General features: G+C 66.1%; 63 protein-coding genes, 1 tRNA gene and 1 pseudogene (1 of these 65 running past the window's edge). 27 read left to right on the top strand and 38 right to left on the bottom strand.

From position 1 onward, the window contains the following. The first annotated feature begins 36 nt into the window (after window positions 1-36). Window positions 37-1,233 carry an AAA family ATPase gene (locus ACN6PJ_RS15980; RefSeq protein ID WP_427996828.1) on the top strand — a complete coding sequence of 399 codons (1,197 nt, stop codon included), beginning with the start codon at window positions 37-39 and terminating at the stop codon, window positions 1,231-1,233. A gap of 150 nt (window positions 1,234-1,383) precedes the next feature. Here the strand turns inward: ACN6PJ_RS15980 and ACN6PJ_RS15975 are convergent, their stop codons facing one another. The 33 genes from ACN6PJ_RS15975 to ACN6PJ_RS15815 form a co-directional block, all read right to left on the bottom strand. Continuing rightward, window positions 1,384-1,770 (bottom strand): hypothetical protein, encoded by a 387-nt coding sequence (locus ACN6PJ_RS15975; RefSeq protein WP_427996827.1) that lies wholly within the window; start codon window positions 1,768-1,770, stop codon window positions 1,384-1,386. Further along, a complete protein-coding gene (locus tag ACN6PJ_RS15970; RefSeq protein WP_427996826.1) occupies window positions 1,767-2,177 on the bottom strand; it encodes a M15 family metallopeptidase in 411 nt (136 codons plus the stop codon). Before ACN6PJ_RS15970 ends, ACN6PJ_RS15975 begins: the two co-directional genes overlap by 4 nt. 69 nt (window positions 2,178-2,246) lie before the next feature. Then, on the bottom strand, window positions 2,247-10,502 hold the full coding sequence (locus ACN6PJ_RS15965) for an LPD38 domain-containing protein (protein ID WP_427996825.1): 8,256 nt from the start codon (window positions 10,500-10,502) through the stop codon (window positions 2,247-2,249). Then, window positions 10,489-12,279 (bottom strand): hypothetical protein, encoded by a 1,791-nt coding sequence (locus ACN6PJ_RS15960; RefSeq protein ID WP_427996824.1) that lies wholly within the window; start codon window positions 12,277-12,279, stop codon window positions 10,489-10,491. Before ACN6PJ_RS15960 ends, ACN6PJ_RS15965 begins: the two co-directional genes overlap by 14 nt. After that, window positions 12,276-13,463, bottom strand: coding sequence for a tail fiber domain-containing protein (locus ACN6PJ_RS15955; RefSeq protein ID WP_427996823.1), 1,188 nt, complete (start codon window positions 13,461-13,463; stop codon window positions 12,276-12,278). The genes ACN6PJ_RS15960 and ACN6PJ_RS15955 overlap by 4 nt, the downstream gene beginning before the upstream one ends. 10 nt (window positions 13,464-13,473) lie before the next feature. Next, entirely contained in the window at window positions 13,474-13,947 is a 474-nt protein-coding gene (locus ACN6PJ_RS15950; protein WP_427996822.1) for a hypothetical protein, read from the bottom strand. Beyond that, window positions 13,944-14,276 carry a hypothetical protein gene (locus ACN6PJ_RS15945; RefSeq protein ID WP_427996821.1) on the bottom strand — a complete coding sequence of 111 codons (333 nt, stop codon included), beginning with the start codon at window positions 14,274-14,276 and terminating at the stop codon, window positions 13,944-13,946. Before ACN6PJ_RS15945 ends, ACN6PJ_RS15950 begins: the two co-directional genes overlap by 4 nt. Before the next feature lie 22 nt (window positions 14,277-14,298). Next, window positions 14,299-14,883 (bottom strand): hypothetical protein, encoded by a 585-nt coding sequence (locus tag ACN6PJ_RS15940; protein ID WP_427996820.1) that lies wholly within the window; start codon window positions 14,881-14,883, stop codon window positions 14,299-14,301. Window positions 14,884-14,948: 65 nt separating this feature from the next. Continuing rightward, window positions 14,949-15,236, bottom strand: a complete 288-nt coding sequence (locus ACN6PJ_RS15935) for a hypothetical protein (RefSeq protein WP_427996819.1) — start codon at window positions 15,234-15,236, stop codon at window positions 14,949-14,951. Continuing rightward, on the bottom strand, window positions 15,236-16,405 hold the full coding sequence (locus tag ACN6PJ_RS15930) for a hypothetical protein (protein ID WP_427996818.1): 1,170 nt from the start codon (window positions 16,403-16,405) through the stop codon (window positions 15,236-15,238). The genes ACN6PJ_RS15935 and ACN6PJ_RS15930 overlap by 1 nt, the downstream gene beginning before the upstream one ends. 2 nt (window positions 16,406-16,407) lie before the next feature. Next, complete coding sequence (locus ACN6PJ_RS15925; protein ID WP_427996817.1) at window positions 16,408-18,063, bottom strand: hypothetical protein; 1,656 nt, start codon at window positions 18,061-18,063, stop codon at window positions 16,408-16,410. A 2-nt stretch (window positions 18,064-18,065) separates the two neighbouring features. Next, on the bottom strand, window positions 18,066-18,377 hold the full coding sequence (locus ACN6PJ_RS15920; protein WP_427996816.1) for a phage holin family protein: 312 nt from the start codon (window positions 18,375-18,377) through the stop codon (window positions 18,066-18,068). A 1-nt stretch (window position 18,378) separates the two neighbouring features. After that, window positions 18,379-18,726, bottom strand: coding sequence for a putative holin (locus tag ACN6PJ_RS15915; RefSeq protein ID WP_427996815.1), 348 nt, complete (start codon window positions 18,724-18,726; stop codon window positions 18,379-18,381). A gap of 61 nt (window positions 18,727-18,787) precedes the next feature. Beyond that, window positions 18,788-19,198: a hypothetical protein gene (locus ACN6PJ_RS15910; protein ID WP_427996814.1), complete on the bottom strand. Its 411-nt coding sequence runs from the start codon at window positions 19,196-19,198 to the stop codon at window positions 18,788-18,790. Next, the gene (locus ACN6PJ_RS15905; protein WP_427996813.1) at window positions 19,195-20,526 is read right to left on the bottom strand and encodes a phage tail protein; all 1,332 of its coding nucleotides are present in this window, start codon (window positions 20,524-20,526) and stop codon (window positions 19,195-19,197) included. The genes ACN6PJ_RS15910 and ACN6PJ_RS15905 overlap by 4 nt, the downstream gene beginning before the upstream one ends. A 3-nt stretch (window positions 20,527-20,529) precedes the next feature. After that, window positions 20,530-20,982, bottom strand: coding sequence for a hypothetical protein (locus tag ACN6PJ_RS15900; protein WP_427996812.1), 453 nt, complete (start codon window positions 20,980-20,982; stop codon window positions 20,530-20,532). 19 nt (window positions 20,983-21,001) lie between these two features. Further along, window positions 21,002-21,535: a hypothetical protein gene (locus ACN6PJ_RS15895; protein WP_427996811.1), complete on the bottom strand. Its 534-nt coding sequence runs from the start codon at window positions 21,533-21,535 to the stop codon at window positions 21,002-21,004. Further along, window positions 21,536-21,925 carry a hypothetical protein gene (locus tag ACN6PJ_RS15890; RefSeq protein WP_427996810.1) on the bottom strand — a complete coding sequence of 130 codons (390 nt, stop codon included), beginning with the start codon at window positions 21,923-21,925 and terminating at the stop codon, window positions 21,536-21,538. It lies immediately after the preceding gene. A 3-nt stretch (window positions 21,926-21,928) separates the two neighbouring features. Then, window positions 21,929-22,570 carry a DUF6682 family protein gene (locus ACN6PJ_RS15885; RefSeq protein ID WP_427996809.1) on the bottom strand — a complete coding sequence of 214 codons (642 nt, stop codon included), beginning with the start codon at window positions 22,568-22,570 and terminating at the stop codon, window positions 21,929-21,931. Then, a complete protein-coding gene (locus ACN6PJ_RS15880) occupies window positions 22,567-23,217 on the bottom strand; it encodes a hypothetical protein (RefSeq protein WP_427996808.1) in 651 nt (216 codons plus the stop codon). The genes ACN6PJ_RS15885 and ACN6PJ_RS15880 overlap by 4 nt, the downstream gene beginning before the upstream one ends. Continuing rightward, a complete protein-coding gene (locus ACN6PJ_RS15875; protein ID WP_427996807.1) occupies window positions 23,217-23,642 on the bottom strand; it encodes a hypothetical protein in 426 nt (141 codons plus the stop codon). The genes ACN6PJ_RS15880 and ACN6PJ_RS15875 overlap by 1 nt, the downstream gene beginning before the upstream one ends. A gap of 86 nt (window positions 23,643-23,728) precedes the next feature. After that, entirely contained in the window at window positions 23,729-24,148 is a 420-nt protein-coding gene (locus tag ACN6PJ_RS15870; RefSeq protein ID WP_427996806.1) for a hypothetical protein, read from the bottom strand. 52 nt (window positions 24,149-24,200) lie between these two features. Further along, window positions 24,201-25,499, bottom strand: a complete 1,299-nt coding sequence (locus tag ACN6PJ_RS15865) for a DUF4043 family protein (RefSeq protein WP_427996805.1) — start codon at window positions 25,497-25,499, stop codon at window positions 24,201-24,203. A gap of 21 nt (window positions 25,500-25,520) precedes the next feature. Next, on the bottom strand, window positions 25,521-26,591 hold the full coding sequence (locus ACN6PJ_RS15860) for a hypothetical protein (protein WP_427996804.1): 1,071 nt from the start codon (window positions 26,589-26,591) through the stop codon (window positions 25,521-25,523). 123 nt (window positions 26,592-26,714) lie between these two features. Next, window positions 26,715-28,991, bottom strand: coding sequence for a hypothetical protein (locus tag ACN6PJ_RS15855; RefSeq protein ID WP_427996803.1), 2,277 nt, complete (start codon window positions 28,989-28,991; stop codon window positions 26,715-26,717). Next, window positions 28,988-30,394 (bottom strand): terminase large subunit domain-containing protein, encoded by a 1,407-nt coding sequence (locus tag ACN6PJ_RS15850; RefSeq protein ID WP_427996802.1) that lies wholly within the window; start codon window positions 30,392-30,394, stop codon window positions 28,988-28,990. Before ACN6PJ_RS15850 ends, ACN6PJ_RS15855 begins: the two co-directional genes overlap by 4 nt. Then, window positions 30,394-31,110, bottom strand: a complete 717-nt coding sequence (locus tag ACN6PJ_RS15845; RefSeq protein WP_427996801.1) for a terminase small subunit — start codon at window positions 31,108-31,110, stop codon at window positions 30,394-30,396. Before ACN6PJ_RS15845 ends, ACN6PJ_RS15850 begins: the two co-directional genes overlap by 1 nt. An 876-nt stretch (window positions 31,111-31,986) precedes the next feature. Continuing rightward, a tRNA-Ile gene (locus ACN6PJ_RS15840) sits at window positions 31,987-32,072 on the bottom strand. A 28-nt stretch (window positions 32,073-32,100) separates the two neighbouring features. Further along, entirely contained in the window at window positions 32,101-32,787 is a 687-nt protein-coding gene (locus tag ACN6PJ_RS15835) for a hypothetical protein (protein WP_427996800.1), read from the bottom strand. Further along, window positions 32,774-33,373 (bottom strand): hypothetical protein, encoded by a 600-nt coding sequence (locus tag ACN6PJ_RS15830; RefSeq protein ID WP_427996799.1) that lies wholly within the window; start codon window positions 33,371-33,373, stop codon window positions 32,774-32,776. Before ACN6PJ_RS15830 ends, ACN6PJ_RS15835 begins: the two co-directional genes overlap by 14 nt. After that, complete coding sequence (locus ACN6PJ_RS15825; protein ID WP_082394962.1) at window positions 33,370-33,897, bottom strand: RusA family crossover junction endodeoxyribonuclease; 528 nt, start codon at window positions 33,895-33,897, stop codon at window positions 33,370-33,372. Before ACN6PJ_RS15825 ends, ACN6PJ_RS15830 begins: the two co-directional genes overlap by 4 nt. Then, entirely contained in the window at window positions 33,897-34,124 is a 228-nt protein-coding gene (locus tag ACN6PJ_RS15820; RefSeq protein WP_427996798.1) for a hypothetical protein, read from the bottom strand. The genes ACN6PJ_RS15825 and ACN6PJ_RS15820 overlap by 1 nt, the downstream gene beginning before the upstream one ends. Then, a complete protein-coding gene (locus ACN6PJ_RS15815; RefSeq protein ID WP_427996797.1) occupies window positions 34,121-35,290 on the bottom strand; it encodes a DUF1376 domain-containing protein in 1,170 nt (389 codons plus the stop codon). Before ACN6PJ_RS15815 ends, ACN6PJ_RS15820 begins: the two co-directional genes overlap by 4 nt. A 72-nt stretch (window positions 35,291-35,362) precedes the next feature. Between ACN6PJ_RS15815 and ACN6PJ_RS15810 the strand changes: the two genes are divergently transcribed. Then, complete coding sequence (locus ACN6PJ_RS15810) at window positions 35,363-35,548, top strand: hypothetical protein (RefSeq protein WP_427996796.1); 186 nt, start codon at window positions 35,363-35,365, stop codon at window positions 35,546-35,548. A gap of 9 nt (window positions 35,549-35,557) precedes the next feature. Here the strand turns inward: ACN6PJ_RS15810 and ACN6PJ_RS15805 are convergent, their stop codons facing one another. Genes ACN6PJ_RS15805 through ACN6PJ_RS15790 form a run of 4 tightly spaced genes read right to left on the bottom strand, consistent with a single transcriptional unit; the run spans window position 35,558 to window position 38,631 of the window. After that, a complete protein-coding gene (locus ACN6PJ_RS15805) occupies window positions 35,558-36,166 on the bottom strand; it encodes a hypothetical protein (protein ID WP_427996795.1) in 609 nt (202 codons plus the stop codon). Further along, window positions 36,163-36,576, bottom strand: coding sequence for a hypothetical protein (locus ACN6PJ_RS15800; RefSeq protein WP_427996794.1), 414 nt, complete (start codon window positions 36,574-36,576; stop codon window positions 36,163-36,165). The genes ACN6PJ_RS15805 and ACN6PJ_RS15800 overlap by 4 nt, the downstream gene beginning before the upstream one ends. Further along, window positions 36,573-38,396: a DNA cytosine methyltransferase gene (locus ACN6PJ_RS15795; protein WP_427996793.1), complete on the bottom strand. Its 1,824-nt coding sequence runs from the start codon at window positions 38,394-38,396 to the stop codon at window positions 36,573-36,575. The genes ACN6PJ_RS15800 and ACN6PJ_RS15795 overlap by 4 nt, the downstream gene beginning before the upstream one ends. Before the next feature lie 4 nt (window positions 38,397-38,400). Beyond that, window positions 38,401-38,631 (bottom strand): hypothetical protein, encoded by a 231-nt coding sequence (locus ACN6PJ_RS15790; protein ID WP_427996792.1) that lies wholly within the window; start codon window positions 38,629-38,631, stop codon window positions 38,401-38,403. A 325-nt stretch (window positions 38,632-38,956) separates the two neighbouring features. Between ACN6PJ_RS15790 and ACN6PJ_RS15785 the strand changes: the two genes are divergently transcribed. Next, the gene (locus ACN6PJ_RS15785) at window positions 38,957-39,460 is read left to right on the top strand and encodes a hypothetical protein (protein ID WP_427996791.1); all 504 of its coding nucleotides are present in this window, start codon (window positions 38,957-38,959) and stop codon (window positions 39,458-39,460) included. A gap of 134 nt (window positions 39,461-39,594) precedes the next feature. Then, window positions 39,595-40,095, top strand: coding sequence for a hypothetical protein (locus tag ACN6PJ_RS15780; protein ID WP_427996790.1), 501 nt, complete (start codon window positions 39,595-39,597; stop codon window positions 40,093-40,095). Window positions 40,096-40,211: 116 nt separating this feature from the next. On the opposite strand, the gene ACN6PJ_RS15775 is transcribed toward ACN6PJ_RS15780, so the two are convergent. Beyond that, complete coding sequence (locus tag ACN6PJ_RS15775) at window positions 40,212-40,448, bottom strand: hypothetical protein (protein ID WP_427996789.1); 237 nt, start codon at window positions 40,446-40,448, stop codon at window positions 40,212-40,214. A 74-nt stretch (window positions 40,449-40,522) separates the two neighbouring features. Between ACN6PJ_RS15775 and ACN6PJ_RS15770 the strand changes: the two genes are divergently transcribed. From ACN6PJ_RS15770 to ACN6PJ_RS15660, 23 genes and pseudogenes are all read left to right on the top strand, one after another. Beyond that, window positions 40,523-40,954 (top strand): hypothetical protein, encoded by a 432-nt coding sequence (locus ACN6PJ_RS15770; protein ID WP_427996788.1) that lies wholly within the window; start codon window positions 40,523-40,525, stop codon window positions 40,952-40,954. A gap of 63 nt (window positions 40,955-41,017) precedes the next feature. Then, the gene (locus ACN6PJ_RS15765) at window positions 41,018-41,440 is read left to right on the top strand and encodes a hypothetical protein (RefSeq protein ID WP_427996787.1); all 423 of its coding nucleotides are present in this window, start codon (window positions 41,018-41,020) and stop codon (window positions 41,438-41,440) included. Window positions 41,441-41,457: 17 nt separating this feature from the next. Next, window positions 41,458-42,075: a DUF3251 domain-containing protein gene (locus ACN6PJ_RS15760; RefSeq protein WP_427996786.1), complete on the top strand. Its 618-nt coding sequence runs from the start codon at window positions 41,458-41,460 to the stop codon at window positions 42,073-42,075. A gap of 128 nt (window positions 42,076-42,203) precedes the next feature. Next, window positions 42,204-42,572, top strand: coding sequence for a hypothetical protein (locus tag ACN6PJ_RS15755; protein WP_427996785.1), 369 nt, complete (start codon window positions 42,204-42,206; stop codon window positions 42,570-42,572). A 186-nt stretch (window positions 42,573-42,758) separates the two neighbouring features. Beyond that, window positions 42,759-42,968: a hypothetical protein gene (locus ACN6PJ_RS15750; RefSeq protein WP_427996784.1), complete on the top strand. Its 210-nt coding sequence runs from the start codon at window positions 42,759-42,761 to the stop codon at window positions 42,966-42,968. Further along, window positions 42,965-43,321: a hypothetical protein gene (locus ACN6PJ_RS15745; protein ID WP_427996783.1), complete on the top strand. Its 357-nt coding sequence runs from the start codon at window positions 42,965-42,967 to the stop codon at window positions 43,319-43,321. Before ACN6PJ_RS15750 ends, ACN6PJ_RS15745 begins: the two co-directional genes overlap by 4 nt. Continuing rightward, on the top strand, window positions 43,318-43,602 hold the full coding sequence (locus ACN6PJ_RS15740) for a DUF3846 domain-containing protein (protein WP_427996782.1): 285 nt from the start codon (window positions 43,318-43,320) through the stop codon (window positions 43,600-43,602). The genes ACN6PJ_RS15745 and ACN6PJ_RS15740 overlap by 4 nt, the downstream gene beginning before the upstream one ends. After that, window positions 43,599-43,886: a hypothetical protein gene (locus tag ACN6PJ_RS15735; RefSeq protein ID WP_427996781.1), complete on the top strand. Its 288-nt coding sequence runs from the start codon at window positions 43,599-43,601 to the stop codon at window positions 43,884-43,886. Before ACN6PJ_RS15740 ends, ACN6PJ_RS15735 begins: the two co-directional genes overlap by 4 nt. Next, entirely contained in the window at window positions 43,883-44,107 is a 225-nt protein-coding gene (locus ACN6PJ_RS15730) for a hypothetical protein (protein ID WP_427996780.1), read from the top strand. Before ACN6PJ_RS15735 ends, ACN6PJ_RS15730 begins: the two co-directional genes overlap by 4 nt. A 202-nt stretch (window positions 44,108-44,309) precedes the next feature. Then, a complete protein-coding gene (locus ACN6PJ_RS15725; protein ID WP_427996779.1) occupies window positions 44,310-44,459 on the top strand; it encodes a hypothetical protein in 150 nt (49 codons plus the stop codon). A 14-nt stretch (window positions 44,460-44,473) separates the two neighbouring features. After that, window positions 44,474-45,277, top strand: coding sequence for a RecB family exonuclease (locus ACN6PJ_RS15720; RefSeq protein WP_427996778.1), 804 nt, complete (start codon window positions 44,474-44,476; stop codon window positions 45,275-45,277). 15 nt (window positions 45,278-45,292) lie between these two features. Continuing rightward, complete coding sequence (locus ACN6PJ_RS15715; RefSeq protein WP_088448381.1) at window positions 45,293-45,514, top strand: hypothetical protein; 222 nt, start codon at window positions 45,293-45,295, stop codon at window positions 45,512-45,514. Between the two features lie 2 nt (window positions 45,515-45,516). Next, a complete protein-coding gene (locus ACN6PJ_RS15710; RefSeq protein WP_427996777.1) occupies window positions 45,517-46,734 on the top strand; it encodes a recombinase RecT in 1,218 nt (405 codons plus the stop codon). 12 nt (window positions 46,735-46,746) lie between these two features. Beyond that, window positions 46,747-47,640 (top strand): annotated as a pseudogene (locus ACN6PJ_RS15705) (recombination-associated protein RdgC); the annotation flags it as partial. Further along, window positions 47,620-47,901 carry a DNA translocase FtsK gene (locus ACN6PJ_RS15700; protein WP_427996937.1) on the top strand — a complete coding sequence of 94 codons (282 nt, stop codon included), beginning with the start codon at window positions 47,620-47,622 and terminating at the stop codon, window positions 47,899-47,901. The pseudogene ACN6PJ_RS15705 and the gene ACN6PJ_RS15700, both read left to right, overlap by 21 nt. A 9-nt stretch (window positions 47,902-47,910) precedes the next feature. Beyond that, a complete protein-coding gene (locus ACN6PJ_RS15695) occupies window positions 47,911-49,692 on the top strand; it encodes an AAA family ATPase (protein WP_427996776.1) in 1,782 nt (593 codons plus the stop codon). 14 nt (window positions 49,693-49,706) lie between these two features. Further along, a complete protein-coding gene (locus ACN6PJ_RS15690; protein ID WP_427996775.1) occupies window positions 49,707-50,348 on the top strand; it encodes a 3'-5' exonuclease in 642 nt (213 codons plus the stop codon). Window positions 50,349-50,442: 94 nt separating this feature from the next. After that, window positions 50,443-50,856, top strand: coding sequence for a hypothetical protein (locus ACN6PJ_RS15685; RefSeq protein ID WP_427996774.1), 414 nt, complete (start codon window positions 50,443-50,445; stop codon window positions 50,854-50,856). Beyond that, window positions 50,853-51,587 carry a hypothetical protein gene (locus ACN6PJ_RS15680; RefSeq protein ID WP_427996773.1) on the top strand — a complete coding sequence of 245 codons (735 nt, stop codon included), beginning with the start codon at window positions 50,853-50,855 and terminating at the stop codon, window positions 51,585-51,587. The genes ACN6PJ_RS15685 and ACN6PJ_RS15680 overlap by 4 nt, the downstream gene beginning before the upstream one ends. Then, on the top strand, window positions 51,584-51,973 hold the full coding sequence (locus ACN6PJ_RS15675) for a VVA0879 family protein (RefSeq protein ID WP_427996772.1): 390 nt from the start codon (window positions 51,584-51,586) through the stop codon (window positions 51,971-51,973). The genes ACN6PJ_RS15680 and ACN6PJ_RS15675 overlap by 4 nt, the downstream gene beginning before the upstream one ends. After that, window positions 51,966-52,115, top strand: coding sequence for a hypothetical protein (locus tag ACN6PJ_RS15670; RefSeq protein ID WP_427996771.1), 150 nt, complete (start codon window positions 51,966-51,968; stop codon window positions 52,113-52,115). Before ACN6PJ_RS15675 ends, ACN6PJ_RS15670 begins: the two co-directional genes overlap by 8 nt. After that, window positions 52,108-52,320, top strand: a complete 213-nt coding sequence (locus ACN6PJ_RS15665) for a hypothetical protein (RefSeq protein WP_427996770.1) — start codon at window positions 52,108-52,110, stop codon at window positions 52,318-52,320. The genes ACN6PJ_RS15670 and ACN6PJ_RS15665 overlap by 8 nt, the downstream gene beginning before the upstream one ends. Continuing rightward, window positions 52,313-52,708, top strand: partial view of a hypothetical protein gene (locus tag ACN6PJ_RS15660; RefSeq protein WP_427996769.1) — the beginning only. 1,569 nt of this gene lie beyond the right edge of the window; the window shows 396 of its 1,965 coding nt (coding positions 1-396); the start codon lies at window positions 52,313-52,315; the stop codon falls past the right edge of the window. The genes ACN6PJ_RS15665 and ACN6PJ_RS15660 overlap by 8 nt, the downstream gene beginning before the upstream one ends.

Genomic DNA, 52,708 nt, shown 5'->3' with positions numbered 1-52,708 from the left:
GCTAAATAAGGAATTTCCAATAGGAACAAAATCGTCATGTCCATCGAACAGGTATTGAAACTATCGAGTGCGTTCAGCCCGAGCGCACCGATTGATCAGGCGACACTGTTTTCTGGTCGAATCGGCCAGCTCACGGACGTTCTAAATGCGCTGAATCAAAAGGGGCAGCACGCGATTCTGTTTGGAGAAAGGGGGGTGGGCAAGACCTCCTTGGCCCGCGTACTGTCACGCGGATTCCTGATCGATGGGAAGCCATTGCCGACCGCTACTATCAACTGCGATCCCACCATGACCTTTTCTGGGCTGTGGAAGAAGTTGTTGCGGGAGGTTCCCATCAACTTTCAACGCCAGCCTGCAGGCTTCACCGGCGCTGCTGAGGTGTCGCAGGCCTCCCTGGCTGATTACTTGCCAGACCCGGTGACACCGGATGATGTACGCCATCTTCTCTCCAAGATGGGCAAGATTCTCCTAGTCATCGATGAATTGGATCGGATTGAAGATCCTTCGGTCGCTTCGCTACTCGCTGACACAATAAAGACACTGTCCGACCACGCTGTCGACGCCACGGTGCTGCTGGTTGGCGTCGCGGACTCGGTGGACACTTTGATTAACGAACACCAGTCAGTTGAGCGCGCACTGGTCCAAGTACGCATGCCCAGAATGTCTCGCATTGAACTTTTTCAGATCATCGACAAAGGTTTGTCGCAAGCGGGCATGACGAGCGATACCGACGCCCGCTTAAAAATCGCCGCGCTGTCTCAGGGGCTGCCCCACTACACACACTTGCTCGCACAGAATGCGGGCCAACGTGCAGCTGGAAATGACCGCACGGTGGTAACGATTGAGGATGTCCGGACTGCCATTGACAACGCTTTGGCCAAAGCCCAACAATCCACCGTCAATGCCTATCACAAGGCTACCAACAGCCCTCGCGACAACCTCTACCCTCAAGTTCTGCTAGCGTGCGCGATGGCGAAGCAAGATGCGCTCGGATATTTTGCCGCAGTCGATGTTCGACAGCCACTCTGCGACATCATGGGGCGCGCCTACGATATCCCGGCCTTTTCCCAGCACCTCAACAAATTTTGCGAAATCTCTCGAGGTCCCGTTTTGCAACGCACAGGAACCGCGCGCCGCTTTCGGTTTCGCTTCGTCAACCCATTGTTGCAGCCGTACGTTTTGATGGACGGGATTAGGAAGAGTCTGATCAGCGAAGCGGCAATCATTGGCTAGCGAGGCCAAGCCCGTACCGTGGCTTGATGCCGCGCCGCGCACACGCCGTACGCCACCAGCACCTGATCCTGCATCCATATCTGCCATTCGTCGTAATCGCGCGGGTCCTGGGGCGGATCGGGGATCTCCGGGCAAGACGCCGCCAGCCCGCTATCGAGCGGCGGCACCACGCGCGGCACGTACAGAGTCGGTGAGGCTCCGCACCCGGTCAGGATCAGGGCGACAGCCAGCAGGCAGAGGATTCGCATTTTTTAAGGCCTTCGAGAGCGCGCCGATCGACGCAGTGAGTTCAGGGCCGGCTGCCGCCGCGGCGCGCGCGCTCTTGGCCATGGCCGTCAGGTCCGAATTGGTTTGCTGGATAGCCTCACGCGCCACGGCCAAATCATCGCGCGACCGTTCCAGCTGCAGCTCGGCGATTTCACGCCCGTGGAAGGCGCTCATCACGAACCAGGTGGCGGCCGCGCCGAGCAGCGCCGTTGCAGCGTAGCCTCGCCACCCAGCCAGGGCGCCGGCCAGCTTCGCGCCGTCGGCCATCATGCCGGCGCCTTCCAGCCGCGGGGCAGCTGAAAATGGGGGCCGTCTTTCAGCGTGCGCCAGTCCCCGCCCCACTCCACCGGCGTGCCCAGTTCCGCTGCGCAGGCCTTGACCACCTCGGCCAGGCGGCGAAACTCTGCCCAGTCGTCCCACGGGATCACTCCGTTTACCAGCGGCGCCAGGTCCACGGCGTGGCCGTAGCCGTCCGCCTGCACCAGATGCAGGCCATTGAGGGTCTGGCTCTTGCCAGCAGCCTTCAGCTGGCGCTGGCGCTCGGGCGTGCGCAAGCCCTCCACGACAGTGAAGTCCACGGCCGTGCGCTGGATTGCCAGTTTGACGATTTCGACAAGTCGGGGGTGCACGCCTTCCAGCCGCTGCAGGCTGCGGGCGGACAAGATGAATCCGGACATCGTTGCTCCTTCAATGAAAAGCGCGCCCGAAGGCGCGCGGTATGGTTTGGGGGAAGTGCCCGCCGCCCGTCAGGGACGCGCAGCACGGGCGTTCTGGTCGGCAAGCATCGCGAGGCGGTTGCGGGCGCGGTACAGCAGTTCCAGCTGCGCCCGCTTTTCTTCCGGCGACAAGGTGGAACGCTCCAGGGCCTTGATCTTGGTATTGACGGCGCGCAGCTGGCTGTCGGCCGCCTTGAACAGGGTGCGCAAGCGAAGCTGATCGTCCCCAGCCAGCGCGCGCGCCCGCTCGAGATCGCCAAGTTCGCGCGCCTGGGAATAGGCGGAATACACCTGGTTCACGTCCCGCTGCTCGTCGTAGAACCGCTGGATGTACTTGCTGCTACGCGGATCAGCGTCCTTCACGAAGTCGCCCACGACGAACCAGTTATCGACGCGCCCGAGATCGCGGCGCGGGTTCTCCGGCAGCCCGGATAGCGGCCTGGCCAAGTAGTCGGACACGTTCAGCGCCTGGGTGCCCAGCCAGCCGAAGTAGCCGCGCACCAGGTGCTCCACGCGCTGGGGCGACACGCCCAGGGTGCGGCCCAGCGCCACCGCGCCGGCGGACGTCGATGCCGTGAAGCGATCGCCGGCCGGCAGGCGCTGCTGGCCTACGCTGTCGATGTCGCGTTCGCGGAACGAGTCATAGTTGAACGCGGCCTCCATGGCGGGTTTCACCAGCTGCGGCACCGGGTTCATGGACAGCTGATCGCTCAGGATGGCGCCCACCGAGCGGCCGAAGTCGCCAAGGCGGAAGTCATCACCGCCGAACGCCAGCTCCGTGACGCGCTCGACCACGCTGCCCAGCGCGCCGATTTCGAACGGCTTCGGGATGTAAACGAACTGGTTGGTGCCCGGCAGCTTCGTGATCCAGAAAGAATTGCGGGCCCAGTCCGGCAGCTGCTTGTAGTCGTCGTCATCCTTCATGCCCAGGTACAGGAGCGCCGACGCCATCGCCACGGCGCCGGAGACGACGGCGAAGCGCGCGGGATCCGCAGCAGCTCCCCGGCCCAGCTTGTACATGCCCTGCAGCCGCGCATTGAAGAACGGCACCACCTGCGACAGCATACGGATGGCCGAGAAGGTGCCACCCGCCGTGAAGTCCATCAGGTCGCGCGCCGCGTAGCTGGCCTCCAAGTGGCTGCGCCCGGCCTTGCGGGCCTGCTGGTAGATGGCTGCGCGGTTGATCGTCTCGGACCGGTCGCCAGTTTCCTGGTACCAGTCGAACGCCTTGCGCAGCGCGCGGCCCATGCCGGCCGGCGACGTGATGACGTCGTCCGGGTGGGCGCCCAGCTCGTCGACCAGGCGTTTCACGTTGCGGGCGTTGCCGTCGTTGAAGGATCCGAAGCGCACAGCCCCGCCGCCGGCCATCAGCCGGCGCCACGTGTCGCTCTCGGCACCCGTCGCCTTCCAGCCCTCCACCATGTTGCGCAGCGGATTCGTGGACAGGTTGCTGTCGATCGCCATGGCCTGGATGGTGTCGCGCAGCAGGTTGCGCACCCGGAACGTCGGGCTGATCGTCACGCCCACGGTCAGCGCATGCTTGAACTTGCGTGCCGCCTTGGTGAACGGGTCATTGGAGCCCACGTAGTGCAGCGCCGTCAGGGCGTTCATCACCAGGGGATCGCTCACCATGTAGTGCTGCTCGTGGCCGCCGACCATCGCCCGGACGCTGCCGCGTTCGGCCTGGCGCACACGCGTGGCAATGCCCAGTTTCGCCGCCTCCTTCAGCGCACCCTGGGCGGCCAGGTTCTTCATGCTGGCGGAAAGCAGGTGCGACCAGTTGGAAACGGTGTTCGCCACTAGGTCGCCCAGCTTGTCGGTGCCGCCCTTCAGGCGCTTGTAGGCCTGCTGGCCCACCAGCCCGCCGATCTGGCCCGGGCCCATGGTGCCCGTGGCGTCGTCTTCCATCACGCGATAGAACGGGACGTAGAACTCGCTCTCCCACAGGCCCCGCGTGCTGGGGTCGACCAGGCCGGCCTCCTGCGCCACGTCCAGCACAGACCGCTGCAGCTCGTTGAACTGGCCCAGCGCCTCCCGGTAGACGCTGGCGCGGTCGCGGCCGTCGGCCATCTTGCCGCTGGCCAGCCGCTTCCCGGCCGCAATGTCCTCCGGCGTGAACAGGCGTTCCCGGCCGGCCGGCTCGGCCTTGGAACCCGGCCACTTCTCCGCCTCGGCCCGCGCGGCTGCTTCATTGGCGAATCGCTCGGTGACGCCATTGTCATAGCGAACCTGCCACTCCGCGGCCAGGCGCTCGGCCCGGTTGGCCGCGATCCAAGCCATGAAATGGTCATGCTCGCCGTTCAGGCCCGCCAGGATCTCGGCCAGGCCCTTGCCGCCAGCGGTGTCCAGGGCGCCGTCCTCCAGCTTGACCGCGCCGTGGCGCACCAGATATTCGGCGGCGCCGTCCGCGCCCTTGGACAGGCGCGCCTGCATGTAGGCCGTGGCGCTGATGCCCTTGAGCGGCGCGAACTGGTCGAAGATGCCCTGCACCAGCTTGGCCTGCCAACGGTCGGACACCTTCGCCATGCGCGCCTTGATGGGCTCCTGCTCGGCCCATGCCCCGATCTTGCCCAGGAATTTATTGCGCTGCCGGCGCTCGAAGTCCGACAAGGACTCGCCCGGCCGCTCGATCCTGGATCCGCGCTTCGGTTCGCGGGGCGTACCGGGATCCGCCGGAGGCGCGCCAGCCGTCGCAGTGGCCGCGCGCGATTCCATGGGGCCAGAAGTGCGAAGCCCCGCGGCGGGCGGGGCTTCTTTCCTGGGCTTGCGCGACTCCATGGCGCCGGGGTCGAAGATCCACCCCGCGCGGCCCTCGCTGTTGACGATTGCCGCAATTTCTTCTACCGTAAGCCTACGCCCTGACGGCGTCCGATCTGCGCCCGCTTTGGAAGCGGGAGTGCTTACGGCGGACGAGTTGTCGGGGCGCTTTGCTTCAACCACGTCTGACAGGTCGTGATCGTAGAACAGGTGCCCGTTGGCACTTTCCTTCACGACCAGGCGCGCCAGGTAGTCCTGGCCCGCAATTTCCACCGGCGCATACAGCGTGTGCACCTGGCTGGTGAACGGATCCCGCTGCTTGTTCCGGTTGGCCTCCGAATGGCCCAAGACTGCCTGTTCGATCAGGCCGGGCAGCGCCGCCATAGACTGGATCTTGCTGATTCGCGCGCTGCGCGACAGCGATTCCTTGATGCCCCGCTGGCTGACCTGCACGCGCCAGCCGGTGGCACGGTTCACGAAGCCTTTGCCCTTCAGGTTCTCGGTAGCCCACGCCCGCGCTGCGTCGCGCAATTCCTTAGCGCCCAGCTCGGGCGCGCCCAGTTCCTGTCCGGTCAGCACCGTCACGCCAGCGCCGCCCTCGCCCTGCCCGCGGCTGGCCGCCATCGACGCCGCGGCCTCCTGCATGCCTGCGCGCACCCGTGCGGCCGGAGCGCGCTGCAGGAACCGGCCGGCGTCGATGACCATCTGCCTGATATCGGCGTTGGTCAGCTTCAGGTTCAGGCCCAGCCGACGCAGCGCCGCCCGGATCTTGCCGTAAAGGCGTTCCAAGAATATGGTGCGGCGCCCCTGCTCCGCCATCCGGGCCAGGACTTCCCGGGCGCGGTTCTCCGCCGAGTAGTCGGGATAGCGCATCGTGACGGCCTCGAACGTGGCGTAGTGCGGATGCTCCGGCCCGGCATTGCGCGGGATGTGTGCGCCATCCGGCGCGCGCGCCAGGCGGCGGACGTCGGCCAGCACGTCGCGGAAGCGTTCACCCAGCAGCGCCTCAACGCCGAAATGCCCCACCACCTCGTGCGCCAGGACCTGCTGCAGGCGCTCGGCCGTCGGCAGGTTTTCGGCCACCAGGTAGATGCGGCCGCCGTCGCCGGCCGGGTAATAGGCCCCCTCGGCCAGGGTCGAGGGCTTGGCGCCCTCCGGAATCTGGTCGACGCGCGCCACGACCGACACGCGCAGGCCGGCCGCACCCGGCAGCTTGCCCATGAAATCGGCAGCCAGCGCCTTGGCCTCAGAAACAGAAACCCCGGCACTGGGCCGGGGCTCTTCGGTGGTGCGGCGCTCGAGCGGCCCGCCGTCGGACAGTAGGGTGCGCTGGCCTCGAGCGGCCGCGCGGTCCGCATCCCTGTCGCTGCCGGTAAGGACAAAGTCCCCTGCCTCGGCATCGACCCGCGCCCGCGTTTCAGCATCCTTCGCGGCCTGTGCCTGTGATGCATCGCGCCGCGCCCGGCTGGCAGCCTGATCGCGCAGCCCGTCGGCAGTGGGATTCTCCAGCGCTAGGGCTTGCGGGCCGCCCGCTGGATCACTTCCTGCGCCTGCTCCATCGCCTCGCTCTCCTGATTCTTGCGCAGCGCGCCCAGGATTGCCATTGTCCCGGCGGCCAAGCGCTTTTGCATGGGACTGAACGGCTTGCCGGAAGGTGTCGGGGTCTCCGTCGGCCTGGATTGAGGCGCGTTCGATGATTGCTTCTTGGGTTGAGACATCGGTGATTCCTTGGTCAGCCAGATAGGCCGCGGCATCGAATTGCGCGGCCAGTTCCTGCATGGTCATGTCGGCCGGCATGGCGTCGATCACGCCAAACAGATCCTCGGCCAGCTTATTTTTATCCTTGGCATTGCTGAACCGTTCGGCTTCCCGCTCAGCATACGCGCGGCGCGCCGCCTCGTCCATCTGCTCGAGCGTATAGACGGCCTCGCCCTCCAGCGCCTCCCGCACGCGATCCATCGCCGTGCCGGCGAGGTCGACGGTGTCGCCGTCCATGGGAAGGTAGCCGGACTGTTGCATGGCCTCGACCAGCATGTCGGCATCCATGCCGCCGTTGCGGAACAGGCCAGGCGCCCGGCGGTTGGCCAGGTGTGCCCGGTCGCCATAAATGTCGGCGGCCAGTGCTGGCCGAATGCCGCCGGCCTGCCGCACCATCTGCAGGAAGTCACGGCGCGCCGCGCGGCCGAATTCCGCAGCTGCCGGTGCGGCAGCCGCCGGCTGGCCCGTGCGTGGACGCGCGACAAACCCACCGTCGACCTGCACGGGCTCGGCGTTGCCGTGTGCCGTCGCCGCGCGCTGCGCTGCGCCACGGGTCAGGAACGGGCGCCCTCCCTTCGCGGTAATGTCGGGCTCCGACACGAGCGTGCCCAGGCCAGAATCGGCCGCTGGCCGCGTGGTGTCGCCCTGGCCGATCCAGCGCTTGAACGTCGGCACGTCCATCTGGGTGATCTTGCCCATGCCGCGCCAGTCCGGCGTGTAACTGTCTCGATAGGCTCGCTCTGCCTCCTCCCGGGTGTCATAGCCCAGCATCACCTTGGATTCGTCGAACCCACCACGCGCGGGGTCCACCTGGTCAATGATGAAGACCGGCCCGCCGAAGTCGGCCGCCGTGCCCGGGCGGACGAACACGTCGACCTGATCGCCGTCGGCGCCTTCCGTGCGGCGGATGTATCCGTAGTGGCCCGCCATTCGGTTTGCCCATGCCGTACCATCCGGGGACGTGCCGCGGCGTTCCGACCCCTCCGGGTTCTCGATGGATATGTCCAGGCCCGCCACGCGCGTGCGCCCGACCTTGTAATTGCCGGCCTCCTTCTGGGCGTCCGTCGGTTCCGGCAGATCGTTTGAGGGCGACGTGGCGGCCTCGTGCGCAGCCGCGTCGGTTGCAGCGCCAGGATGGCGTTCGCCGGCGGCCACGACATCCGGCGTCATGCCGAGCGCGGCCTGGCGCGCCAGCTCGACGTCACGCTGGCCGGCGGTGGCGGCCACCCCTGCACCGTCGACGGCATAGACTGGCGCGGGAAGGGCCGCACGCGCCGGCGCTCCGGCAAGGGCCGCGGTGATACCTTCATCCATCTGTCCTGCGCTGTACGGCTGCATGCCGTTTTCGTGCTGGATGATGGCGGCAGTCAGCTTGGTCAGCGTGTCGGGGTTGCTCAGGTCCAGTTGCTGGTTGGGCTCCACGCCTACGGCTCGCGCCACCTGCTGCACATAGGCGCCCGTATCGTTCTCGGACGGTGGCGCCCAGCGGTTGATGATGCCCTCGACCGTATCCAGCCCGTGCTGGCGCTGGTAGGTCAGCAGGTTGACGGCCAGGCCGCGAATACCGTCTTCCGGCTTCCTGAACGTCGCAAAGCGAGGATCGTTGCCAGCGATTTCCCCGTCGAACCCCACGCCCTTCTGGATGTTGCCCGGGTTGTTGTTGCGGATCCCTCGCGGCGCGTTGGCCGGCATGCGCCAGGATTCGCTGGTGGTGAAGCCGTCGCCAGCGGCGTAGCCTTCCGGCGCGGGCAGCGCATCGCGACGCGCAGGCCCATCCAGCACCGGGTACGCCTCCGGGCCTTCGAGCGCGGCGGGCCCATTCGCGGCATCGCTCAAGGCATTGCCAGGCAGCGGATCGGCGGCCAGCTCCGACAGGCGCACGAACCGGCCGCGCCCGTCCGTAGTCCGGATCCGGGCCAGCGGTTCACCCCCAGGCCGTGCCGTGGCCGCATTCCGTTCGACGCCAAGGAATTCCACGGGCAGCTCGCGGCCGTTCTGACGCAGGTAGACCTGCTGCCCCCGCGTGAACAAGTCTTTGGCCTCGACCTGGCCAGAATCCGATCCCGCTGCTTGTTGGGACGGTTGCGGCGGCTTTACTAACTCATCAACTGCCACGACATAAGGTTCACCGTCGGGCTCGCCGCTTAATGTTCTGACCACGCGCGCATACTGCTGCCCATCGGCACCGACGTCCGGCTCCATTCCTAGGAACATCACCCGAACAGGGTCATCATCGAAGTCCGGATCCTGCCGGAGAAGGTGCTCGCCGGGCGCATAGCTTGTCACATCGCCCGGCCTTGCCAATGAATCCGCAGGCACATACGACACCTCTCCGCCCACCTCCACCTTGGCATAGCGTCGCCCATCCGCTCTCGCTTCCGGTTCCATTTGGAGGAACCGAACCGGCTGATTGCGGTTTGCGCTTGCCCAAACGACCCAATCGCCCTGCTCATAAGTCGGCGAAGCTTGTGTCTGCTCCGAAGCGCCTTCCGTCTGGGCGGCCGCCTCCGACTCTCGGCCCGGACGAACGATGAATCCGTTTTCGTGGCGCATAACCTGGGTATCGCCACCCAGCTCCGCCGCACGCTGGCGCGCCGCGCTGGCCGTGACAAACGGCTTGCCGCTGGCGTGCATCACGTCGCCCGCCTCCAGGCTGGGCGCCGTCGGCATACTGCGGCCGCGCGCCCCATCGGCCGCGCCGTGCACAGCCCCCGGGCCCATACCGGCGGCAAAACCCAGGGCAGCATTGCCGAAGGATCCCTCGAGCGGATCCAGGGCCATGCCGGCGCCAGCGTTGATCCCCGTCTGCGTTGCGGCGCCCTCGCCCACTTCCTGGACCGCCTCTTCCGTCCCGGCCAGAGCCGCGCGCCCCGCCGTCTGCGCCAAAACGCCACGGTCCCCAAGCACGCGGCCCGCAGGCGACAGGATCCGCCCCGTCGCAGCGCCGCCCACGGCAGAAACAGGAAGGGTATGGACGAAGGCAGCATTCTCCGCATCGGCGCGGACGCGGGCCCGGGCCTCCGACGGCGCGACGCCCTGCGCAATGAACTCGCGATACGCGGACGACGCCGCGGCCAGCTGCTGATCATCCAGCTGGTCGATGGTTTCACGCGCCTGCTCGATCGCATTGCCGCCACCTTGGACGCCGCCAGCACCGGCACCGGCGGCCATACGCGCGCCCACCCCGAACGGCCCGGCCGCCGCGGACGCCGCGACCGGGAGGACGCTACTGCCCAGGGCATTCAGGCCCTGCAGCGCAAGACCGGAAACCGAAGGGTCGCGGCCCAGAGTCCAGGTTTCGGGCTTGTCGATGTCGCCGCCCGGCTGGGAATCCGCCTCCCGTCGCTTCGCCTCCGGCGTACGCGATGCCAGCACACGCTCGCCCAGGTCCTGGGTCGCATCGGCGGCACCTTCCAGGGGATTCGAAGGCAGGTCCAGGCCAGCGTCGAAGGCCTGGTTCAATGCCGTCACACCCACGCGGCCAAGGCCTTCGGCCACTTTTCCGGCGCCGCGCACGGCACTGCCCGCGCCCTTTATGGCGCCGCCGGCCAGCGTCTTGGGGAAGTCCACAAACTCGATGCCACCTTCTTCCTGCCGGGGCTGCGCGAAGTCGGCCACCCGAAAGGTGAACGGCGCGGCCGTGCCGATCGTGCCGGCCGGCGCGCCGGCGTCGGAGAACTTCACGCCAAGATTGGAGCGAGCCGCATCACGGCGCGCGTTGACCTCGTCTTTGAACTCGATCCCGTCAGCGGGATTTTCAAAGTTGTTCATTCGTACCCTCTACGTTGGGGCGCCCCATTGCGGCGCGCGTGATTTCAGTTCCTTCGGTCGCGCGTGCCCAGCGATCAGCCGCGGCCTGCTCGGCCATCCGGGCCAGCTCGACATCACGTTCTGCCTGCGCCAGCAGTTCGGCGTGCTGGGCGCGCGCCTGCTCCCCAGCCTTCAGGCCGGGCGGCTTGGTGCGAAGCTGACGGACCTTGTCCTGCGCCTGGCGCAGTTGCGCGCGCGCCGCGTCCAGCTGCACCCCCTCGGCGCTTTCGGCTGTCGGCGGCGTCGTCGGGCTGGCAGGCCTGGCGGTCGGCGGCGCGGCGGGAGCGGCCGCAGCAGCTTGAGCGCCACTTGCCGGGTTGGATGCTGCCGCCGCGGCGCTTCCATTGGCGCCACCTTCCCCGCCCTGCAGCCGCGCGCGAATCTTGTCCTGCACGTCCTTGGGGACCACCGACACCGGCAGACGGACCAGCCGGCCTTCATGCTCGACACCGAAGCCGAATTGCCGGTCGCCCAGCTTGATAGGCATGATCTCTGCGGTGCCGGCCTGCACCTGCTGGGCGAGCTGGGCGAGATTGCCCGCGGTAAGGACTTCGCCAGCGGGCGTTCCGGCGTTGAGGCGATTGATGTTCTCACCGGTGGCGATGACACCGCTAACCAGCTTGCGCTGGTCCTCGCCCAGCCCCTCCATGCTCTCCACGCCATTCAACCGCATGACGTAGCTGGCAAAGTCCTTATCCGAAGTCGCCGTCTTGGGCTTGCCTGCCTCGCTTCCCTGCGCGCCCACCCGCATGCCGCCCTTGCCATCCGGCACGTACAGGGTTTGATCCTTGCCCACGATGCGGGGCTTGTTCCGCTCCTCCTGGGTCTTGAGGTCGCTGGCCAGGGTCAGCTCGCGCCGCTTCTGTTCCGCATCGAAGAGGAGCTTTGCCTGCTGAGCCACCATGGCCTGCTGGGCCTTGGGATCGCTGATGCTCCGCACGAACGTCTGCAGCATGTGTTCGCTGATGGGCTGTGCGACGGGCTTTCCGGTGGCGGTGTCCACGCCGACGAAGTCGTACAGCGGCGCCCCACCGCCCTGCTCGGCTCGGCGATTGATCGACTTCACCTCAATGCCACCCGGCATGAAGCGGTTCACGAAGGGAACAAAGGAGTTCGGGTCGCCCGTGAGCTGGTAGCGGCCCTGGGCCGCAGCGAATGCCTGCTCCCGGTGCTGCCCGACAATCTTCTCGCGGTTTGCCAGCAGCTCCATCGCACGGCCAGGCTCCCCGAGTTCCAGGGCTTTGCGATATGCGCGGGTCAGGCCATCGGCGAGCTGGCCGAATTCCCCCCCTCCGAGGAAGTCATCGGCGGCCGGGCTTTTTTTTTCCAATACGCCGGACAGGGGCGAGGTTCCGGGGCGGACGGCGGTACCGGCCCCCCACTGGGCGCCGGGAAGGACTTCAGCCAAACCAGCCGCGCTGGCAGTCGGTTCGGGGGCCGCCATCGGAACCACAGGGGTGCTGACCGGCAAACGCTGCAGGCCTTCCACACCGCCCGCTGCCGGCCCAGTCGCCACGGCTTCAGGCACCTGGATTCGCTCCAGACCTGCGGGGACCTCGGGAATCGAAGGTCCCCCCGCCATAGCGGCGGCGATTTCTGCCTCTGCCCGCTTCTTCCGGTCTGCTTCCTCTCGTGCGCGCTGCCTATCCTTGGACATGTCATAGGCTTGCGCGATCGCCATCCCGTTACGCAGCCCGTCCGCCAGGCCGCCCGCAAAGCTTCCGTCGATAGCCATCAAATCCTCTCCAGTCCAACCAGTCCCGCCGACAGGTCGCCGGCCAATGCCGGCGGCAACGCGCCGGCCCCTTCTTGCTCCGCAACTTCCACGCGCTCGAGGCCACCGTCCGAACCACCCTTGGTCCGACGCTCCAGCCGAGCCACCTTCTTGGCCAGCGCGCGAATGGCGGCGTGGTGCACGCCGCTCACGCTGACCATGTCCAGGCCGACACCAGCGGGCGCCACCTGGTCGCCGAACTGCGCCTGCATGTCCTCGGCGTACGGGCCGGCGTGCTCGCCGCTGTCAGCCACCCCTTTCCGATACTTCCAGGTCTCAACCGGCACCTTGGTGAGGCCGGCCAGCGCCTGTTCGTCGTCGACCGGTGCGCCATCCTCTTTCAATTCCTTCGACGAGAAGGCCATCGCGCCAGCCATCATTCCCGTGCCGATGAGCGATCCCAATCCAGCCTGGCTTGAGGCGTTCGCCTGCTGCTGCATGTTCATCTGGTTCAGGCCCATCTGACCCAGAGAGTTGAAGGCGCCGCCGGCCACGCCAAGCAGCCCCTGGCCCGTACCGGCCGCGTTGCCCTGGGCGGTCTGGCTGCCCATGATCCCGGCAGCCGAATTTCCGCCGGCAAGCGCCGCCTGCGACGCCGCGATTCCGGTGCCGGTCTGGTTCCGGCCAAAGCGCGCGGCGTTCTCCCGCAGGCTCATGCCCAGCAATTTCGTGTCATTGCGCTCCTTGTTGACTGCGCCGGCCGTCGCCAGGGCCCGGGCGTTGGCCTGGTCGGTCATCGCGGAGCTGCCCAGGCTGCTGGTGGGCGAGACGCCCATGCGCGCCATTTCGCGGGACGTCTGCGCCTGGGTGTTGTCGAACTGCCGGCCCACGGTCGCCGCGGCCAGGCCTTCGCGCCGCGCCACTTCCTCCGGGCTGTCGTAGTTCATGGCCTCTTCGGCCATCTTGTTCTCGATCGGCTGGAACACGCTCTTGTACTGGTTCCACTGATCGTCGCCGCGCTCGGCGTTCTTGGAGGCTTCCCCCAGCGCGCTCTTGAGCAGCGCTTCGTACGTGGGCGCAAATTGCTCGGTCAGCTGCTGGTTCCACTCGAAATTGCGCTCGGCCAGATCCTGCGCGCGCATGCCCAGCTGCGCATTGGCCTCCTGCGCCCGGCCGACAGCCGGGTCCTGCTTCACTTCCGTCGACATGCAGCCCATGTCAATCACCTCGCGCGGCCTTCTCGGCCTCCAGGTTGGTCAAGTACTCGGGGTAGGGTTCGGCCAGCTGGCGCAGCTCGACGCCGACCTGACGGGCCCACGTCTGGCCGCCCACCAGCAGCGCGCTGTGCGTCACCAGATCCACGTAGGAAGCGCGCAGCACATAGGCGGTGCGCTTGGCTGACACGCCGCCGCGCCGCTCCAGCTCGGTGGCGATCTGCCAGTTCGTGATGGCGTTCGCCAGCACGGCGTTCAGATCCGAGAAATGCGCCTGGTAAAAGGCGTTGCGCGGCAGCAGGACCAGGGCCTGCAGCATGGCCGCGTGCACCTGGGCGTCGTCGATGACCTTGTCGCGGTCGATCAGATCGTCATAGAAATGGGCCACCTGGAACGCACCGCGCAGGAATTCCACGGCGCTGGCGTTGCCGCGCATCCAGCGCATGGCCAGGTCGGGATCAAAAAAAGGCGCGCTCATTTGCGCGCCTTGCTGGATACAGCCGCCTTGCGGGCCGGCCGCTTCGGTTTCGGTTTCGGCGCCGCCGGCCCGCCGGTGCTGCCGGCACGGGCATAGGCGGGATCCACGAAATCCTGGAAGCCTCCACCCTGAGGCGGTGTGGGGGGATCCGGCACCGGCTGGGCATCCCCGACCTGGCCAGCATCGGGGCCGGCCAGCGCGGCCTGTTGCGCGGCGTCCACCGCCTGCTGCGCCAGATGGGTAATGGTCATGATCAAGCCGTATGCCAGCTCCTGCGTCAGGCGGTTTCCCACGTTGGAGAGAATGGCGCTCTCGATCTGCTTCTGCATGATGATCCTAGGTCGGACAGGGTTAGAGGATGCCGGCCACGTCGATGATCGACACCTGGCAAGTCGGCTCGTAGCTGATGAAGTTGTTGGCGTTGGTCGGGCTCCAGCCGAAGATCGGAGTGAATTGCTCGGTGAAGCGCACAAAAAAGCCGTTCGGCGTGGGGAGAATTCCCTCCGGACGGATGCGGCATTGCCAGCCGCCGCCCGCGACCGGATAGGAGTCGAAGCCCCGACGCACAAAGCCGACGTTGTAGGCGTACTTGCCGCCCACCAGGCCGCTGTATGTCCAGCCGTCCGCGTAGGCAGTCCGGTAGGCGTCGTAGTAGTTGCCGACGGTGACGCTGCCAATCACGTTCAGCGGGCGCTGTGCCGCGGTGAATATGTGAGCCGAGTTGCCGTCGAACACGTCCAGATAGCTGGCCTCGGTGGGCCGGTCGAAAACGTAGTACTCCGCCAGCTGATTTCCCGCCGTGATGGTCAGTGTGTAGCCGTCATGGATGGCCGTCAGATGGACAGGATCACTTCCAAGGGGCCGGAAGAACACCACCGGATCCGAAGCCGGCAGCGCGACAGATCCGCCCATGACGCCCGCATGCCTCAGAAACATGGTGATGCTCGGGCCGTCAACGATCAGCTCGCTGTAGGCGTTCCATACCTGCATACCCTCCGGCATCAGCGCACCCCGTACACAATCTTGATCGGGCGCCGATCTCCCGGCATACCTTCCACGAAGGTCCAGGAGATCGTGTAGCCGCTCATGGCGATCGCGGGCGTGCTCTGGAACGGTCCTCCGCCTGGCGAGAGCGTCGCGATCCAGGGAATGCCCTGTGCCAGTTCCGGCAGATAGACCGAGCCGTTGGAGGTGCCCGTGTTGACGCTTCCCAGCTGCCGGCCGATCTTGCTGGTGTATGACACCAGCGTGGCGCCGTTGGGTCCGTAGGTTTCGAGGCCGGCCGGCACTACCAGATCCCCAGCCGCACACGCAGGACGTTGTTGGCGTCGAACACCAGCAGCAGGTTGTCCCGGATCTCCAGGCGCGCGCCGCTGACAGCCGTGCGCAGCAGGCCAATAGTGGCCGTGATGGCGGACAGCGAAGCAACGTTGATCTTGTCGGACGTTATAGACCCTGCCCCAATCCGTGCCGCGTTCAGCACGCCCGCCGTGATCTTGTCGGCGCTGAGGTTCGCGATCTTGGCGTTGGTGATCGCGGCATCCTGGATATTGGCCGTCTTGACATAGGCATCCGTGATGACCGCCAGGCGCGCCGACAGGGACGCCACGGTCAGCCGGTCAGCGTTCAGGCTGTTCACCGCGATGCGGTCGCCGCTCATCTCCCCGAAGGTGACCTTGGCCGCAGACAGGTTCGCCACCTTGGCGTCCGTGATGACCGCGTTGCCCAGCTTGGCGTTGGAGATGGAGCCGTTAGCGACGTACAGGTCCCGGATATAGATGCCTGCCGGCACCGGCACGCCATTGATTTCCGTCGGCTCGGGGATCTCGTACAGCAGCGCCTTGGGGTCGCCGGCGGCCGACAGGACGTCGATCAGGTACGCCGGGTCCAGAGAGACAGCGCCCGTGGTCCCGCCCACGGCGTTGAACGGGCCGACCTTGCCGCCCACCGATACAAAGCGGATCCAGTAGTAAAAGGTGGTCGCCGAGGCGCCGCCCACCAGGTCGGCGTAGACCCAGCCGGTGGTCTGGCCCACGCTCACCGCCTGCGCCTGGTTGTCCGTCGTGCCGCGGAAAATCTCCGCATAGCCGAAGTAGGCGAAATTGGGCTTGTCCCATTCCAGCACGACGGTGCCCAGCCCCGGCGTGGCGGTGAACCCCGTAGGCGCCGGCGGGATTCCATCCACGACCGGCGGCGTGCTGGGCTGGAACGAGCCCCCGGGGTTCTTGATCAGGATCGGCTTGCCGTCGGCGCCCCGCATCGTCACGATGCCGTTTTCCACCAGGTCGCCCCAAGTGACGGCCCGATCCACGGCCTGACCGCCCTGCCCGAACCGGGTGGACAGCGTCAGGCGCATCTGCTCGAGCGCCCGCGTCGCGGCCGCGTTGTCCGGGAACCTCGCGGTTTCAATCGCCGGCAGGTCTACGTAGCGCAGGCCGGATAGCTTCGAAACAGCCATGGTCAGACCGCCGTAACGTTGGCGAGGGTGGACGCGACGGTAATCTCGGTAATCGCCGCCGAACTCTCCACCGTGAATTCGTAGCTGCGGGCACGGTAGTTGCCCTTCAGGCGGAACGGCCGGCCATTGCGCACCACCTTTTCCACCATGACGTCGCGCGGGCCATCATCGGTTTCGATGGTGGCACGCAGACGGAAGACCACCGGGTAGGCCGCCGCGAGCACCTGGGCGGCGCCGATGTTCTGGGCGCGCTCCAGGATGTACATCTTGCTCACCCGGTGCATGCCCAGCGGCACAGTGCCGCCGTTCCATTTGTGGACATCGCCGTCGGGCAGCGCCAGGAACAGTTCGTCGCGCCGGCCGTCCGAATAGGAAGCCGTGGCGTACACGTCCGTGCGGGTCAGGGACATGGCGCCCCGGGTCAGGTCGAAGATCAGGCCACCGCGCTCGGCACCCGTGTCGTACCAGCAGAAATAGCGGTTGTCGTGCACGCTGGCGTGCATCGACGCCGGCACATAGGCCTGCCACTGCTCCCGAGTCACCAGCTCTTCTGTGACCACGCCCATGCCGCCCGCCTGGTCCACCATGACCAGGCCATCAGGCGAGGCGTACACCACGCCGCCCTTGAACGCCCGGATGGTGCGCTTGGCGACGCACGGCTGGTTGCCCTCGAGGCGCACCGGCGTCAGCGTGACAGGGTCCGCCTGGGTCGCCAGGTATGTGTCGCCCTTGGTGCATATCACCGTGGCCTGCCCCATGATGTCGCCGCCGACAATCTCGTCGGCAACCGGGGAGTAGTACGGCCAGCCGAAAGGCTTGAAGACCTCTGACCGATACACGCGCTTGCCCGAAAACCCGATCATGAACCCGCCGGGGTGCGCCAACAGCCCGAAGAGATCATCGGGCGGCGGAACCAGGGCGTGCTCCGGCAGGGCCTCGCCCAGCTCCGTGAAATCCACCTTGTCGGAGAATTCCACCGCGCCGGCCGGAACCTCCTTCCAGAAGCGAAGGATGGCCGTTCCGGTCGCGTCCGTCGTGGAGATGTACAGGCGCTTGAGCGTGATGTTGTATTCGCCGGCGGGCGGCCCTTCCAGGTTGATGACGTTGAGCGTGTCATCCGTCGCCGCATTGAACGGGTCGCTGACCTCGTTCGGCGGGCCCTCTTCGCCCCAGGCGGAAACGAAGGTATAGGCCAACAGGCAGGACTGCCGCTCCAGGTTGCTCGGCGGATCGGGTTGCTCTGCCACCGTCACCGTGGCGCGCACCGTGGGCGCCGGGATCCCCAGGCGATACCAGGCCGACGGCATCAGCTCGTCCGTGGTCGCCATCGTCGAATCGGTCACGCGCGGCGGCTGGCCGGCCTCGGTGAAATAGGTGCGTTCCTGCGTGTCATCCGGGATGGCGCCGCGCGCCACATCCGTGTCATTCAGCCAGTGGAACCAGTAGCGCGCATCGTCATCCAGCGACCGGCCGAACCGATAGATGGCCAGCTTGGTGCCCGCCTTGGCCAGGTCCGCCACCTTGGCCGGCCCCTTGAACGGCACCAAGGAGCCCCGCTGCAGGTCGGCATTCAGGACATCCTGGCTGGCGCCGGCCGGCAGGACATGAGGTTCCAGCCTGGGCAGCATGCCCGTGAAGGCCTTTTCGGCTTCCCGCATATCTACCTCGCCCGGCCCGCCGGCTTTCCGATCTGTGCCACATTGCCGCGCGCGCGGTAAACCAGGACGGCCAGCAGGATGGCCAGGCCTAGTTGCCACGGGGATACGGCGCTGTGGCGCGTGATGACGTCCAGGGCCTGGCCGCCCGTGAACACGAACATCAGGTAGGCGACGACCGACATGCCCGGCCGGTACCGCGCGCCGCAGCGCCGATAGCAGGCCAGCCGCAAGGCGGTGGCGAAGTTGGCGACGACAAAAAGAAAGGCCACCAGATGGTGGCCCGTGATGGCGTTGCTCATGTCCGCAGGTTGCATATCAGCCTCCCCGTTTCCAGAACCCGAAATCCGCTGCCTTGATCCTCTCGATCAAGGTCAGCGCCAGGGTCACGGCCACCGCAGCAGCCCCGAACCCCGTAACGACCGATTCCTGGATCCCGATCATGCGGCCCAGCTCAGGCGCCGCGAAATACCCGATGAGCCAAGACACCAGGCCATAGACCAGACGCTTGACCACGCCCAGCTCGTTGTTGTGCAGGATGAACACCGCGGCGCCCGCAAATGCCCCGATGAGCGCCCCGCCGTCCACTCCGGGCAGCATCGCCCCAAAGAGCACCCCGGACGCCGTGGACGCTGCCGCGCCGATCCCGCTGGTAGGTTCAGCCATCATTTCTCCGGTGTGGTGGGCATTGGCCCGTATTTCGTTGTTCATTGAGCGCGGCCGCTGGCTACGCCCTGAGGGATGCCGCAAAGAGAAACAGCTTGTCCAGGGCTTCGCTGGTCAGCCCCAGTTCATCTGCAATCGCGATCAACGTCGGGCTGGTGCGTTCGAAATCCTGCAGTTCCTCCCACGCCCGCACGTAGTAGGCCGGCGTGTCCGGGGTCGCCATCAGCGCCTCGACGGCGTCGAAGAGCGACACTCGCTCGCCGGGGTTGCCGTGGAGTGTGAGGAGCATGGCCTCGCGACCCTGCCAGCGCGAAACAACCTGGGGCACCGGCGGAGGCGGCAAGACCCAGATTCCGCCCGGGCTTGCCACGTGGTCGGGGCTGGGGCGTGCCCCGTCCATCAGGACCCACCCATCCGGGCAGTCCCCGCCGATCTGCTGAAGGCTTTGGCCGGGTTCGGCGTAGATGTTCATAGTGTCGTCCTAATTTTCCACACGAGAAGCCGCATCTGTGCGGTCGCAATGGCCGATTGCTCACCACCGCCTCCACCGCCAATACTTCCAGGGCCAGCGACGGCGGTCCTCCCTGTCTGCAATACGATCTGCCCGGACGAGAGTTGGCTTGCCTTTGCCCCATAGACGGACCAAACGCCAGTCGCGTCGTTGTAGCTAGAAGCCCACCCCGGATCAAACCAGGCGCCCCCCGTATTAATCTGACATTGGGCAATAACCGCGAAGCCAGGAAAAGGGTTGGTCAGCACGTATCGAGTGTTATTGATGATCGATGCTGGAGACGCCTGTGAGCCGTTGGCGTAGTAAATCAGGCCATTAACGGAATCGTTCAGACTCTGAAAAGACGCTGCCAGCGCAGCGAGGTCGCTGGCAAGCTGCGCCGCGTCCACGCTTCCGGGGTTCACTACCGCGCCGAACGCCTTGATGACGAAGCAGCCGGTGACGTTCTGCGGGTACGTCTTACCACCGGTTCGAACGGGGTCCCCCAAATGGGTTGTGGGCGGGCCGTCAGTACCGTATTGCGATCCGCCGCCAACACCAAAATCCACCTGACCGTATGCCGTCCCGGTGCCTGCACCGGCCTTGATGTTGATCTGGTGGTTGTGGTGCTGGAACTGGTCCCTTTGCAGCAGACCGGACGTACCCGCCGAATCGCCACCGTCGCCGGACAAGAAGACGCGGCCCAGCGAACCTGAAGACTTGCCGTTGTAGTCCGGAACACGAATCGTCGTGGCGCCGTCGCCCAGCGTGTAGGCGCCGCGCTTGAGCGGATCAGCCTGCCAGTCCGCCTCGGACACAACCGGCACGCGGCCATCGATCACCGCCTGCGCTAGGTCAGGATACGTGGCGCGGGACACCGTCTGGCCATCGCCAGGAATCCATCCTGCCCAGATGGCCGCCCTCAGCGAACACCAGTCCACCTTGCCTACGGGCAGTTCCGAGCGAACGCTGTAGCTGCCTTTCGCCACATCCCATTCCGCCATTCCCTGGCCATTCAACCAGATCGGCCCGATGTCGCTGGTGGGCGTCTCGCTCGCATCAAAGGGTTGGACCGTCCGGCGCAGCAATCGGGCCTCTTCGACCCAGCCATCATTGGCGGCATTGCGGCGCTTGAGCCAGCCCGTACCCGTGTCGGCCCAGCGCATGAATGGCAAGACGAAGGCGCCCACAAGAGAGGCGGGATCCTCGGCGCCAGAGAAATCGGTCACAACGTTGACGAAGTTGTCATCGACCTCGTCGCGGGTCAGAAGGCGCGCCAGATTGCGCCGAAGCGTGAGCAAGCGGCCCATGGCTTACCCGCGCTGCTGCGCCAACGTCCAGTTGATCGTAAACACATCCTCGGGTTCCTTGTTCTTCACGCCGAACACCGAGCGGTTCGTCATCATCCCCGCCGTGGCTGCGTTGAACAGGCCCGCCTCCGTGACGGGGCCCGAGCCCACGCCTTCACCGAAGGTTGCCGTATAAAGCCGCTCGGCGCCCACGCCCGAAATCGTCACGGGTACGCGGCTCCCGGCAATTTCGGATTCCAACGCGCCGTCGGTCCCGGCCGCCGGCGTCGTGCCGATGCCGAGCGCCATGTGGGAAATCACGTCCACCGCCTCGCCCGCCGCGCGGGCCGCCAGGTAGGCCAGGCCTGCGTCGGTAAAGAGATTCTTGATCAGGAAGCGTTCGGTTTTGCCGGTGCGGCCGCGATAGGCGATGATCTCCAAATCGCCTCGGGCCAAGGTGCCGGAGCGGCGTTGCATTTTCTTCATGGAATTTCCTTCAGAAGGAGATGGCGTCGCCGACGTAATCGGCGGCGTAGTCAAGGGCGTAGTTCTCCAGCACAACATCGCCGGAGTCTTGGGACATGGCAACGTCGCGCCGTTCACGCGCTGCCGCGAGCGCCAGGACGTCGACCGCCACCGCGGCGTCGAATCTCACAGAGCGCACCGCCTGGCTCGTCCAATCCACGGCCGCGCCGGCCGATACCCGCACAAAGGCAAGGGAAAACAGGTCGATCGATCCTGCAGCGTCACGTCGGGGAAAGGCCACGCCGGCGGCGGTCCGGTCCCGGGTCGCCGAGACGTCACGCCGCCGCCCAGTGATATCGGTGGCATGCCAATCCATGTTGGCGGCCTCATCGCGCCGGTTCAGGATGCGGATCAGGCGGAAGTACTCCACCGCCAGGCCCAGGTCGGTCAGGATCGGATTCAGGCCCAGCGGATCCGCCACGGCGTCCACCGTCGCCACGACCGTGCCGGACGGATCGACGGTGGCCTGGACAATCTCGTATTCGATGTGCACGGGGCCGGTCATCTAGAACTGCTCCCGCACTTGGAATTTCAGGATGGCGAACGCCGTCTGGATACGGCCATCCGGAAAGGTCACCTCGACTTCGCCCTCGTACTCGCCTGCGGTGTCCAGAGCGTCGTCCGACCAGTTCATGGCCAGGCGGCCGCCGCGGCCGGCCACGTCATACGGCGGGCGGAAATCCACCTCTCCAGTCTCAGGATCGACGTAGCCCGCGATGGCAAAGCACGGCATCGTGTCTTTCACGGTGTTGGCGCCCACCTCCCGGAACAGCAGGCGCGCCGTGGTGCCGGGCGAGGACAGGTCCAGCGGCCGCCGCGTGCGCTGGTCGGTCAGCGACAGCTGCAGCTGCGGCCCGGTGTCGCCCTGGACCAGGCGGATTTTGTTGGTTGCCATGCGCTATTTCTGCTCGTTGGGGCTGGTCACGGCCTTCGCCGTCACGTCGCCGGTCAGGGTGGAGTGGCAGGCGGCCAGGTGCTGCGCGGCGCGCTGATGAAAGGCCGGCACGGTGTCGGCCTCTTTCAGGAAGGCCCGGTACAGGACGTAATCGACGAGCGCCGCTGCGTATTCCCCCTCCTGCTCGAGCTCCACCTCGCCATCGGACTGCGACACTGCCGCGGGCCGCTTCGCATACGAAAGTTCGATCACCACGCCATCGCGCGCCGGCGGGTACACCTCAAACTGGCCGGGGCTGCGTTCGTCATAAAGGAAATGTCGGATCTCCTGGGCCTTGGCCTGGCTGCGCCAGTTCGGGCGCACGCGGCCCAGGGCGCCGGCGTCCGCCACGGTGATGGCACGCTGGCGGGTGGCCGACACATTGCGCGGCACGTCGAAGAGCACCCGCGCGCCATTGGGCAGCTGCTGCCGCGCCCCTTCGACGCAGACGAAATCCTCGGAGACTTCGAACAGGTCAGGCCGCATCCGATAGGTTTCCAGGCGCCCATCGCTCAGCCACATCGGCAGCTCGGACTCTTCCCAATAGTCCGCGTCAGCGTCCTGCAGGATGATCCTGGCGCGGTCAAGGACTTCGCTGACCTTCATTTGAATTCGTCTCCGCCGGTGCGCATGCGCCGCTTGGCGAAGCCGCGGGCGCCATCGTCGGCCAGCCGATTGCAGGCCTGGTCAAACTCGGTCCGGTAGGCTGGCGCCCTGCCCGCATCGGCATAGCCGGCCTTGTGCAGGTGCAGGCGCGCCAACGCGCCATCGGCCACATGCTCGGCGTAGCGATTGAGAAGCACGTCGGCCAGCTCTCGCGCGGTGCGAGTAGGCGCATAGGCGACCTCCAGGCGCAGCGCCCTGGGCGCCTTGACCGTCAGGGACGGCACCAGCTGGATAAATCCCGGCAGGCGGCAATAGAAGCGCTGCACCTCCGCCGTGGTCCCTGCAGTCCGCCACGCCCATCCATCCGGGTACAGTTCCTCCAGCTCCGGCCGCGTGGCGGGACCTATCCGTCCCTCGGGCAACCAAGCCCCCATCACATCGACGACCTGCGTATCCGCCTCGGGCGCGTCCAGTTCGTACTCCGTCGTACCCGGCACCAGCGTCACCGGATCCAGGAATGCCCGCAGCAGGCGCGTGCGGGTGCAGAACTCGACGGCGGCGTCCAGGATGGCGTCTTCGACGGCCGGCGCGGGCGCACCCTCTGCGAACGGATAGACGAACCGCTCGAAGTCCGCGAGGCTGGCCATCAGGTCGGCTCACCCGCGGCGCGCGAGTTGGACAGGCTGATGATCTGCTGGATCATCTCGTCCTTCTTCAGGCCGTTGTCCAGCTGCTGGTTGAATTCCCCCAGCGCGAACGCCACCAGATCCTCTTTCTTCATGCCCTGCAGGTTGGGCATACTGAAGGGCGGCACCTGGCTCTGCTCCTTGCTTTGAATACCGGCCGGGACTTCGTTCTCCGTCACCACCAGGCCCACTCGGGCCGGGTCGGCGTCGGCTTCGTCCCAGCCTTCGCGCCAGACATCGGCATAGCGCGTCAGCTGCGCCGCGATCAGCGGCGGCAGGTAATGGATCTCACCGCGCTGCCACACCAATCCGGTGCCGGCGACGGTGTCGACCTTGCGTTCCTTCTTCCCGACATAGAGGATCGGGATCAGGTTGTTTTGCTCCATGGGAACCCCCAAAAAAGACGGGGCCAGACGGGTAACCGTCCAGCCCCTGAATGCCGCGCGTAGCGGCACAGCCCCAGCCAAGGAAACTAGGCCACGCCCACCATCTGGCCGTTGATCAGCGCAGTCAGCCGCGGCGTGCCCGTGAAGGCGGCGCCAGCGACCGTGGCAATCAGCTTGACCGGCCGTTTGAAGGTGATGGGGTGGGCTTCCGATTCCACGATGCCAGCCGCGGCGACGTCAGCGCCCGCCAGCCAGGCGTCCAGGTCGGCGAGCGGGCCATCGCTGGCGTCGTAGGGCTCGAAGCCCAAATCGAGAGTGACGCCGGCGCCGGCCGCATCGGTGATCAGCCGCACCGCGGTCACCACGACGCCGGCCGGAATGACGCCCAGGTAGATCTTGTCGCCGATGGCGGCGGCCGCCTGATAGCCGTAGGTTTCCACCCAGGCATTGCCGAAGGCCTGCGTGTGCAGCGGCTTCGAGTTGTAGTCGGGAGAGTAGCGGTCCATGAATTTCTCCAGTTCCACCGGAGCAGGCGGCCGGGTGGCCGCCCGCCGCCGATCAGGTGTTGAGGTTGACGACGGTGTCCAGGGCGATCACGCCGTGGTCGGTCGGGATCTTGTTGCCGCGGGAGTCCGGAACGGAGAAACGCAGCTTGGCCTTGCCGCACATCACTTCACCGGCCACTTCCAGGTTGCGCTCGAAGTTGTAGCGGTTCTCCATCCAGTTGGCGTAGGTGTCCGAGCCCTGGTTCTTTCCGTAGACGTGCGCCAGCGCCTGGGCGCCCAGCAGCATGGCGCGGTCGACGTTGTAGCCGGGCTGCAGGCTGTTCACGGTGACGGAAGACTCCGCCGCCGTCGCCTGTCCGGCCTGGGTGCAGTAGTTCACGGCGTCGCCCGCGTTGAAGCGGATCGCCCGGTCCATCTTGCGCACCAGGATGTTGTGCCAGATGCCGGCCTCGCCCGTGAACAGCGGATGCTTCTTGCCGCCCGTGAACGACGAGGCGCGGTTCCAGGCATTCTGCAGGAACGTGCGCCATTGCAGGCTGTTGGCCGCCGTGTTGGTCAGGATGCTCTGCCACTGGCGATTGGTGACCAGCAGCAGGTACAGCGGCTCGTCGTCGGCCGCGGCATCGCCCGGGATCTTGATGGGCTGGAGCTTGAACTCCATGTCATCGATGATCGCGCCGAGGTGATCGATATGTTCCAGCTTGAACGTGTCGGTGGTATCGATCGCGCTCAGCGCCTGGCCGCCCTGCACCAGCGACGTGCCATCGGCGACCCAGTGGCGATTGTAGGTGGGGGCCTTGACCGGGTTGATCAGGATTTCATCGAACTCCGGGTCGCTCACCATCGGCACCACCCAGTCCGTGCCGACCTGGGAACCGCGCGCGCCCGCCAGGTGGGTAATCGTGGTCTGATCGTTCAGACGCTTGAAATAGCCGATCAGGTTGGCCATCGCCAGGCCGCGCAGATTGTGCACCGTGCGCTGCTGCGTCATCTTGCCGCCGGCGTCCACGACCTTCGTGGCCAAGTCGATGCGGATGTCCATGCTGGACATATCCAGGCGCTCGCCCTTGCCCTCGGCCTGCTTGTCCCCCATGATCGGCTTGCCGCCGGTCTGGTTGATCAGGTCTACGCTGACCTGGTCACCCTGGGATTTGGACAGGTCGGTGACGCGCACCAGCGGCATGTCGGGGCTGGTCTGCCCCTTCAGCTTCGCTTCGGCGCCCGACTGCTTGGGCGCCGGGCCCGTGAGGTTGTTCATCAGCGAGGGCTGACGCTGGGTGTTGGCGAACAGCGCCGCGCCGAATACCTTGCGCGCGAGCGGCGAGCCAACGGGAACATTGGTTTGGGACATATTGCCTCCAGTTCGTGAGAATTACGAAGAGAGGCGCGCCAGCTGCGCTTCGATTTCATCCGGCGACATGTTCATGAAATGGTCCGTCAGGGCACTGCCCGACAGCGCCATCATGGCGTCGGCCTGGGAACCGGCGGCCGGCTGGCCGCCAGGGATATCGGAAAGCGTGGAAGGACCCGATGCGCTTTCCTTCGCCTTGGCGACGGCTTGCGCAACGCGCGCGGCTTCATCGGCTGGCTGCTGCGCAGGCGCGGCCTTGGCCGCGCTGGGCAACTCGATGGTTCCGCGTTCGGCTTCGTACATACGGACCGCCGCTTCGAACCGCTCGGAAAGCGGTTTGTCCTTCCACGCCGCGCGGCTGCGCAGCATGGAGTCGATGTCGGCGACCTCGTTGAACGCGGCCGGGTCGGTGGCACGGAGATGGGCGAGCTTCTGATTGGCCTGGATGGTGTCCTCGATGGACACCAACGCCTGAACCTGCTGTTCGCGGCGCGCGGTTTCGGCCTCCTCAGCTGCCGGACGGCCGGCGTCCACCTGGTCGCGCAGGTCTTTCACCATGGCGATCAGGCCGTCCATCCGCTGGGCAACCTCGGGGGCTTCTTCGCGCAGCTGCTCGAGCAACTGTTCGTCGACGATCGAAGACAGATCGGCCGACTTGGTGGCCTTGCCCTGCTGGGCGGCGGCCTGGTCCAGCTCCAGCTTGGCCGTCAGGTCCCGCACCATCTGCTCCGCGCGGATGCGGTTTTCCCGCTCCTGCGCCAGCACCTGGTACGGAATGACGTGCTTGCCGTCCTTTGCTTGAACACCAGCTGCAGCGTCGTCGCCTTCGACGGCCGAGGCCGCCGCGGTCAGTTCCTGCTGCTGCTTTCCTTCCTCGCCGGTGCCGGGCGCTGCACCGCTGGTATCGCCCTTGGGGGTGGCGCCGGCCGCGGCGTCCGCGCCGGCTCCTTCGTTCGAGGGATCGTCGGCACTGATGGCGGCATGCTGCCCGCCGACCAGCGCGGCCAGATCCTCGTCCGACATGCTGAGGGGATCGCGCAAGACCTCTTCGAGGTTGCCGATGTTGGTGTCCGTCGTGTTTTCCGTGCTCATCTCTTCCTGCTCCTAGTTTTCGGATAGGTCCGGGGGGTTGAAACGAAAAAAGCCCCCAGCGATTTCTCGATGGGGGCCTGCGGTTTGCCCGTATCCCAGGGCGGGGAATCTGTACGTGAGGCGCTACGCTGCCGCCGGTTGCTGGCCAGACAGGCGCGCCAGGACCTGGTCGACCTCGTCGGTGAGCTGCTTGAACTGGGCCTGCAGCTGGGCGCCGCCCGCCTGAGCCTCGGCGCGGATACGCGCTCGCTCGGTTTCGGCTTCTTCGTGCATGGCGGTCTGCTGCAGGCGGGTCCGCCATTCCGTGGCACGGTCGGCCAGCTGCTGCCGCAGCTTCTGCAATTCCTGCTGGTACTGCGCCAGCGCGCCGTCCACCTGGCCGACCGTGTCGGTGTCGCCCGCGGCGCTGGCGTCCTGGCGGATCTTCTCGGCCTCGGCCAGCAGCTTCTGCGTGCGCGCCTCGCGCTCGGCGATCTTGGATTGCGCGTCGGCCATCGCGGCCTGCATCTGAGCCTGGGCCGCCTCGTCCGCCTGGGTCTTGGCGGCCTGCGCCTCCGGTGAATTGGGGTCAGCCTGGATCCCCAGCTGCGACCGCAGGAACTCCGCCATTTCCTTGCGCTTGCTGAAATCAGACATTTCCAGCGCGAAGGGGATCAGCAGGCCCTGCATATTGGGCGGCATGGACTTCAGGATTTCCGCGAAGGCGGCGAACTGCTGGGCGCGGTAGGTGGGCGTGCTGGGCACGTCGGTCAGGGCGACCTTGACCGGCGCCGTCTGGACGTCGTTCTCCTTGTAGGGCTGGCCGGTGACCGGGTCCTTTCGGGGAATGTTGACCATCACCTTGCGCTTGACCGTGCCGTTGTCCACCAGGATCTCGGCCTGGCCGGTCATGTCCTCTTTGATGAGATCCAGCAGCGCATTGCCGACGCCGCGACGGGCGACCCGGTAGTTGTCGTTGATCTTGGCCAGCGTGGTAACGCCCTGCTCCACCAGCGACTGGATGGCCAGGCCGGAGCTGGCATTGGACTGCTGGCCCATCATGGCCGCGTAGACGCCGGCGGCTTCCTGGATCGCCTGCTTGCGCTCCTGCATGATCTGGAACTGCTGCTGGGACAGCTCGAAGTTGGTTTCGACCTTGATCTGGCCGCGTTGCGCCCGGGGGTTGGTGACGACGAAGGCATCAGCCTTGCCCAGCTCTCGCGACACGTCGCTCATCGTGTTGTATTTTTCGTCGATCGCATCCGAATCGACGAAGGCCCGGCGGCTGTTGAGCAACCACATCATGCGGGCCGTCCGCGCGTTCACTTCGTCCTGGGGGGAAATCATGGCGCGGATCAGGCCGTAGGGCACGCCCGTCAAGTCCTCCCGGTAGCCGAAGAACGGGATATAGGGAAACCGGCGGCGGTTCGTCGCGCGGTCCAGCACCCTGATAGGGCCGATATAGAAGGCCGACCGGATCTTGTCGTAGACGGCCAGCTTGGGCTGCACGGCGCCGGAGGCGACCAGCGCGCGGTGCACCTGGTTTTGCTCGTTGAACTCCAGCGTGCGGCCGCCGGGCAGCGCCAGCACCAGGCCGCGCACCCAGACCCGGTACCAGACTTCGAAGCACGTCACGATCCGGCGATCGATGTCGCGCCAATCCAGGTCGTCCCAGGTCGTGCGCGTGCCCTGCAGCGCATCATTGAAGAACTCGGCGGAAACCCGCGCTTCGTTGGTCAGGTAGTCCGCCCAGTCGCGCCAGTTGGCCGCGGCGAGGATCATCTCCCGATGCTGCGGAAAAAATGCGGCGATGTGGTCGGCGTCGTACCGCTTCCTGCGCACCACGTACCGGGCATCACTCCAGTCCAGGGCCTTGCTGCGCCAATCCCAGAACATTTCCGACCGGTGCACGCTGGTCACGCGGTACGGGTAATGAAACGGGTTGCTATCTCGGGAGACTTCCACCACGCCCAGGCCAGCCTTGATCTGGCCCGCGTATGCGTCGGATGTCGCCGTGTCCGCCTGCGTCTCGCGCTCGGTTTCGTGCATCTTGGCCGACAATGCCTCGGCGACGTCCTGGTACTTGTCGTCATCCCCGCCGACCCGCCAGTCGGTGCGGGTCTTGGCCTCCATACCCAGCACAGCGTTGACGGTGGGCTGAATCAGGTTGGTGATCAAAGTGCCCAAGCCCTTTTCGTCCAGCCGCGCCAGAGTATCCGCGTCCAGCTGGTTGCCGTCGTAGTAGTCGCAGGCGCGATCCGCTTCGCGGCGCCAGGCCGGTTGATCGCGGATCTCTTCTAGCCAGCGCTCAAGCTGCGTGACGGACAGCGCGCCCGGCTCGGTCTTGGCCTGGTCGCGGGCGTGCGCAGTCGCGCCATCGTCGCCGCCGAGGAGGCGGAAGCCGGTAACAGAAGTGTTCATGCGCGCCAGGATTCCCGGTGTCGTTTGAAATTGATGGGCACGTTGTTGATTGCGAAGCGGAGGGACATCACGCCGTAGCGCGATGCGGAAATGACGTCGTCATCGATCTTCACGATGGCGCCGTCCTTACGGTGAAAGGTGCGGTACTCGGAAAGCCACAGCTCCAGGTGGGAAAACACCTTGAACCGGCCGGTGACCATGCGGTTGAGCATGATCTGGATGCCGGCCTCGACGCCATTCGAGCCATCCTCGAACTGCGTGCGCTCCGGCAGCATGGATACACCCTCGGCGATGTAGGCGTCGCGCATCGGCGTGCCGGTGTCTTTCTGCGCCTGGAGGGCGTCATGCGGCCAGGCCACCGGGATCCAGCTGCCGCGGCCCTTGATGGCGCTGGCGTGCACGGAAACCGGCTGCTTCTTGGCGGCGTAGACGTCGTACACGTAGACGATGTCGGCGTCCTGGTTGTGCGCCAGCCAGGCCGCCGCGGTCGGGTGATCCCAGCCCAGGTCCAGGCCGCAGATGCGCGGCCAGCTGTCCGGGATGTTGAACGGCGGCACCACGATGCTGGACTCCGGCACCGGGAACACCGCGCCGGAGCCCAGCACCGGCTTGCCGTAGGCCCTGGCCTCGCGCTCGTGCTCCGGGTAGCTGGCCAGGATCGCATCGGCCTGCTCACGGCTGTAGTGCTCGGCATCGTAGATGCCCATGAACACCACGACCGTGCCGGTGTGCTTGTCGATCAGGAAACGTTTGACCGTCTCCGACATGCCCATCAGGGGCGTGAAGGTCATGTACACCGGGCCCAGCGTCGTGTTGGTCCGGGTGATCGCCTCCATGTAGATGTCGTGGGGCGGCTCTTCGTCCAGCCAGACGAAGTCCAGGGTTTCCGCCTGGAACTTCGCCCGGCCCTGCTCGTAGTTCCGGAACCCCAGGACGCTCTCGCCGGCCTGGACGTCACCGCCGCCACCGTGCCGCACCACGATGATGGAGACGGCGCCAGGGACACCAGACAGCGGCGCAACCTCCTTGATGGCGTCCGCCGGGATGGCGCCGGTGCCTCGATCGCTCTCCACGCCGGGCCGGCCCAGCAGCAGGCGCTGCATGCCGTCCCGAGTCAGCGCCGCGGAAACCGAGGCCGCCCAGCCCGCCGTCGGCCGCTGGAAGACCTTGCCTTCCCACCAGTCGGGGTAGCGCCCCGTCAGGTGCATGGCCGTCTCATACGCGCCGGAATAGGTCTTGCCCAGCTGGTTGCCGGCAGAAAAAAGGCGCTCGCGATAATCGGCGCCCTGTGCGTGGAACTCCCTCTGCTTCTCGTACGGCCGGTAGTACTTCAGCCGGTTGCGCTTGGCACGCCAGGCGCGTTCCTGCAGCGCCCGGGCCAGCATCAAACGCGGGTTGGACATCAGTGCATCGTGGCCCCGGCGGCAGCGGCGCGCAGCTGGGCGAGGACGGTTTCCACGGGCACGCCTTCCAGTTCGGCGATCTCCTTTGCCGCTTCGGCGATGGTCTGGTCCAGTTCGGCATCCGACTTCTTGTCGAGGTCGCCGATGCGCAGTTCCTTGCGCTCGACGAACATGCCTAGATTGCGGCCGATCAGTTCGAGGTTCGGCGTCTTGGCCGCCAGCTTGAGCGTGAAATTGCCGTTGCGGTCCCAGCTCCAGCCGACGATGCAGCGGCGCACGCGCTCGGGCAGCAGCCGCAAGTCCCGGGGGCTGGTGATGTCGCGTACCTCGCCCGTGGTCGGGTCGGTGACCACCAGGTCGGCCGGATCGTAGAAGCCCATTGCCACCAATTCGGCCATGACGCGCTCGGCCGTGATCTCCAGCTTCTCCGACAGCTTGTCGCGCAGCGCCTGGACCGCAGCAGCGACATTAGCCTGCGCTAGCAGCCGCGACGCACCACTGACGGCCGCCGCGCCCCTCGCCCGATAGGCAGCCTCGTAGGCCTTGGTCTGGTTCAGGAAGCCGCCGGCGGCGAACTCGTCCACGAACCGGCGCTGCTGGGGCGTCAGCGGGCTATCCGCAGACACCACGCGGCGGGCGGACGGCGACAGCGTGCGTTTCGAGCGCGCAGGCGACTTCCGCGCCGGCGTGGGCGCTTTGGACGGAGAATTGGACATGAGAGGTTCAGGTAACGAATTGAATACAATCGCCGCAACGTAGAAGCAGCACCGGAGGAACTGTGCCAATCGAGGATGTGCCTGACAAAGCGCGCCGCAACTTGATGTTTGTCGCCACAGGGATCATTGCAGTCTGGGCTCTGGGGATACCCCTTGACGGAAGGCTCATCGGCGTTATCGAGGTTCAGCAAATTCAGCCCTGGCGAGCGTGGGCGTGCGCCGTACTCGTCCTCATGTACTGCTGCGCTCGCTATCACTACGCACCGAGCACGATTGCGGGCCTGTCTGACTGGAGGAAAGCCAGAGCCAAGATGCGTTCAGAAATCGTCGGGGACTTGGTGAGAACCGCCATCAAGAAGAGACTTGAAGGCACTACCCAGGACCGAGTGTCCCTTACATACCCGCATGAGCCGACGGACGGGTATCGATTTGGACGGATCGTTCCGGGTCACGAAAGCGCCTTCAACCAGTGGAAGGGAAAAGTGGAAATCCACTGGGCTCCCAACGATGTTTTGGCGGCTCAGCCGAGTGTTGAAGTCTTGAAGAAAATGGGGCATTCCGCCCTTGTCGGCTTCAACGTAAACTTCCGTTCCCGCTTTCGAGCGGAAATAGCAGTCTGGCGTCATAGCCTTCGGCTGGGGTGGACCACATTAGAGTATCTACTTCCCTACCCGCTCACGGCCTTGGCATTGGGAATAGCTCTTTACCACCTGACGGCGGACATAAATGCAGCTCAACACGTCTGGTGGCTTCCCCCGTGGTAGCTCCAAATAAAAAACCCCGCTCGGTTTCCCGGCGGGGTCTTAAGACGCACTGTTGACCAGTGACAGAATGGGGCCGATTTTGCGGGTGCAATCCGCAAATGTCAAGAATTCGTGGTGGGAGGACGGGAATCGAACCCGCGGCGGCGCAAAGGCCAATCGTTTATCAAACGACCATGTCTACCACTCCATCACTCTCCCAGCACACAAAGTGTAACACGTGACAGTGCTATGCGTCCCCTACAATGCCTGCACCGCGCAGCAGGCATTCAGCTAGCTCCATGGCGCGGGCCTCCTCACCCTTCTTCCCTTCCTCGACCACGCCGGCGCCCTTGAGCACTACGCGCGAGCCGCGCAGCCAGATGGTGATTTTTCCGTTCTGATCCGTAACGGTGCGATCGCTGATGCCGGCGTGCACGGCCAGGTCGGACAGCATGACCCGGCCGCGGTTGGCCTTGGCGGCGAAGTAGCGGGCGACGATGCCGTCGCGGACGGCGCGGTGCACGATGTGCCCGGACAGGATGCCGCAGGCCATGACGCCGTCGGACACCGCGCGCACTGCGGCAAACCAGTCCTGATCCCACACGCTGCTACGGCAGCACGGGCATGGCGTCGTCTGTGGCAGAAACCGCGCCTCGAGAATGCGCTGGTGCAGCGGCGCCAGCGCCTGCAGCTCGCGCAGGATGAATCCAGCCTGAGCGGCGCCGTCGACGCCGGCCAGGCCGCGGCCGGTGCGCGGCGTGCGATCAGCCATTTTCACCATGGCCGGCCGGTCCAGGGTGCCGGCGGAGTAGTTGAAGGCGTAGGTGAGCGCCTGGTGGGCACCCTTGAAAAGCGGTTCGGACACTGTGCGCTCCTGGCAATCGTGAAAATTCTGTGCGCCGGCCTGCCCGGCCAGCTGGTCATTCCTGGTCATGGAATCCGCCGGTACGCGCGCGGCTGCCGCCGTGCATCGAGTGCATGGGCGGCTGGGCGCCGAGGCGCTCGGCGTTCAGGCCCAGTCTGGCGGCCATGCGCAGCGGCGCGCGCTTGGCAACGCCTGGCACCACATGCACCTGGCTGGCGTGAACCGGTGTGAGCGCGGGTTGTGCCGGTGTAGGTTCCGGCTGCAGCTCCACCGGAACACTGGCGACCGTGGTGGTTGTCGTGCTGGAGGGGCTGGTGGCGACGGGCCCCGCAGATTGCCAGCGCGCATAGGCTTCCAGCTTCGTGGCCCCCACCCCCATGCGGCCGGCGCCGACGCACTCGTACCACTCGGCACCGGCCGGGCGACCGGGCCACAGGCGTAGCCGCGGACGCACAACGGGCCGTGTCGGCACCGCGGCGCTGGCCGGGTATCGCCGGCGCTGTTTGGGCGGTTCACCGCGCAGGCGCCGCTGGGTAGCCGTGACAATCTGCCAGACGCGTTCCGCGGATACGCCGAACTCGCGCGCCAGGTCGGTCGGCGATTCGCCGGCCTCGCGCCGGCGGGTGATTTCGAGGTCGCGATCGCGGTTGCTCATGCCTGCGCCTCCACGCCAAGGAGGCTAGCGTTCAGCGCAGCCCTCTTCACTCCTTGGGCCGGTTCCAAATGGTCGAGGAAGGTCACCTCCACCGTGACGCCCAGCTTGGCGCCGTAGACTTTGGTTTTGCCGTCATCGACGACCTGGACGTCATCGCGGTACACAACGCCGTTGCAACCGTCCTTGATGGCCTTCTCGACGTTGTCGCTATCCGGCTTCACAGTCGGTGCGATCAGACCGCCCGCGGCGCGGCGCTGGCGCACGCCGGACCAGGATTGCGGGATTGGGAGCACGATATGCAACCGCATCCGTATTGCCCCGGTATAGGGCGGACGACCCGCCATGGCCTTCGCCGCGGCGAGCCTGACCAGGCTTTCGTAAGCCACGGTCGCCTCGGGCGTGTAGTGGCGCGTGAACACGCGCGCCGCGCCGGTCTTGGGATCACGGCCGATGCGCGAGCTGGACTTCGCGCGGCCCTTCCCCTTGGGCAGACCGGGCACGTGGAAGGTGATCTGGTTCGACATCAAACTCCCTCGCTGCGCAGGTCGCGCAGCCATTCGATGCGCGCCTCGGCCTTGGCCGCCGGCGCAGGTTGGAAATTGCCGCAGGCGCGGCGCCAGAGCGGGCTGACGAAGGTGCCCGGCCGATCGGTCATGCTGGTGCAGCGTCCCAAGCCCTGAGCCGCCATGGCGGTGTGCTGGTGCCGCAGGGTGAAGCGTTCGCAGTAGACGCACTGGACAGTGTCGGTCATAGGCTCACCCCGTAGTCCGCGCGCAGCCGCGCTTTGTCGTGGTCGGTGAGCCCGGCCGCATCGATCACCCTGGCCTTGAAGCGCCAGAACTCTTCCCCTTCGCCCTGGGTGATGCCGAGCCTGGCGCCGTGCTCCGTGATGCCGCTGGCGCTGGTGACCCAGGCGTGAGGATCCGCGGCCTTTGCCGCGGCAGCGCGTTTGCCATTGACCGCACTCTGTGCGGCCGGCGGGTTCAGCACCTTGGCGACGAAGACGTCCAGGAATCCGGCCGTGATCGGGCTGTGGTCGGCCTTGTCCTCGCGATCAGCGACGGCCAGCGCGTAGGCCTCGGCCAGCTGCTCGCCCGTGACGCCGGCAGCGATCCAGGCGACGATGCGCGGGTCGTTGCTCTGCGTGCCCTTGGGCTGCTTGCCTCGGTCCTTCTCCCGGCGGCGCAGCCACACGGCCACGGCCAGGGCTTTTTCCTCGGGGCTTTTTTCCCCGTCGAGCGGCGGCGGCGAGGCGTCGCCCTCGTGCGCAGGCGCATGCGCGAGAGATGCCGCCGCTGCTTCTTTTTCTTTTAAATACTGTCCCTGTCCCTCTCCCTGTCCCTTGGAGTGAGTTTCCCGAGGGACATTGGGGGGGTGTCCCTCGGGACCACTACCGGTGTCCTTCGGGACATGCTTTTTTGTCCCAGGGACAGCGATCGGTTGTCCCTGGGGACAACCAAGGGACAACCACTCATCGAGGTCAGGGACATGGACGTCCGTACCGTGCCGCTGGTTGTGCTTCTTGATGCGCGCGCACTCGGTTTTCCAGCGCTGGATCATCTTGGCGCGCCAGGCCTCGGTGGCCTTCTCCGCCACTACAGGGTGATACAGCCGGCCGTCGGCGCACTTCACCCAGCCACGCAGGGCGCCGTCGCGGTGGCGCAGCCATTCCTTCGTGACGCGGCCGAAGCCGGCCAGCTGCGCCAGGACGTCGTCGTCGTCCGGTAGACTGGCGGCCGGCACCTGGTGCCAGGACGCGCACCACAGCAGGACCGCGCAGCGGAACGATTCGCCGTCGGCCTTCACCGCCAGGTCACTATCGCGCAGGCGCAGCACGTCCAGCGGCATGAAGGCGAAGTCCCGCAGATCACAATCCGGCGGGGTCAGGGGCGCGGGCAACTGTTGAAAATCAGTCATGTGTCACTCGCAAAAACGCAGGTCGTGACGGCACACTATGGGCTCCACAACCATGTTTCCGAGATATCAAAAATGAGCAACGAGGCCGATCTGGATCGCTACATTTCCCTGCGGCGCATCGACCGCAGGCACTGGGATTGGACCGTTCGCATCCCTGAAAAGGGGTACAAGAACTGCGAGGAATGGGCGCCAAACGAAACTGTCGCTCGCGACGAAGCCCGGGAAGCCGCTCGGCGGCTACTGGATGGTGATGATTGAATTCGGGCTTCATGGAGCCGCCTTCTGCTCAAGGCGCGCATAGGCGTCCCACATGCGCAGGCTGGCCAGGCGCGCGATATCGACCGCCGCGGCCGGGCTGATCGCCGGCGCATCGCGGTTTGGCGTGGCGCGGCGCACGCACTCCACGCGCATGACATCGCCAGCCGGGCGCGGGTAGCCGTCGCGGTCCAGCAGCAGGACGCCGCTCTGGGCGCTCGGCAGGGCCGCCAGCAGATCCGGGTGCCAGATCTCCTTAGGGAGCGCGTAGTAGTGCTTCCAGACCTTTGCGGGCCAGTCCTTCGGCGTGCTTTTGTAACGGGCGCGCCGGGCAATACTCTCGACCCGCAGGTCGTTCGACCAGGCGCTGTGCCGCAACACTGTCACGGACGGCCAGGAGCCGATGTACTCGCGGCGCCACCATTTTTCCTTCTTCGCGTCGGCCTTCAGGTCAGCCCGGCTGATCTTGATTTCGACGTCGATGATGCGCAGGTTCTCCGTCACCGCCAGCAGGTCGCATTCATGGCCGGTCCAGTTGCAGTTGGGCACGACAACCAGGTATTTCCGGTTGAACGTCTGCCGCACCAGCGCGCGGGCGATGGCAGTCTCGGACCACGTCATGACCGCCCCCTACGCGCGGCCCGCAGCCGCGTCACCATGTCCAGGCTCGCCATGGACGAACCCATCCCGTCCTCGGGCAGGATCGCCTCGTTGCAATGCGGGCACAGGGGTGCCATCTTGCGGCCGCGCCAGATGCTTTCGATCACGCGCGCGGCCTTGAGGTGCAGCGTCCGGCTGGCCAACTCTTTCAGGCCAGCATCACGGGCGTCTAGGGCGGCCCGCTCGCGCTGGAATCGCTCGATGAGCATGGTCAGAGCCCAATAGGCGCCCACCTGCACCTGGCAATCCGAACAGCGGACAATCTCACCCTCGTCGTCCAGCGCCAGATGCAGGTGCCGGCACGCCCCGGGGCGGTAGTTCCGGCGATCGCGCGAAATTTTCGCGTCACTAAAGCTGATGATGGTGCTCATGCGCCCTCCCCGCCGCGCACGGCCAGCGCGGTCGCGATCGGCCGCACCCAGATGGGCGTGGACGAGAGCTGGAAGGATTCGCCGGCTCGTGACAGCAGGATGGCCCTGCCGATTTCTTCGGCCATGGCCCGGGCGGCCTTCTTCGGGACGGCGTTTCCGATGCGCTCACGGTGCGCGCTGTCGCTGTTGCCATCCATCTGGAACGGTTTGCCGCGTGCCTCGGCCTCGGCGTAGTCGTCGGGGTCGTACAGGCTCTGCAGGGCGGCCAGCTCCAGCGTGGTGAAGGGTCGGTGCCAGGTCCCGTCCTCGGCGATGATGCGGCATACCAGCTTGTCGTTGGCAGCCGGTAGCTGGCGCGGGTCGGCCACAGACCATGATCCGTTGTCGTGGCAGGCAGACGCCGACACGGCGCCGACGTGCTGGTCCCAAGCCGCCACGCCATAGTGGCCGGCCGTCAGGTAGTGGTCGCCACGCTCGCGGGCCAGGCCCGGGCGCGGGTCAGCAACGCACAATCCGCCGCTGCCGAACCGGGCGCCGGTGACGGTCTTGGCGTGGTCCGCGTAGGCCGTGATGGCCAGCTTGCTGCCGTGGGCCGACTCGGGCCAGCCAGTGCGCGGATCTGCCACGCATTGCCCCGTGCCGTGCGCGCCCGTCACGGCGCGCGCCGCGGCGTCGTAGCGGACGATGCGGAATTCGTTGCTGTGCTTGGCCGGGCCGTGGTGGCGCGGATCGGCGACGCTGTACGCGCCCTGCCCCGGCCCCTGTTGGCCGGCCACCGTGCCGGTCGAGGCGTCCCAGCGGCGCACGCCGTAGGCCTGGCCGTCCTTCCATGCGGCCGACGGGTCGAAGCGCGGGTCCGCGACCGAGAAGGCTCCGGTAACCGGCCGGGCGTTGCCCGTGACCGTGCCGCAAGAATCCGACCAGTTGCGCACGCCCAGCACACCCGCATGCATTTCGGGCACCAGCAGGAAGTCACGCAGGTAGCCGTCCCGCACCGCCAGGCGGTTCAAGCTGCGCCAGTCGCTGCCGGCTTCGACGAACGCCAGCCGCACCCAGGTTTTCCAGCTCAGGTTCGGAATCCGGTGCATGGGCCCGGCGCGCAGGTCGCCCGGCAAGTGCATGCGCCCCAGGATCTCGCCGACGGCGCGCAGCGGACGTCTCGGCGGCTCGTAGATGAAGGCCGGCACCTTCTCGGCGTGCCGCGCGATCAGGAGGAAGCGCTTGCGGCTCTGCGCCAGGCCGCCCAGCTCGCCGCAATCGTGGGCGGTTTCGCGCACGACGTAGCCGTAGTGGCGCAGCAGCTGGACGATCTGGTCCAGGAAGTGGCGGCCGCGCGACGCGATGCGCGGCACGTTCTCGAACAGGATCACCTCGACCGGGTCGTCCTTCCAGGCCTCCAGCGCCAGCCAGACACCGCGCAGCGTCAGCTCGTTCAGCGCCTGGTACTTGGCGGTCAGGCTGCGCGAGTGCGACAGCAGACCGGAGAAGCCTTTGCACGGCGCCGACAGGAACGTGATGTTCGGCCGGCGGCCGCCGGCAGCTGCCTGGATATCGGCGGGCGTGGCCTCTTTCCAGCCGTCCGACGGTTGGCGGCCGTGGAACGCGGCGTACTGCTGGCGGCTGAACAGGTCCCGCACCGTACAGCGCACGCCCGTGAACTGGTGGAAGTCCGCGGCGCCGGCGGCGTCAACGTCAATCCCGCCCAGGCAGACCATGCGCCCGCGCAGGCCCGGGATTTCGGGCTGGGCTTCCTGCATGCCCGCGGCGCCGACGCCGGCACCCGAAAACAGATGGAAGTGGTTGATGTCAGATACGGCCATGACGTCAGCCCACCGGGTTGGCGCGTGCGCGCACGTAGCCGAGGGCGCCGAATGCATGCTGCTCGAGCACGGCGCGCGCGTACTCGGCCTTCGTCTTGCCGCTCATCGTGGCAAGGGCTGCGATCGCGTCGTAAAGATCGCTGGTGCAGGGAATATCCAGGCGCTCGGTGCATTTGCCGGCAGCGGACGTTTCAGAGGGGCGGGATTCGAGGGTGTGCAGGACGGGATTGCTCATTGGATACCTATCGGATGTTGCTCGGCTGGGCCCGGCGCGGCGCGGTAGGCACAATGCCGCTATGGACATGGATCAGGGGGAAAGGGAGAAGCGGCTTGCTGTGCATAGCGCAGGAGCCGCGCGCGCTGTGTGGACGACAGCCGGCACATGCGCAGCCAATGGCGCAGGCGCCAGGCCTGCACCCCGGCGGCGTCGAAAGGGCAAGACGGGCGAACGCAGGCTCGCGGGCAGGACGTCAGCCATGGCGGCCTCCCCGCTGGCGGTTCCCACGCAACGTAGAATCGGAGGCTCCTACACCACCCTTTTCTACGTTGGGGGAACCCTTATGGACGTCACCGCCATCTTTTCGATGGTCACCAATGCAGTCAGCGCCTACAAGGCGGCCGTAGAGCTTAAGGACGAAGCGCAGATCATTGCGGCCACCAACGAATTGCAGATGAAACTGTCGATCGCCCTGGCGCATGTCATCGCGGTGCAGGAAAAGGATGCGGAGCGCGCCAAGAGCGAGCGCGCGCTGTTGACTCGCATACACGAACTTGAAGACCAGACCCGCGACCTTGAAAAGCGCATTGCCGAGCGAGAGCGCTATGAGCTGGTCGAGGACTATCCGGGAACGCTCGCCCTTCGTCTTAAAGAGTCGTGCCAGAACGGAGAGCCCATGCATTACCTTTGCCCCGGGTGCCTGGACAACAAGCAGGTGAAGTCGATACTCCAGTTCTACGACAAGTACAAGCGCCTTGCCCATTGCCCGGCGTGCACCCAGAAGTATCGATTCGCGGATAACCCTCCGCTGCGAATATCCCGCCCTGCGAGCAACTGGCGCACGTGACCGCGTCATGCAGCCTCCCGCGCATGCTTCACTCCCTCGGCCGGGATGGCGCTGTGCATACTCCGATTGCGGCAGATCAGACTCTGGTCGATACCTGCGGTCCCGAAAGCAAAATCTTCGAATAGGCACTTACCATGAAACTCGATAGAGACCTGCAGCGATCCATCCTGCAAGCGCTGGCCGATGTATATCCGGGGCCAACAAAGCCCGCTTGGCAGAAGATCACACGCCTGGCCGAGGAGAATGTCGTTGTCGGAAACCTGCTCTACATGGAAGAGCATGGCTTGGTCGAATCCGGGCTCAGACGAAGTGCGAGTGGGGGCTACACGATCAACACCGGTAGCTTCAAGATCACTGCCCGCGGGCTCGACTTTCTTCAAGACGATGGCGGCCTGTCGGCAATCCTTGGGGTCGTAACGATCAAAATTCATGACGACACCATCAAGCAACTGATTGAGGCGAAGATCCTGCAATCGGATCTGCCCGCCCAAGAAAAGAAGCGATGGACCGATCAGCTTCGATCGCTGCCCGCCGAGACCACAAAACACCTCGTACTGAAGCTACTGGATAAGAGCCTGGAGTCGGGGCCGGCAGCACTTGCCGCAATAGGAAGTCTTCTTGGGATAGCCTCGTGAATAAAGCGAACCCGGCCTCTGTACCCAACGGAATCCAGAATCCGTCGACGTCGGTACGCACCGTCATGACGACATTGCAGTTGTGGCACACCAACGACGTGGGCCGCAGCTCGAACTCAGACATGCTCCACCCCCTCGGCCTCGGGCGCGCGACCGTCTGCCGCGTCGCTCCGCTCGAAGTAGTCGTGCAGGGCCTGGACGGTCTGAACGCGGGGGTTTTTCACCTCCCCGTATCGCAGCTTGCGCACGGTGCTTTCCGGCACACCAGACCCCTCTGCTACCCGGGGAAGATCAGGAAATCGAACGGCGCTCAGGCGAGCGAGTACGGAGGAGAGAAATGTCGGCTGGTTCATGCGCCGCATTTTCAACCCATATTTGGGTTGCGTCAACCCGCAAATGGTCCGCAAGCCGGGGCATAGTTCCATTTATGGGTAAAAAGTCCGCTGCGGAAATCGTTGGCGCAAACCTCGATCGATTGATGGGCGAAGCTGGCCTTTCCAACGTCACGTTGGAAAACCGGCTGTCCCGGCGCGTCACCAAGTCCACAATCGGACGTATACGCAACGTCGAGATAAGCGCCGGTATCGGAAATATTGAAGAAGTCGCGCGGGCCTTCGGGTTAGAGGCATGGCAGTTCCTGATACCCGACGTGTCGACTACCAATAAGCCACGCCTCGCGGGCAGTAGCGCCGCGGCCAATAGCGTCACGTCAAGCGCGGCCGACGCCGAACTCCTGGAGCTGTTTCACCAGTTGGACGATACGTACCGAGCCCTGCTCCTTGCAGACGCAAAAAAGTATCTCCAGGTGCAGCAGCCGACCATCAAAAGTGCCAGTGCCAAGAGGGCTAATGCGTCCTAGCATTCGTCTGGTGTGGTCGGACGGAAAAAAATTTGGCCCTAATGCAACAAAATAGGTCAAAAGATGAGCAAATTAGTACTTGTCCTATGTTCGATTGCGGTGGCTGGTGCTATATCGGGCTGCGCCGCCTCCCCATCCCCCTCCGATCGCAAGCTTGCCGCCTTTTCCGAATGGCAGAAAGACGCATCGGCACGCGAGGCGGCCGGCAAGCTGTCGCGAGTGGACAAGCTAAAGGAAATGTACGCGCAGCTGGCGAAGGAGCCGGTTTCCATGTCGGACGTGGCTGGAATGCGCTGGGCAAGCTCAGACATTACGACGCTGGAAGCCTACCAGGCAGGGAAGATTGACCGTGCGGAGGCGGAAAGCCGCCTCCATCAGAGCGAAACGACGTGGCAGTCCGAAAGGGCCGCACAGAACGCAGCAGCAAGGCCGGCCAGCACGCGCTGCATTACCTGGCAAGGTTTTACCCAATGTGCAACACAATAATCGGGCGCTGACGAACTATGAAACGCATCACCAAAGCAGCTGTCATTCTGGGCTTAGCTGCTGGGCTTTCTGGCTGTAAGCCTGACGCCGAGACGGCGGCAGAACTACGTTCTCTTCGGAGCGCTGTCACAGAACAAGCGCAGGCCATTGCACAGCTGAAGGTCGCGCATTCGAAGCTGACCTCCGACATCGTGAAATTGCAGGAGGATGTGTTTAACTTGCGATGGAAAGATGCTTCCTCAGACGACCTCGCCCAAACTGCCTACCTTTCGTTGACCGACAAGGGCTACAGCGTCGCTGAGATGCCCGTTGGCAGCGTACTGATCGCGGTCCGGGACGTCACTCCTTACGCGAACGGTGTCAAGGTCAAGCTCGATGTTGGCAATCCGACCTCTGCGACTTTTCCCGGTCTGAAGCTGCAAGTTGCCTGGGCGAACGCAGCGCCAGGCACCAAGAATTACGATTCAAACAGCCATCAGAAAAAAGAGATCAGCATCTCGGGCGATATCAAACCCGGAGCCTGGAACACGGAAGAAATCATCCTTGCCCCGGCCAAACCCGATCAAGTCGATTACGTGACTATCAAACCTTCCGCGCCAAGGGTGGTTCTCAGAACATCACCTGAACGGAAGTAGCAACAGCGGCCCCTCTCAGGGGCTTTCTTTTTTTCGTGGCAACCCATTTTCGGGTTGACACAACCCATTTTTGGGCTGAGAATCCTCGCATCGACCCATTTACGGGTCATCAACGACGCGAGGATTCCATGCTCTCGACTTGCCAAGCGCCTGCGCACGTAGGCATGCCGGCGGCCACACCCAGCACCGACGGCTACCCGGTGGTGCATATCCCCCCGCACGAACTGAGCGACGCCGACATCCTCAGCGTCCTCTGCGATCTTTTCGCCGGCCGCGCGAAGCACGCCTTCGGCGAAACCCTGGAATGGTGGGTCGAAACCCTGCAATGCGATCTGAGCCCTAAGGCCGCTGCCGGCGTGGCGCTGACCGTCATCAGCAAGTGGCATTTCGACCAGCGCGACGGCGCCGAAGGCGTCCAGCAGCTGAAGGACGAGCTCGTACTGCGCGCGCGCCAGCTGATTCCCCGTGCGCCGCGGAAAACCGGGGAGGTCGCCTGATGCTCGGTTTCTTCATTGTCGGCGTGCTGACCGTCTGGTTCGAAGTCCGCGACATCATCGCGGCCCGCTGGAGGACCCGCAAATGACCGGCGCCCTCTTCCTCATCCCCATCGCCTACCTCCTGGCCCGCGCTGGCGACGCCGTCATGGCTCGCCTGCGCCGCGCCGATTCCTGGAGCCCGACCGCATGACCGCCGCCACTCTCTGGGTCCTGCTGGCCTTCCTTCCCGCCGGCCACGACCGGCCGCCCGTCATGGTCGTCGAGCGCTTCGCCACCCAGGCTGAATGCCTCGACGTCCTCGCCGTCTTCCCGCCCACCGCCCGCGTCACCTTCGACTGCTTACCCAGCCGTCAGATCCGCGCGGGCGCGGCCACCTTGGAGATCCGCCCGCTATGAATGCCCCCATTCCGCTGCCGTCCACGGCCGAAATCCTGCAGGACGCCCTGGACCACATCAGGCGCACGGCACGCGCCAGCACGACGCAAACGCGCCGCCTGCGCTGGATCGCCAGCCGCGCCGAAGCCGCGCTGCAAGGCCGGCCCTATGTCGCCGCCGAGCATGAGCTGCCCAAGATGGTCAGCGAGGCCGTGCTGCAGGCGAAGAACCACCAGCTGCGCCTGGCCAACGCCCGGCTGCGCACCGCCCTGGCGCAGGTCGCGGGCGGCGCCACCGGCCACCTGGACCGCGACGCCGAGCTCGCCGAGATCGCCCAGGCCGCGCTCGACGCCGAACGGGAGGTCCGCGCATGAAAGCCACCCGCAAACTGATCCGCGCCAACGGCGCCGAAACCGAGCTGCATGGCCCGCATGCCATCCAGGACATCTGCCAGATGATCGGCGCCGATGCGCTGGATACCGTCAGCCTCTCCGACCGCGTGCACGTAATGCTCGTCGACGACCAAGGCATCCTGAAAAACCTGCCCGTCAACCCTGCAGCCACGCGCCTGTACCAGGACGCCCGCGGCATTCCCCACCAGATCCGCGGCGACGTGGTGATCGTGCCCGACTCCGACTACGCGAGGCACGCATGAGCGCCCAGCACACGCCCGGCCCCTGGCTTTGCACGAAGGCGAAGCACGGCGTTGACGCCGGCCATTACGTGATCGCCACCGTGGCCGATGACCGCGGCGATCGGTGCCTGATCATCCACGCCGAAGTCGGCGACGACAGCCAGGTTGAGGGAAACGTCAACCTGGTCCTTGCCGCCCAAGACCTGCTCGCTGTCGCCGAAGCCGCCCTTTGGGAGGACGACGGCTTGCACTGTGCCGACGCACTGCGCGCCGCCATCGCCAAGGCCAAGGGGGAGCAGCCGTGACCGCCCCGAACAGCAACATCCTGGTCCTGTTCCACGACGGGCACTACCTGGCGGAGATCTCGAACGGGCTGCGAGCCGCGCACCAGGACGGGCCCCGCGTCGATTTCAAGTCCGGCAGCCCGACGCAGATCGAGTTGCAGGTCAGCTACCAGCAAGACTCCATGGAAGATCTGCACGCCAAGGTCATCAACGCCTTGCAGGCCGCGCGAGGTGCCCAATGACCTCGACCGGCCAGTACCAGTGCCAGGCGTGCGGCGGCACATTCACCGCTAGGACGGCCGACCGCGCCCGTGGTTGGGCCCGCTTCTGCTCGAAGTCCTGCAAGGCGCGAAAACAGGAGGCCCGCACCGGGCAGCACCGCGACTATCTGGCGCACCGCGCCGGCGAAGAGTGCTTCCCCTCGCCCGCCGAAGGGGACGTTCAATGATCCGCCGCCTCCTCACCGCCCTCGATCGCGACCAGGTCGTCGCCATTCTCGTCGCCCTCGGCGTCGTCTTCGCCTACGGCGAGGTCCAGCAGGCAGAAGAAGCCGCCACCCTCGCCGCCGGCGCCCAGCAGCAGGCCTCCAAATGACCGGAGCCACCACCATGGAACCCAACGTTTTCACCGTGCGCGCCTCCAGCTGGGGCCGCCTGTTCGACTGCGCCCACGCCTGGGAGGGCACGCACATCCTGGGGATGAAGAAGCCCGCCGGCATGCGCGCCCTGCTGGGCACGGCCGTCCACGCCGGCACCGCCGCCTATGACCTGGCCCGCCTGGAGGGGAACCCCTGCACACCCGACGAGGCCGCCGACGTGCTGGTCGACGAGCTGCACAACCCGGCCTACGAGGTCGACCACGCCCAGGATGGCCTGACGCTGGCGACCGCCGAGCGCATCGCGCTGACCGCCCTGGTGAAGTACTGCGCTGACGTCGCCCCCCGATTCACGTACATCGACGTCGAAACGAAGCTGGACCCGCTGGATATCGACTGCGGCCGCGGCATGGTCGTGCGCCTGACCGGCACCATGGACCGCGCGCGGGTCGCCGAAACCGAGGGTGGCATCGTCATCCCCGACGTCAAGACCGGCTTGCGCGTGATCCAGGACGGCCAGGCCGTCACGCAGGGCCGCGCCCCGCAGACGGGGACCTACCAGCTCATGTACGAGCAGACCAAGAAGGTGCGCACGGTCGGCTCCCAGATCATCGCGCTGTCCACCGGCGCCACCGCCGCCGCCGCCGTCAGCCCAGTTTTCGACGCGCGCCGCGTCATGGTCGGCGAGCCCGACCAGCCCGGCCTGATCGAGCATGCCGCGGCGATGTTCCGCTCCGGCCTCTTCCCCCCGAACCCCTCCAGCGTCCTGTGCAGCCAGAAGTACTGCGCACGCTGGTCCACCTGCCTTTTCCGATAACCAGAGGAGCCCCGCATGTCCCTCCACCCCGTCAGCCGCGACGTGTACGTCCGGCGCACCGACCAGGCCGGAAAAACGGTCGTCACCCAGCACCTGGCCTGGGATCCGGCCTCGTTCTTGGTCAGCCAGGTCAAGCAGTACGACCGCGAAGCCAAGCCCGAGGACCGCCAGATCGTCGGCATGGCAACGGCCGCCGAGTATCAGGCCTATCGCAACCAGCAGAAGAAAGGACATTGATCATGACGCAGCAACAATCCTCCTCCATTGGCGATCTGCAGAAGACCGGCGAGCCCACCAAGAACCCGCTCGCGGCCTTCAGCCACTTCATGGACCGCTTCAAGCCGCAGCTCGCGCTGGCGCTGCCCAAGCACCTGACGCCCGATCGTATGGCGCGCCTGACGCTCACTGCCTTCAGCAGCAGCCCCCAGCTGCAGAACTGCGACCATCGATCCATTGCGGCTTCGATCATGACTGCCGGCCAGTTGGGCCTGGAGCCGGGCGTCAACGGCCAGGGGTTCCTCGTTCCCTACGGCCGGACGTGCACCTTCGTCCCCGGCTGGAAAGGGCTGGTGGACCTGGTGGCTCGTAGCGGCCGTGGCACGGTATTCACTGGCGTGATCTTCCGCGACCAGGACTACACCTTCACCGATGGCGCGCGCCGCGACCTCGTCATCCACAACGAAACGGACCTGGACGCGCCCGAAGACATTACGCACGCCTATGCCATCGGCTGGGTACGAGACGCCGCGATGCCCATCATCGAACTCTGGCGCGTGTCGAAGATCCAGAAGCACCGCGACAAATACAACAAGGTCGGCCGCAAGCACTACAGCTACCGCGATTGGGAAATGTACGCGCGAAAGGTCCCGCTCCTGCAGGTGATCAAGTACATGCCTTGCTCCATCGAGGTCGCCAACGCACTGGCGGTCAGCCACGCGGCAGAAGCGGGCCGCGGCGTCAATATCGAACAGGGCATCGTCATCGACATGGACACCGGCCGCCCTGTCGAGGAAGTGGACCAGGAAACCGGCGAAGTGATGCAGCAACCCGCCGGAAGCGCAGGCCGGTCGACTCGCACCACGCAATCCGACACCAGCTCCGCGAAGGCGCAAGCCGAGGCCGGTGACCTGGCGCAGGGCGCGGCAGCTGCCACCCCCGCTTCTCAGGCGCAGCAGGCCGACCAGCAGGGCGCCGATGCCGGCCTGGACCCCGCCAAGGTCGAGCACCAGATCCTGAACGCCAAGTCGCTCGACGTGCTGGACCTGGCCGCCGATTCCATCGACGGCGTGGCCGATCTTGGTGAGCGTTCCCGCCTACACCAGGTGTACCAGGAACGGCGCCTCGCCATGACGCGCCCGCAGCAGCCCGCCCAGCAGGACCTGCAGAGCCAGCAGGAGGTGCAAGCCCAGCAGCGCCCGGCCGGCACCACTCGCCGCCGCATGGCCGCGCCGGAATAAGGGGACGCCACCATGTTCAAGAACGCCAAGATCTACCGGCTCACGTCCGTCGGGCCCTTCTGGGACCTGGACGAGCTGAACGACAAGCTGGCCGCGCACGCCTTCGTGCCCGGCGGCCAGCTGGCGCTCCAGACGGTCGGCTGGGTGCCGCCGCGCGAGGGCGCCGACCTGGCCCATGCCGTCAGCGGCAAGATCATCCTGACGCTCCGCGTCGAATCCAAGCTGCTGCCCGGCAAGGCCATCAACCAGGCCACGGCGGCCCGGGCCCGCGAGATCGAAGAGCAGCAAGGCTACAAGCCGGGCCGCAAGCAGATGAAGGAGATCCGCGAGCTGATCATCGACGAGAAGCTGCCCACGGCGCTGACGCAGTATGACGATATCCGCCTGTGGATTGACCCGATCGAGCGCTGGCTCATCATCGATACCAGCACGCCGTCGAAGACGGACACGGTCATCGGCCTCCTGGCCAAGTCCATCGAACCGTTCCCGCTCGAGAACCTGTATGTCGCGATGTCGCCGACGTCCGCCATGACCGGCTGGCTGGCAGAGGACGAAGCGCCGGCCAACTTCAGCATTGACCAGGATGCCGAGCTGCGCGCTTCGGGAACAAGCGGCGCGACCATCCGCTACGTCAGGCACTCCATCGATGCTGCCGACGTTCGCCGCCATATCCAGTCCGGCAAGCAGTGCACGCGCCTGGCCATGACCTGGGCAGACAGGATCTCGTTCGAACTGACGGAAGACCTGGATGTCCGCAAGATTCGGCCGCTCGATGTGCTGAAGGAGAACCACCCCGCCGAGGACACCGACGCCGAGGTTTTCGACGCGGAATTCCTGCTCATGGCGAGCGAGATTGCCAAGCTGCTGGCCGAGCTCGTCTACGCCCTGGGCGGCGAGAAGCAGATTCCAGGATCCACGGCTGCGCCGACGGCGGGGCAACTGCCGCTCGCAGGTGGCGAAGACGGCGGCGACGCCGGCGACGTAATCGACCCGCTCTACACCGAGGCCGTAATGGTGGTGCGCAAGCACGGCCGCCCCTCAATTTCCCTCATCCAGCGTCACCTGCAGATCGGCTACAACCGCGCCGCCCACCTCCTGGAATCCATGGAACTGGCCGGCCTGGTGACGCCCATTCAGTCCAACGGCAGCCGCGAGCTGCGCGCCTAAGGAGCCGCCATGCGAATCAACCGCATCACAATCGAAAACTTCCAGGGCGTGCGCGCCGTCGATCTGGAGCTGCGCACGCCGGTGGCGCTGATCGCCGGCGCGAACGGCGCCGGGAAGTCCAGCATCGCCGAGGCCGTACGGCTGGCCCTGCTGGGCACGCCCGAGCGCGTCGGGCTCAAGAAAGAATTCGGAGCCCTGATCACCGATGGAGCGAAGGTCGGCGCCGTCGCGCTCGATCTGGACGACGGCACCGTCGGCATCAGCCTCCCCAAGGGCACCCAGTCCGGCGAGGCCCTGGTGCCCCAGTCCCCCGCCCTGCCCTTTGTTCTGGCGCCTGATCGCTTTGCCGCGGCCAAGCCCGACGAGCGCCGCACCCTGCTGTTCGCGCTGACGGGAACGAATGTGAAGGCCGACGAAATCGAGCGCCGGCTGCTTGTCCGAGGGTGCAGCCCTCTTCTTGTCCCGTCCATCAAGCCCATCTTGCGCGGCGGCTTCGGTGCCGGCGCCGAATATGCCAAGCAGCAAGCCACCGAAGCCAAGGGCGCGTGGAAGGCGGCCACTGGTGAGCAGTGGGGAAGCCAGAAGGCCGAAGGCTGGGCCGCTGACGTCCCGCACTTCGACCAGGCCGCCCTGGTGGGCGAGCGCGCCACCCTGGCCACCGTCGAAGCCAAGATCGAACAGGCGACCACCGCCCTGGGCGCCTTGCAGCAGAAGGCCACCCACTATGCGGACTGGCAGCATCAGCATTCGGCCCGCCAAGCCCAGGCCGCTAAGCTGCCGGCGCTGCGCCAGAAGCTGGAATTCGACCAGGCCGAGCACGCCAAGCTGGCCGAAAGTGTCGCCGCGATCGAGGCGAAGGCCGGCGCCGGGCCGAGAGTCGGCCTGGTGCACGCACTGGCGGAATGCTTGGGCGAGGCTTTCGACACGCTGGCCCACGATCATTTCTCGGTGGCCCTACACGGCAAGTCGCTCGTTGCCCTCACACAGTATGAGCATCAATTCGGCAAGATCGGTACTGTCGGCGACGCCGAGGCCTCCGCCGCGCTGCCCAAGGCTATCGAAGCCCGCGACCTGATGGCGCGCAGCGTCGAAAACGACCGCCGCGACATCGCTGCGGCTGAAGCGGCCACCGAGCAGCTGGGCGGGAACAGCCAGCCCGAAGCAATCGCGCCGGCCGACGTGGAAGCGGCGCGCGCGAAGGTGACGGCCCTGCGCGCCGAACAGAAGACGATCAACGAGCGCGTGCAGGCGCTGCTGAACGCCAAGCAGGCCGCCACCAGCGCCGCGGAACGCACGGCGAACGCCACGCGCTACCACGGCGACGTGCTGGCCTGGCTGGCCATCGGCGACGCCCTGTCGCCCGACGGCATCCCGGGCGAGCTCCTGGCCGAGGCTCTGCAGCCGTTCAACGCCAAGCTGGCCGAACTGGCCGAGTTGGCTGGTTGGCTCTCGCCTGCCGTCGCCGGCGACATGACCGTCACCTGGGGCGGCCGGCCCTACCGCCTGCTGTCGGAGTCGGAGCGCTGGCGCGTAGACGCCTTGATCGGCGCGGCGCTGGCGGAAATCTCCGGCCTGCGCTGCCTGGTGCTGGACCGCTTCGACTGCCTCGATCTGCCCGGCCGCGGCGACGCGCTGGGAATGCTCGACGCCCTGGGCGCCGACGGCCACCTGGACACCATCCTGGTGCTGGGAACGCTCAAGGCAGCGCCGCCGGCCCCTTCCGATGCCTTTACCACCTTCTGGATTGAAAACGGCACCACCGAACAGCAGCAGCTGCGCGCCGCCGCCTGAACGAGGACCTACACATGAACACGAAGCTCTTCTACGACTCCGAAACCACCGGCCTGCCCCTGTTCAAGGATCCGTCCGACCACCCCGGCCAGCCGCACATCGTCCAACTGGCGGCGGCTCTGGTTGACATGGACAGCCGCGAAGTGATCGCCAGCATGGACGTCATTGTCCGCCCCGATGGCTGGATCATCCCGGACGAGGTCGCTGCCGTCCACGGCATCACCACGGAACACGCCGCGGCCGTCGGCGTGCCGGAATCCCTGGCACTGTCCATGTTCTTGGAGCTTTGGGCAGGACGTCCGCGTATCGCCCACAACGAGCAGTTCGACGCCCGCATCATCCGGATTGCCCAGCACCGCGCTGGTGAGCTCGAAAGCGAGCTGGAGCGCTGGAAAGGCGGCACCACCGAATGCACGGCGCGCATGGCTACTCCCATCGTGAAATGCCCGCCCACGGCCAAGATGCTGGCCGCCGGCCGGAATCACTACAAGACGCCCAACCTGGCCGAGGCCGTGCAGTTCTTCACCGGAAAGCCCCTGGAGAACGCCCACAGCGCCATGGCCGATGTTCGCGGCTGCATGGACGTGTACTTCGGGATCCAGGACATGCGCAACGGCGCGCCCGGCGCGTTGGTTGACGCCGAGTTGGCGGATTGAGGAGGCAGCCATGCACGCCTACATGAACCGCCGTGATCGCCGCTTGGCGCTGCGCATCGAAGGTCGCCGGCCCCGGCGGCCGGCACGTCACGAGATGCGCCCCAAAGCCTCGCCCATGATCGTCGGCGCGGAAATCGTCATGCGCCCGCTAGAGCAGCTTTTCGACGAACTGGACCGCACCGGCAAGGTGACGGTGAATTCCCGCGGGTTCCCCGAGTTCCTTGCCTGCGACGGTCACTGGTACGAGGCCGCGCCCGCGATCGAGGGCCTAATCTGGCACTTCGAAATGTGGTGCACCCGGCACCGCAAGGAGTTGCCCCTGCAGCCGCTGCGTGAGCTGCACATCGCGCTGCACTACCTGGTACCCGTCCAGGAATCCACCATCGACGCGCTGCGCCAGGCCCTGCCGGTCCTGCGCCGCGTCATCGCCCTGGGCTTGCCCGAGGACCAGGTGGACTTGCTCCAGCAGACCAGGATCAAGGCCGAACTGGAGGGACCGCGCGCATGAACAAGCCTGCTACCACCTGGCAGCTGGTCCCGGCTGCCCCCACCCAGGACTGGACCAACGCATTCGCCGCGCGCGGCCCGCGCATCGGGACGTTCGACACCACCATCCGCGACGTACTGGCCACCGCGCCGGCGCCCGGCGTTGACGTGCTGCAGGATCTGCTTGCCGTCCACGCATCGCTGGCGTTCCTGCCTCCCGCCGACGCGGCTATCGCCGCGCTGGAACGCATCATCGGCATGCTGAGTGCCGAAGCCAAGCACTCGCCGGCCGCTCAGGGCGATCAGCACGACGACCAGCGACGGGAAGCCGTCATGGAAGCGATCGCTGCGGCCCTGGGCGAGGCCTACGACTGCACGCGCACCTGGTCGGCCTGGAGCCACGGCACCATGGGGCCGGACGATTTCGCGCTCGTCGCGGAGGATTCCGACCGTCTGGCAGAATTGGCTGATGCGGCTATCGCCGCGATGTGCGCTGCTCCCGCTGCGGGCGATGCGCCCGCCACCGTATCGCTCGTAACCCGCCAGGGGCCGGGCCAGCAACTGTTCACGTACACGTCGCAACCTTGCGACAACGTTATCGCATGGCGGATTGGGGAGGCTTGCACCAAAGCCAGTCTGGCGTCGGCCGGCGATTACATCGACCGCGGCCTGGTCCTATTGAAAGCACTTCAGGCCAAGGGCTATGGGATCGCCGCCATTGCCGCTCCGCAGGACAACGGGGGTGCAGCATGAAGCGCATGACCCTCGAAGAGTTTCACGCCGCGTGTAAGGCCCAAGCCAGCAGCGGCGAACTGACGACGGTGAAGTGCCCTATGTGCGGCACGTTGCAGAACGGCCTCGACTTCATCGCTGCGGGCGCCGGCAAAGATTGGGGCGACGTAGCGCGCCATGTCGGCGTCGACTGTGTCGGACGCTTCACTGGTGCCGGATCGCCCCGAAAGGAGCCGGACGGCAAGCCCTGCAACTGGAGCCTGGGCGGCCTGTTCAAGACCCACCGCCTGGTCGTGGTCACGCCCGACGGCATCGAGCATCCGCATTTCCAGCTTGCCAGCCCGGAGGAAGCGGCAGCGCACAACGCTGCCCAGCAGCTCGCGCGGCAGGGAGGCGAGCATGCGTAAAAGCCATTCCACCATCGAGGCGATGCTCAAGCACGCTCGCAAGCGCATGCAGCAGCGCGCGGGCAAGCCGCTGGCAAAGCACGCCCGCGAGACGATGCCGCGCCGACGTGAACGCGACCAGGACGAGGGATCCCATGGCTGACCTGCCCTCGATCCCGTACCCCCTCGCCCATCAGGACGCCGCCGGCAGAACCTGGCACCCCTACGAGGTCCAGTTCACCAGCCCGGACGGCACCTACGCCTGCCACATCTACGCGATCAGCGACGACCACGCCCGCCTCCAGCTTGATGCCCTCAAGGAGAACGGGAAGCTGATCGGCCAGACCATTGAGGTGAACGATGCCTGATACCACCAACACCTCCCCCGCGCAGCCCGTGCTGACGGACGACCAGATTGAAGCCCTGGCGAAAAAGCACATCGCGCCCCACGCAGGCCGCCTGGACGCGATCATGACCAACCCCGTGCCGTATCAGCAGACCGAGCAATTCCGCCGCGTGAAGGCGCTGATCGTGGACGTTCTGTCCAACCTGCGCGCGCCTGTAGCCGATGAGCGGTCGGTGTTCAATCTAGCCATCGAGGCGGCCGGGAAAGTAATTCCGGCCTACGGCAAGCGCGGCGACATGATCGCGCTCTATGCCGACCAACTAGCGGCGGTAGCTTCCCTGGCAAGCGCCCCTAACACGATCCCCACGCAAGACTGCATCCGATGGCAGGCCGGCGCGTGGGACATGACG

Origin of the sequence: Achromobacter sp., from assembly GCF_050285585.1 — a bacterium.
Classification (GTDB): Bacteria; Pseudomonadota; Gammaproteobacteria; order Burkholderiales; family Burkholderiaceae_B; genus Achromobacter.
Note: the sequence above shows the minus strand (reverse complement) of the source record. Positions and strands in the feature narration are given on the sequence as shown.

Excerpts from the sequence above, each read along its gene's own strand:
- ACN6PJ_RS15980 (WP_427996828.1), top strand. The coding sequence starts at position 37 with ATGTCCATCGAACAGGTATTGAAACTATCGAGTGCGTTCAGCCCGAGC.
- ACN6PJ_RS15975 (WP_427996827.1), bottom strand. The coding sequence starts at position 1,770 with ATGATGGCCGACGGCGCGAAGCTGGCCGGCGCCCTGGCTGGGTGGCGA.
- ACN6PJ_RS15970 (WP_427996826.1), bottom strand. The coding sequence starts at position 2,177 with ATGTCCGGATTCATCTTGTCCGCCCGCAGCCTGCAGCGGCTGGAAGGC.
- ACN6PJ_RS15965 (WP_427996825.1), bottom strand. The coding sequence starts at position 10,502 with ATGAACAACTTTGAAAATCCCGCTGACGGGATCGAGTTCAAAGACGAG.
- ACN6PJ_RS15955 (WP_427996823.1), bottom strand. The coding sequence starts at position 13,463 with ATGTCGACGGAAGTGAAGCAGGACCCGGCTGTCGGCCGGGCGCAGGAG.
- ACN6PJ_RS15950 (WP_427996822.1), bottom strand. The coding sequence starts at position 13,947 with ATGAGCGCGCCTTTTTTTGATCCCGACCTGGCCATGCGCTGGATGCGC.
- ACN6PJ_RS15945 (WP_427996821.1), bottom strand. The coding sequence starts at position 14,276 with ATGCAGAAGCAGATCGAGAGCGCCATTCTCTCCAACGTGGGAAACCGC.
- ACN6PJ_RS15940 (WP_427996820.1), bottom strand. The coding sequence starts at position 14,883 with ATGTTTCTGAGGCATGCGGGCGTCATGGGCGGATCTGTCGCGCTGCCG.
- ACN6PJ_RS15930 (WP_427996818.1), bottom strand. The coding sequence starts at position 16,405 with ATGGCTGTTTCGAAGCTATCCGGCCTGCGCTACGTAGACCTGCCGGCG.
- ACN6PJ_RS15925 (WP_427996817.1), bottom strand. The coding sequence starts at position 18,063 with ATGCGGGAAGCCGAAAAGGCCTTCACGGGCATGCTGCCCAGGCTGGAA.
- ACN6PJ_RS15920 (WP_427996816.1), bottom strand. The coding sequence starts at position 18,377 with ATGCAACCTGCGGACATGAGCAACGCCATCACGGGCCACCATCTGGTG.
- ACN6PJ_RS15915 (WP_427996815.1), bottom strand. The coding sequence starts at position 18,726 with ATGGCTGAACCTACCAGCGGGATCGGCGCGGCAGCGTCCACGGCGTCC.
- ACN6PJ_RS15910 (WP_427996814.1), bottom strand. The coding sequence starts at position 19,198 with ATGAACATCTACGCCGAACCCGGCCAAAGCCTTCAGCAGATCGGCGGG.
- ACN6PJ_RS15905 (WP_427996813.1), bottom strand. The coding sequence starts at position 20,526 with ATGGGCCGCTTGCTCACGCTTCGGCGCAATCTGGCGCGCCTTCTGACC.
- ACN6PJ_RS15900 (WP_427996812.1), bottom strand. The coding sequence starts at position 20,982 with ATGCAACGCCGCTCCGGCACCTTGGCCCGAGGCGATTTGGAGATCATC.
- ACN6PJ_RS15895 (WP_427996811.1), bottom strand. The coding sequence starts at position 21,535 with ATGACCGGCCCCGTGCACATCGAATACGAGATTGTCCAGGCCACCGTC.
- ACN6PJ_RS15890 (WP_427996810.1), bottom strand. The coding sequence starts at position 21,925 with ATGGCAACCAACAAAATCCGCCTGGTCCAGGGCGACACCGGGCCGCAG.
- ACN6PJ_RS15885 (WP_427996809.1), bottom strand. The coding sequence starts at position 22,570 with ATGAAGGTCAGCGAAGTCCTTGACCGCGCCAGGATCATCCTGCAGGAC.
- ACN6PJ_RS15880 (WP_427996808.1), bottom strand. The coding sequence starts at position 23,217 with ATGGCCAGCCTCGCGGACTTCGAGCGGTTCGTCTATCCGTTCGCAGAG.
- ACN6PJ_RS15875 (WP_427996807.1), bottom strand. The coding sequence starts at position 23,642 with ATGGAGCAAAACAACCTGATCCCGATCCTCTATGTCGGGAAGAAGGAA.
- ACN6PJ_RS15870 (WP_427996806.1), bottom strand. The coding sequence starts at position 24,148 with ATGGACCGCTACTCTCCCGACTACAACTCGAAGCCGCTGCACACGCAG.
- ACN6PJ_RS15865 (WP_427996805.1), bottom strand. The coding sequence starts at position 25,499 with ATGTCCCAAACCAATGTTCCCGTTGGCTCGCCGCTCGCGCGCAAGGTA.
- ACN6PJ_RS15860 (WP_427996804.1), bottom strand. The coding sequence starts at position 26,591 with ATGAGCACGGAAAACACGACGGACACCAACATCGGCAACCTCGAAGAG.
- ACN6PJ_RS15855 (WP_427996803.1), bottom strand. The coding sequence starts at position 28,991 with ATGAACACTTCTGTTACCGGCTTCCGCCTCCTCGGCGGCGACGATGGC.
- ACN6PJ_RS15850 (WP_427996802.1), bottom strand. The coding sequence starts at position 30,394 with ATGTCCAACCCGCGTTTGATGCTGGCCCGGGCGCTGCAGGAACGCGCC.
- ACN6PJ_RS15845 (WP_427996801.1), bottom strand. The coding sequence starts at position 31,110 with ATGTCCAATTCTCCGTCCAAAGCGCCCACGCCGGCGCGGAAGTCGCCT.
- ACN6PJ_RS15835 (WP_427996800.1), bottom strand. The coding sequence starts at position 32,787 with ATGACCAGGAATGACCAGCTGGCCGGGCAGGCCGGCGCACAGAATTTT.
- ACN6PJ_RS15830 (WP_427996799.1), bottom strand. The coding sequence starts at position 33,373 with ATGAGCAACCGCGATCGCGACCTCGAAATCACCCGCCGGCGCGAGGCC.
- ACN6PJ_RS15825 (WP_082394962.1), bottom strand. The coding sequence starts at position 33,897 with ATGTCGAACCAGATCACCTTCCACGTGCCCGGTCTGCCCAAGGGGAAG.
- ACN6PJ_RS15820 (WP_427996798.1), bottom strand. The coding sequence starts at position 34,124 with ATGACCGACACTGTCCAGTGCGTCTACTGCGAACGCTTCACCCTGCGG.
- ACN6PJ_RS15815 (WP_427996797.1), bottom strand. The coding sequence starts at position 35,290 with ATGACTGATTTTCAACAGTTGCCCGCGCCCCTGACCCCGCCGGATTGT.
- ACN6PJ_RS15810 (WP_427996796.1), top strand. The coding sequence starts at position 35,363 with ATGAGCAACGAGGCCGATCTGGATCGCTACATTTCCCTGCGGCGCATC.
- ACN6PJ_RS15805 (WP_427996795.1), bottom strand. The coding sequence starts at position 36,166 with ATGACGTGGTCCGAGACTGCCATCGCCCGCGCGCTGGTGCGGCAGACG.
- ACN6PJ_RS15800 (WP_427996794.1), bottom strand. The coding sequence starts at position 36,576 with ATGAGCACCATCATCAGCTTTAGTGACGCGAAAATTTCGCGCGATCGC.
- ACN6PJ_RS15795 (WP_427996793.1), bottom strand. The coding sequence starts at position 38,396 with ATGGCCGTATCTGACATCAACCACTTCCATCTGTTTTCGGGTGCCGGC.
- ACN6PJ_RS15790 (WP_427996792.1), bottom strand. The coding sequence starts at position 38,631 with ATGAGCAATCCCGTCCTGCACACCCTCGAATCCCGCCCCTCTGAAACG.
- ACN6PJ_RS15785 (WP_427996791.1), top strand. The coding sequence starts at position 38,957 with ATGGACGTCACCGCCATCTTTTCGATGGTCACCAATGCAGTCAGCGCC.
- ACN6PJ_RS15780 (WP_427996790.1), top strand. The coding sequence starts at position 39,595 with ATGAAACTCGATAGAGACCTGCAGCGATCCATCCTGCAAGCGCTGGCC.
- ACN6PJ_RS15775 (WP_427996789.1), bottom strand. The coding sequence starts at position 40,448 with ATGAACCAGCCGACATTTCTCTCCTCCGTACTCGCTCGCCTGAGCGCC.
- ACN6PJ_RS15770 (WP_427996788.1), top strand. The coding sequence starts at position 40,523 with ATGGGTAAAAAGTCCGCTGCGGAAATCGTTGGCGCAAACCTCGATCGA.
- ACN6PJ_RS15765 (WP_427996787.1), top strand. The coding sequence starts at position 41,018 with ATGAGCAAATTAGTACTTGTCCTATGTTCGATTGCGGTGGCTGGTGCT.
- ACN6PJ_RS15760 (WP_427996786.1), top strand. The coding sequence starts at position 41,458 with ATGAAACGCATCACCAAAGCAGCTGTCATTCTGGGCTTAGCTGCTGGG.
- ACN6PJ_RS15755 (WP_427996785.1), top strand. The coding sequence starts at position 42,204 with ATGCTCTCGACTTGCCAAGCGCCTGCGCACGTAGGCATGCCGGCGGCC.
- ACN6PJ_RS15750 (WP_427996784.1), top strand. The coding sequence starts at position 42,759 with ATGACCGCCGCCACTCTCTGGGTCCTGCTGGCCTTCCTTCCCGCCGGC.
- ACN6PJ_RS15745 (WP_427996783.1), top strand. The coding sequence starts at position 42,965 with ATGAATGCCCCCATTCCGCTGCCGTCCACGGCCGAAATCCTGCAGGAC.
- ACN6PJ_RS15740 (WP_427996782.1), top strand. The coding sequence starts at position 43,318 with ATGAAAGCCACCCGCAAACTGATCCGCGCCAACGGCGCCGAAACCGAG.
- ACN6PJ_RS15735 (WP_427996781.1), top strand. The coding sequence starts at position 43,599 with ATGAGCGCCCAGCACACGCCCGGCCCCTGGCTTTGCACGAAGGCGAAG.
- ACN6PJ_RS15725 (WP_427996779.1), top strand. The coding sequence starts at position 44,310 with ATGATCCGCCGCCTCCTCACCGCCCTCGATCGCGACCAGGTCGTCGCC.
- ACN6PJ_RS15720 (WP_427996778.1), top strand. The coding sequence starts at position 44,474 with ATGGAACCCAACGTTTTCACCGTGCGCGCCTCCAGCTGGGGCCGCCTG.
- ACN6PJ_RS15715 (WP_088448381.1), top strand. The coding sequence starts at position 45,293 with ATGTCCCTCCACCCCGTCAGCCGCGACGTGTACGTCCGGCGCACCGAC.
- ACN6PJ_RS15710 (WP_427996777.1), top strand. The coding sequence starts at position 45,517 with ATGACGCAGCAACAATCCTCCTCCATTGGCGATCTGCAGAAGACCGGC.
- ACN6PJ_RS15695 (WP_427996776.1), top strand. The coding sequence starts at position 47,911 with ATGCGAATCAACCGCATCACAATCGAAAACTTCCAGGGCGTGCGCGCC.
- ACN6PJ_RS15690 (WP_427996775.1), top strand. The coding sequence starts at position 49,707 with ATGAACACGAAGCTCTTCTACGACTCCGAAACCACCGGCCTGCCCCTG.
- ACN6PJ_RS15685 (WP_427996774.1), top strand. The coding sequence starts at position 50,443 with ATGCGCCCCAAAGCCTCGCCCATGATCGTCGGCGCGGAAATCGTCATG.
- ACN6PJ_RS15680 (WP_427996773.1), top strand. The coding sequence starts at position 50,853 with ATGAACAAGCCTGCTACCACCTGGCAGCTGGTCCCGGCTGCCCCCACC.
- ACN6PJ_RS15675 (WP_427996772.1), top strand. The coding sequence starts at position 51,584 with ATGAAGCGCATGACCCTCGAAGAGTTTCACGCCGCGTGTAAGGCCCAA.
- ACN6PJ_RS15670 (WP_427996771.1), top strand. The coding sequence starts at position 51,966 with ATGCGTAAAAGCCATTCCACCATCGAGGCGATGCTCAAGCACGCTCGC.
- ACN6PJ_RS15665 (WP_427996770.1), top strand. The coding sequence starts at position 52,108 with ATGGCTGACCTGCCCTCGATCCCGTACCCCCTCGCCCATCAGGACGCC.